Source organism: Pseudonocardia adelaidensis (assembly GCF_039543345.1).
GTDB lineage: Bacteria > Actinomycetota > Actinomycetes > Mycobacteriales > Pseudonocardiaceae > Pseudonocardia > Pseudonocardia adelaidensis.
The window spans coordinates 55,360-111,317 of the sequence record NZ_BAABJO010000016.1 but is presented as its reverse complement, the minus strand read 5'-3'; the positions used below and the strand labels follow the sequence as shown (position 1 = coordinate 111,317).

Here is a 55,958-nt window from a genome sequence, read left to right as displayed (position 1 = left end):
GCAGGTCGAGGGCGGCGGCGACGGCTTGCAGGGTGTCGAGCGTGGGGTTGCGGGTGCCGGCCTCCAACCCGGAGAGCGTGGCCTTCCCGACGGCCGCCCGGCGCGCCAGCTCGGACAGCGACATGCCCCGGCGTTCGCGCAGATGGCGCACGCGGTGGCCGACGTCGGCCGCGCCCTCGGTGAGGGCGGGACGCGCAACGCCCTCGCTCGCCGCTGTCACATCGGCTATCGTGCCATCGTTCCGTAAACGGAACGGTCGGGAGGGACCGTGCGACTGCAACCCGTGCTCGCCGGGATCGTGACGGCGCTCGTCGGCTTCTCCAGCGCGTTCGCCGTGGTGCTCACCGGGCTGCGCGCGGCGGGCGCCGACGAGCGGGAGGCGGCGTCCGGGCTGCTGGTGCTGTGCCTCGCCTCCGGCCTGGTGGCGCTCGTGCTCGGGCTGCGCCACCGGATCCCCATCAGCATCGCCTGGTCCACGCCGGGCGCGGCGCTGCTGATCTCGTCGGGCACACCGCCCGGCGGCTTCCCCGCGGCCGTCGGCGCGTTCCTGGTCTGCGGCGTGCTCGTCGTGGTGGCCGGGCTGGTGCCCGCGGTCGGGCGGCTGATCGCGCTGATCCCGGTGCCCATCGCGAGCGCGATGCTCGCCGGGGTGCTCGTGGAGCTGTGCGTCGCCCCGGTGCGGGCGCTCGCGGAGGTTCCGCTGCTCGCCGCGCCGGTGATCGCGGTCTGGGCGCTCGTCGGCCGGTTCGCGCGGACCTGGGCCGTGCCGGCCGCGCTCGTGGTAGCAACCGTCGCGATCGCGCTGACCGGCCCGGGGCTCGGCGACGTGGCACTCGCCCCCGCGCTCGTGTGGACCACGCCGACGTTCGACGTCGCGACCGTGGTAGGGCTCGGGTTCCCGCTCTTCCTCGTCACGATGGCCTCGCAGAACGTGCCCGGCGCCGCGGTGCTCGCCCAGTACGGCTACCGCGCGCCGATGCGCCCGATCCTGACCAGCACCGGCGTCGCGACGCTCGCCTGCGCCCCGTTCGCTGGACACGCGGTGAACCTCGCCGCGATCAGCGCGGCGCTCGCCGCCGGCCCGGACGCCCACCCGGACCCCCGGCGACGCTTCGTCGCGTCCGTGACGGCGGGCATCGGTCTCGCCGTCCTCGGCCTGGGCGCGGGCTACGCGACCGCCCTGCTCGTGCTCTCGCCTCCGGTGCTGATCGAGGCGGTCGCCGGGCTCGCGCTCCTGGGCGCGCTGGCCGGGGCGCTGTCGTCGGCCGTGTCCGAGCCGGACAGGCGCGAGGCCGCCGCCACCACGTTCGTGGTGACGGCGGCGGGCGTCGGGTTCCTCGGGATCGGCGCCGCGTTCTGGGGCCTGCTGGCCGGGGTCGGGATGAGCCTGCTGCACCGGCGTCGCACGCGGAGCGAGGTGGTCAGCTCGCCTCGCTGAGGGGACCGAGGTGCCGGGCGAACGGCTCGTCCAGCGGGGCGCTGGTGAGCCGGTTCGCGAAGGTCGACATCGTGTACGCACCGATCCCGAGCACCACGTCGAGCGCGTTGCGCAGCGTGTAGCCGTGGCCGAGGAGGGAGCGCACCACGTCGTCGGAGACGTCGCCGGTGGTGGCGAGCACCTCGAGGACGAACGCGCGCAGCGTCTCGAGCCGATCATCGTCGAGGGGGCCGCCCGCCTGCAGCGCCGCGATCAGCCCCTCACCGACGCCGAGCTCGCGCAGCGGGCCGGTGTGCATGGCGACGCAGAGGTGGCAGCCGTTGCGCGTCGCCATCGTCATGACCACGACCTCGCGGGAGACGGGATCGAGGGTCGTCGCCTCGAACGAACCGCTGGCCCGGAGGAAGCCGTCGAGCAGCTCCGGAGATTCGGCGAGGCGGGCGACGGCCGCCGGCAGGAAGCCGAACTCCTTCTCGGTGGCCTCCATCGTGCGACGAGCAGCGGGCGGCGCGGTCGCGGTGGTGTGGGCGGGGAACAGCGAGGACATCGGTACTCCTAGAATCGACAACGTGGTTGTCCAAACCGTAAACCAGGTTGTCGGTTCTGTCGATGGCTGAACCGGAGGACGAGCCGGGCTGGATGCTCCCGCTGCTGCTCTTCGGCGGCTTCCGCACGCTGATCGACCGCTTGCACGCCGAGCTCGCCCGCCAGGGCCACCCCGACGTGCGCCCGGCGTACGGCTTCGCCATGCAGGCGATCGGCCGCGACGGGGCCACCGCGAGCGAGCTGGGAAGGCGCCTGGGGGTGTCGAAGCAGGCGGCGGGCAAGACCGTCGACCGGCTCGTCGAGCTGGGCTACGCGGAGCGCAGCGCGGATGCCGCCGACGCCCGGCGCAAGCTGGTGCGGCTCACGCCACGCGGGTTCGACTCGCTGGCCCGCTCCGCGGCCGTGTTCGAGCGGCTGCGGGCGGAGTGGGCCGAGCAGCTGGGTGCCGACGGGGTACGCGCGCTGGAGGCGAACCTCCGCACGGTGGTGCCCCCCACGGCCATCCGCCTGGACGTGGCGGGCTGGTTCGGCCCCTGAGCGGCAGCCCCCATGTCAGCAAAGCCACTTTCACGACCTCTCACGCCATGAAAGTGGCTTTGCTGACGTCCCTTCAGCTCGTCAGGCCCCGGCGGACCAGGAGCGGGGCGAGCTCCGGGTCGCGGCCGCGGAAGGCGCGGTAGGCCTCCATCGGGTCCACCGCGCCGCCCCGGGAGAGCAGCTCGCGGCGGAACGTGTCGCCGTTCTCCCGGCGCAGTCCGCCGTTCTCGGCGAACCACTCGACGGTGTCGGCGTCGAGCACCTCGCTCCAGATGTAGGAGTAGTAGGCCGCGCTGTAGCCGCCGCCGAAGGCGTGGTTGAAGTACGCGGTGCGGTAGCGGGGCGGCGCGGTCGGCTCGGCGACGCCCGCGGCGGCGAGCGCGTCCGCCTCGAAGCGCTCGACGTCGCCGACGTCGCCGTCCGGCCCGAGCCGGTGCCACGCCTGGTCGAGCAGCGTGGCGGCGAGGTACTCGGTGGTGGCGAACCCCTCGCCGAACCGCCGGGACGCGGCCAGCCGCTCGACGAGCTCCGCCGGCAGCGGCTCGCCGGTCTCGTGGTGGCGCGCGTAGCTCGCGAGGATCTCCGGGTCCTCCAGCCACATCTCGTTGACCTGCGACGGGAACTCGACGAAGTCGCGCGGCACGGACGTGCCGGAGAAGGTCGGGTACCGCACGTCGGAGAACAGGCCGTGCAGGGCGTGGCCGAACTCGTGGAACAGCGTGCGCACGTTGTCGACGGTGAGCAGGGTGGGCTCGCCGTCGGCCGGCTTGGCGATGTTCAGCGTGTTGAGCACCACCGGCTTCGTGCCCAGCAGCCGCGACTGCTCGACGAAGGAGTTCATCCACGCGCCGCCGCGCTTGGAGTCACGGGCGTAGAAGTCGGCGACGAAGAGGCCGAGCTGCCCGCCGGAGTCGAACACGTCGAAGACGCGCACGTCCGGGTGGTAGCGGGGCAGGTCGTGGCGCTCGGCGAAGCGCAGCCCGTAGAGCCGGCCCGCGGCGTGGAAGACGCCGTCGTGCAGCACGCGCTCCAGCTCGAAGTACGGCCGCAGCGCGTCGGTGTCGAGGTCGAAGCGCTCCCGGCGGACGCGCTCGGCGTAGAAGGCGCGGTCCCACGCCTCGATCGGGAAGCCCGCCGCCTGCGACAGCTCGGCCGCCTCCTCCCGCGCGTTGGCCACCGCCACGGGGGCGAGCTTCCCGAGCATCGCGTCGACGGCATCGACCGTGCCGGCCGTGCCGACCTCGACCACCCAGGACGCGTGATGCGGATGCCCCAGCAACCGCGCCCGCTCCGCACGCAGCGCGACCATGCGCAGCACGATGTCGCGGGTGTCGTGGTCCCCGCCGAACCCGCGGCCGGTGGACGCGCGGTGCAGCCGCTCGCGCAACCCGCGGTCGGTGAGCGAGGCCAGCGCGGGCTGCCCGGTCGGCAGCACGAGCGTGAGCAGGTGAGCGCCCTCGTGCCCGCGCTCGGCCGCCGCCCGCGCCGCCGCCGAGACCGCGTCCGCGGGCAGGCCGTCGAGCTGCGCCGCGTCCTCGACGAGCACGGCCGCCGCGTTGGCCCCGGCGAGCAGCCGGGTGCCGAACTCGGTGGACAGCGCCGACAGCTCGGCGTTCAGCTCCTTCAGCCGGTCCTGCTCGCCGGGCGCGAGGCGGGCGCCCGCCCGGACGGCGTCGCGGTGGCGTCGCTCCAGCAACCGCAGCGACTCGGCGTCGAGGCCGAGGTCGTGCCGGGCCGCGAACAGCGCCTCGATGCGGGCGAACAGCACCGGGTCGAGCGCGATCGCGTCGGCGTGCGCGGCGAGTTGCGGCGCCACCTCGGCCTCGATCTCCCGGATCCCGGGCGTGCTGCACGAGCCCACCAGCGTGAAGAACACGTTCGAGACGCGCCGCAGGACGCCACCCGACCGCTCCAGCGCCACGATCGTGTTCTCGAACGTCGCGGGACCCGGGTCTGCGGTGATGGCGTCGACCTCGGCGCGCTGCTCGGCCATCCCGGCGGCGAAGGCGGGGAGGAAGTGCTCCTCGCGGATCGCGTCGAAGTCCGGGAACTCGAAAGGCAGCGGGCTGGGGGCCAGGAACGGGTTGCCGGTCACCCGCGCGAGCATATGTCCGTGATGCGGGTGCGGGTCGGGGTCGGAGCGGTGGTGCGCGACGGCGGGCGGATCCTCGTGCTGCGCCGGGCGGGCGCCCACGGCGCGGGGACGTGGGGGCTGCCGGGCGGGCACCAGGAGTTCGGCGAGTCGCCGGAGGACACGGCCGCGCGCGAGACGCTCGAGGAGACCGGGCTCGTCGTGCGGCCGACGGCCCGGCTGGGATTCACCGACGACCCGATGCCCGAGATCGGGCGGCACTACGTCACGCTCTTCATCGGCTGCACCCGCCTCGGGGGCGAACCGGAGCTCCGGGAGCCGCAGAAGGCCACCGCGTTCGCCTGGCTCACCACCGACGAGCTGCGCGCCCGCCGCGCCGAGCTGTTCAGCCCGCTCGGCCGGTGCCTCGACGCCGGTCTGCTGGCCGCGAAACCGGCTTGACCTCAACCCCTGTCGAGGTCGCAGGCTGATCGTCATGGACGTCGCCGCCTACCTCACGCGGATCGGGGCCACCCGTCCGGCCGCCCCCACGAGCGCCACGCTCGTCGCGCTGCACCGCGCGCACGCGCGGTCAGTGCCCTTCGAGGACTACGACATCCACACGGGCGTCGCGATCTCGCTGGAGCCGGACGCGTTGGAGCGCAAGATCGTCCACCGGCGCCGAGGCGGGTACTGCTACGAGTTGAACGGGCTGTTCGGGACGCTGCTGCGGGAGCTCGGCTTCGCGGTCACCCTGGTCGCGGCGTTCTCCCTGGACGACGACGGCGCCCGCGGCCCGGAGTACGACCACCTGCGGCTGCTGGTGGACGCCGTCGACGGCAGCTGGATCGCCGACGTCGGCAACGGCGCGCGGTGGCCGGAGCCGGTGCCGCACCGGCCCGGCGTGCACGGTCGCGTGCAGGTGCGTCGCGACGGCGACGTCTGGTGGACGAGCGAGCGCCGAGGCGACGGGCGGTGGGAGCGCGGCTGGGCCTGGACCCCGCAGCCGCGGGAGCTCGCCGACTTCTCCGAGCGCAACCGCTACCAGCAGTACGACCCCGGTTCCGACTTCACCGGGAGGCGGCTCGCCGCGCTCGCGACCCCGACCGGCCGGATCTCGCTGGTCAACGGGGCCTTCGCGGAGCTCGACCAGGGCGTGCGGACGGAGCGGGAGGTCTCGGCCGCGGAGGAGTGGGCGCTGCTCGCCGACCGGTTCGGGATCGTGCTGGGGCGTTCGTGGGCCGAACGGGTCCCCCAGCTCGCCGCCACCTGACCCGGCGAAGAGCTGCCGATTCAACGTACCCACAACGGGTCCGCAACCCGTCGCTGGAAGGTTGATCGAAAAGTGCTGGAGTGAACCGACTCACCAGGGCAGTGTTCAGCGATGTCGAACCCACCGGACGGCCTGGGACCGGGCGGTTTCCCACTACCACCGAACCGACCGCCGGACGGCGATCCGCCGTACCCGGACCAACCACCCGGCGACCCCCTCGTTCCCACCGACCTCAACGGCTGGTTCGGCCGGTGGATCCGGGTGTTCCGACGCAGCTTCTGGCGGCTCTCGCTGATCACGCTGATCGTCGGTGCCGTCCTGGCCGCCGTGGCCGGAGCGGCCGCCGGAGCGGCCTTCCTGCTGCCCGGTCCCTGGAGCACCGGCGGCGTGGCCGGCCCTCCGGACACCGCCACCGCCCTCGTCATGTCGGGCGCGTTCCTCATCGCGTTCCTCATCGGGTACACGGTCTTCACCTGGGGCCAGGGCGCCTCGCTCTACGTCGCCGTGATGGACGCCGCCGGCCGGCACGCGGGGGTCGGCGAGGCGCTCCGGTGGGGCGCGCGGAGAGCGTTGCCGCTGGCGGCCTGGTACCTGGTGGGCGCGGTCGCCGTCATGATCGGGATCCTGCTCCTGATCCTCCCCGGCCTCTACCTCGCGGTCGTGCTCAACGCCTCGCTCGTCTGCGCGGTGGTCATCGAGCGGGACGGCCCCGGCCGCTGCTTCGAGCTGATCAGACACCGGTTCTGGGCGACCCTCGGCCGGCTCGTCCTCGGCTGGCTGGTCATCCAGGCATACGAGGTGGTGCTTCCGTTCGTGCTCATCAGCCCGTTCGTGGGAGCGTTCGCGCTGAGCCCGCCCGACTCGTCCGGGGCCGTCGGCACGATCGTCATCTTCCTGCTGAGCGTGGTGGCGGTCGCGGCGATGGTCCTGCCGGTCGTCGTCGCGGGCCACGCGATGACCATCGTCACCTACGCCGAGTTGCGCGGCCACGAGAACCGGGGCATCACCACCGACCGGATCGCCGACGAGCTCGCCCGTCCGTAGGACGGGATCACGACGCGGTCCGCAGCAGATCGGCCGCCTTCTCCCCGAGTGCAACCGCCGTGGCGGCGGTACCCCGCCGCGGGGCGCGGGGCAGCACCGACGTGTCCGCCACCCGCAGCCCGGCGATCCCGTGGACCCGCAGCTGCGGGTCCACGACCGGTCCGATCGCGGCGCTCCCGCACATGTGCACGGCCGTGCCGAGGTGGGCACCGATCCAGCCGTCGAGCTCGCGGTCGCTGCCCAGGACGTCGCCGCCGGGCGCGACGCGCGTACCGACGCCGCCGCGCAGCAGGTCGGCGGCGGTGCGGATGGCGTGGCGCAGCAGGCGGCGGTCGTGCTCGGTGCGCAGGTAGTGGTAGTCGATCCGGGGCCGGACGCGGGGGTCGGGCGAGGTGAGGGTGACGGTCCCGCGGCTGTCGGGGCTCGTCACCATGCACATCAGGTGCAGCTCGCCTGCCGGCGTGAAGGGCCGGACGAACGCGAGCACCTCGACGTCGCCCGCGGGGTCGGCGCCCGAGTCCCAGTCGAGCGCGGCCTGGCTGCCCGGGGCACCCGGGTGCGCCGGCGGGTCGGAGGTGGTGAACGGCACGAACACCACGGGGTGGTCGCTGAAGCCCCGACCGACCGGCAGGTCGCGGACGACCGGTACGCCCACGCCGCGCAGCGCGTCGGCCGGGCCGATCCCGGACAGCATCAACAGGTGCGGGGTGGCGACCCCGCCGGCGGCGAGCACGACCTCCGCCGCCTCGACCACCGTGCCGTCGAGCAGGGCGACCCCGCGGGCGCTGTCGCCGTCGAGGAGCACCCGGGCCACGGGGGCGTCGGCCCGCAGGGTCAGGTTCGGGTGGCCACGGAGGTAGGCATCGGCGGCGCAGGTGCGCACCCCGTCGCCGGCGTTGCTCGGTACGAGGCCCGCTCCGGGCGCGGCAGCGGCGTTCTTGTCGGGTTCCAGCGGGTGGCCGAGCCGTTGCGCGGCGACCAGGAACCGCTCGGCCACCGGGTGCAGCAGCGGCCCGGCGGGGCGGCGGACGGGCACCGGGCCGCGGTCGCCGTGGCCCGGTGCGGTCGGGAGGTCGAGGTCGTGCTCGGAACGGACGAAGTGCGGCAGGAGGTCGGCCCACGACCACCCGGGCAGGTCCCAGGCCGCGGTGTCGCCGGGCGTGGCGCGCACCCAGTTGGCGCCGTTGATCGCGCTCGAACCGCCGACCACCCGCCCGCGCGGCACGGCGACGGTGTGCCCTGGCCGCAGCTCGGCGGCGTAGGACCAGTTGAGCGGGTGTCCGGGCCGGGCGCCGTCGAGCCAGTCCGGGGACGCCGCGAGCGGCCCGGCCTCGAGCAGCAACACCCGGCGCCCGGCGTCCTCGGCGAGCCGGCCCGCGAGGGCACAGCCCGCCGAACCGGCGCCGACCACGACCACGTCGTACACATCAGGGAGGATGCCTGGTGATGAGCGATCTCGCGCAGGATCTCGCCGCGTTCCTCACCGCGGCGCCCACGCCGTACCACACCGTTGCCGAGGGCGTCCGCCGCCTGGCCGCAGCGGGTTTCACCGAGCAGCCGGAGGCCGGGCCATGGGAGGACGGCCCCGGCGGCCGCTACCTGGTGCGCGACGGCACGCTGCTCGCGTGGTTCGTCCCGGAGGGCGCCCCTCCCGGCACGCCAATGCGGATCTTCGCCGCGCACACCGATTCCCCCACGCTCAAGGTCAAGCCGCGCCCCGACACCGGGTCGGCCGGGTGGCGGCAGGTGGCGGTGGAGGTCTACGGCGGGGCGCTGTGGAACTCGTGGCTCGACCGCGACCTCGGCCTCGCCGGGCGCCTCGCCCGCTACGACGGCTCGGTCGTGCTGGTCGACGTGCGCAGGCCGCTGCTGCGGGTGCCGCAGCTGGCGATCCACCTGGACCGCCAGGTGAACCAGGGCCTCAAGCTCGACCCGCAGGAGCACCTGCTGCCCGTCTGGGGACTGGGCGCTCCCGCCGAGGGGGACCTGATCGGGTTCCTGGCCGAGGAGGCCGGCGTCGACCCGGCCGAGGTGGCCGCGCACGACCTCGTGGTGCACGAGCTCACCCCGCCGGCCCGGCTCGGCGAACACGAGGAGCTGCTGGCGGGGCCCCGGCTGGACAACCTCGCGTCCGTCCACTCCGGCCTGTGCGCCCTGCTCGCCGCGGCCGACGACGCCGCCGGGGTGATCCCGGTGTTCGTCGGTTTCGACCACGAGGAGATCGGCAGCGCCTCCGCGACCGGGGCGGCCGGTCCCCTGCTCGAGACGGTGCTCACGCGGCTCGCAGGCGGCTTCGACGCCCGCGGCGCGGCGTTCGCGGGGTCCCGCTGCCTCTCGGTGGACGTCACGCACGCCGCACACCCCAACTACCTGGGCCATCACGACCCGAACCACCGTTCGGTGCCGAACGGAGGGCCGGCGTTGAAGGTCAATGCCAACCAGCGCTACGCCACCGACGCCCCCGGCGCCGCCGCCTGGCAGCGCGCGTGCCGGGACGCGGGCGTGCCCACCCAGCTGTTCGTCAGCAAGAACACGGTGCCCTGCGGGAGCACGGTCGGGCCGATCCTCTCCACGCGCCTGGGCATCCGCACCGTCGACGTCGGGATCCCCGTGCTCTCGATGCACTCCGCGCGCGAGCTGTGCGGGGTGCAGGACCCGGGCCACCTCGCCGCGGCGGCCGGCGCGTTCCTCACCGACCCGCTCTGATCGAGAACCCGGCCGTCCCGAGCAGCTGCGCGGAGGGGTCCCGGCGCCGTCCTCCCTGATCACCGTGGGCGTGGCCACCGGCCGGGTCGCTCCACGCACGGCTTTCGCACGTGTCGGGGTGGATCTACCGTGGTGCGAATGCCCCCGGAAGCCCCCACCGAGGAGGTCCCGTGAGCGAGGACCACTCCCTCGCCGACGGCCCGGACGTCTACTGGTTCGTCGGCGGCCCGCTCGACGGTCGCGTCGACACCCGCGAGCCGTCCGACCCGGCCCCCGGCACCGTGCGCTACGTGCACCTGCACGAAGGTCCGAAGATCGTGCACCACTACGACCTGCACGAAGTGGCGGGCCACGGCGGCGAGTACCGGCTGCGCGACCCGGGGCCCGACCAGGCGGATTGATCTTCCCGTCACGGGGTAGCCGACGGGACCCGACATCCCGGAGGGCCCCGTGCCACCCACCACGACCGCAGCGCAGTCGCTCTGGCTCGCCGCGCTGCCCGGAACGACCTATCCGCAGCCATCCGACGAGCGCGCCTTCGACGTCCTCGTGCTCGGCGGGGGGATCACCGGCCTGACCACGGCGCTGTTGCTCAAGGGCCGCGGCGCCCGGGTCGCGGTGGTCGAGGCCGGCCGCATCGGTGCGGGCGTCAGCGGCAACAACACGGCCAAGGTCACCGCGCTGCAGTCCACGGTGCTGACGTCCATCGGGAGCACCCGCGGCACCGAGGTCGCCGACGAGTACGCCGCACGCAGCCTTGCCGCCGTGGAGCTGGTGGCCGAGCTGGCCGCGGACGAGGGCATCGACTGCGACCTGCAGCGGCGCGACGCGTTCACCGTCGCCCCACGAGACGAGGAGCTCGCCGACGTCGAGCGCGAGTTCGACGCCGCGCGCCGCGCCGGACTTCCCGTCGAGATGACCCCGTCGGTCGACCTGCCCTACCCGGTGTCCGGCGCGGTCCGGCTGCGCGACCAGGTGGAGTTCCACCCCGTCAAGTACGTCGGCGGGCTCGCCGCGGCCGTCGAGGGCGACGGGTGCCGGGTCTTCGAGGGCACGCGCGCGCTGGGCGTCACCGACCGGAGCCCCGTCCGGGTGGAGACCACCCACGGTCCCCTGACCGGCGACCGTGTCGTCGTCGCGACGCACTACCCGGTGTGGGACCGCGGCCTGTACTTCGCCCGGGTCGAGGCGAGTCGCTCGTACTGCGTCGCGGCGCGGGTCCGCGGCGAACCCGCCCGCGGGATGTCGATCACGACCGGGTCCCCGACGTGGTCCTACCGCTCGGCTGGTGACCTCATGATCGTGCTCGGGAGCGACCACCCCGCGGGCGCGCGCGGCGTCGGCCGCTCCTGCTACACCGCGATCGAGGAGCACCTGCGCGAACACTGGGACGTGGAGGAGGTGACGCACCGCTGGTCGGCGCAGGACCCGATCCCCTACGACCACACCCCGATGATCGGCACCTACACGCCGGGGAGCTCGCGGATGTACGTGGCGACCGGGTTCGCGAAGTGGGGCCTCTCGGGCGGCACCATGGCTGCGGCGATCCTCGCCGAGCAGCTCTCGGGCGGGCCGGGCAGCGCCGCGTTCAGCCCGCACCGCGTCTCGCCGCGCGGCCTGGCGCAGCTCGCGCGCCTCAACGCGAAGGTGGGGGCCGACCTGGTCGGCGACCGGTTGATGCCCGGCCGGATCTCCTCGGCGGCCGAGCTCGCGCCGGGTACCGCCGGGGTGGTGCGCTCGGGCACCGAACGCACCGGGGTGTACCGCGACCCGGACGGTGGCCTGCATGCCGTCTCCATGCGGTGCACGCACCTGGGCTGCCTCGTCCGGTTCAACGCCGCCGAGAACAGCTGGGACTGCCCGTGCCACGGCTCGCGCTTCGACGTCGACGGTGAGGTGCTGGAGGGACCCGCGGTACGGCCGCTGCCCCGCCGGGATCCGCCGGGTGAGTGACAGGCGTCACGAATCTCACCGCCCGCGGGCGTCCTCCTCGCTTCGGCGGGTGGCGGCAACACCGGGGGCGCCGCTACCCGCCACCCTCCGGCGCAGCAGTACCGGCAGCGCCCCCGCGATCAGCAGGCCCGCCGCGGCGAGCAGCGGGGCCCCGCCCGCGGCCCAGGCGACGTACACCCCGAACGTCGCGAGCTCGGTGCCCAGCCCGGCCACGGAGGTCACGGTGGCCCGCGAGGCGCTCGCGATCCGCTCCTGCAACCGCGCGTCGAGGACCACGAGCGCCGCGCGGTAGCCGCCGTAGAAGGCCGCGATGGCCACCACGCCGGCCGGATGCGCGGCGATGCCCGCGCCACCGAGGAGCACCATCGCCGTCCCGAGGAGCAACCCCAGCGCCCACGCGGGCAGCCGACCGGCCGCTCCCCCGAGCGCCGCACCCGCCGTCCCGCCGAGGACGATCGGTACGGCCACGAGCGGGACCGCCGCGGGCGGGATCCCCCAGTCCGCCAGCAACAGCGGGAAGTACTCCTCGACCCCGTCGTAGGCCGTGAGGACCGCGGTGGCCAGCAGCACCGGCGGCAGGCCCGGGGTGTTGACCGCATCCGTGACACCGCTGCGGAGCGTGGCGAGGTAGCCGGTCCCGGCGCCGGCGTCGCCGCGCGGCGGTTCCGGGAGCGTCGCGGCGACCACGGCCGCGGCGAGGCACGTTCCCACGCTCACCCAACCGACCAGCGGGAACCCGCCCGCGACGAAGAGCAGTGTGGCCGCGAGCGCCGCCGGGAGCTGCGCCACCAGCTCCATGGCCGCGACGCGGCCCGCCACGCGCGCGTAGTGCTCACGCGCCCCGGCCGCATCGAGCCCGTCGTAGAGCAGCGCCTCCTTCGCCCCGGAGACCAGCGAACCGCCGAACCCCCACAGCACGAAGCCGAGCGCGAACCCCGGGAAGCCGGGCAGCAGCACCCAGGCGGCGTACCCGGCCGCCTGCAGCACCCCCGCCGCCACCAGGGACGAACGTCGGGAGAACCGGTCGGCGAGCGCCCCGGACGGCACCTCCGTGAGCACCGCGACGGCCGACCAGATCGCGAACAGCGCGGAGATCTGCGCGACGGACAGGCCGGTGGCCGTGAACAGCAGTGCGTACAGCGGGTACAGCGGGACGAAATCGGCGAGCAGCGCCCACCCCATCATGCGCCGCGCGAGCGGGCGCGCGGCAGGCGGCAACGTGCGTCAACCGGGCATGGCGGGAGATTAGCGGCATCGGCGACCCGGTCCCAGCCATTTTCCGCCTGGCAAGATCGAGAACGTGCTCACCGCTGCAGTGCACCTCCTCACCGGCATCCAGGCCGCGGGCAAGTCCACGGTGGCGCAGGCCCTCGCCGAACGGCTGCCGGGCCGGACCGTCCACGTCCACGGTGACCAGTTCCGCCGCTGGATCGTGGGCGGACGCGCCGAGATGACCCCGGACGCCGGCCCCGAAGCGGTCCGCCAGCTGCGGTTGCGGCACCTGCTCACGGGCCGGACCTGCGACACCTACGCCGACGCCGGCTTCGCGGTGGTGGCCCAGGACGTCGTGCTCGGCGCGGAGCTCCCGGCGCTGGTGGCCGCGATCCGCACGCGCCCGCTGCACGTCGTCGTCCTCGCCCCGCGCCCGGATGCCGTGGCGGTCCGCGAGGCGGGCCGGGGGAAGCAGGCCTACGGCCCGTGGACGGTGGAGGCGCTCGACCGGTCGCTGCGGGCCGAGACGCCGCGCGTCGGGCTGTGGCTCGACAGCTCGGAGCTGTCGGTCGCCGAGACCGTCGAGGAGATCCTGCGCCGGGCCGACGAGTCCCGGGTGGCGTGACGGCGCTGTCGCGAACGTCCAATGCCTGCGGGCCGCCCGCGTGCGACGCTGCCCGCGTGTACGGCTACATCGGCAGCATGCGGACCCGGCCCGGCAAGCGCGACGAGGTGATCGCCCTCCTTCTGAAGGGCCTCGACGCCCTCCCCGGCGCGGGCTGCCTGTCCTACGTGGTGAGCGAGTGCCCGGACGACGCCGACCGGATCTGGGTCAGCGAGGTCTGGGAGAGCGCCGAGCACCACAGCGCCTCCCTGCAGCTCCCCGAGACCCGGGCCACGATCGCCACGGCCATGCCGATGCTCACCGGCGAGTTCACCAGGCAGGAGACGCGCGTGGTGGGCGGGATCGGGCTCCCGTAGCGCGGTGCGCCGGATTCCCGGGCGTCCGCAGGGGTAACCCACCCCGATGGCGGAGTACGACACTGCGATGTTCGACACTGCGATCTTCGACATCGACGGCACGCTCGTCGACACGAACTACCACCACGCCCTGGCCTGGTTCCGGGCCTTCCGCCGCCACGACCTGACCCTTCCGGTGTGGCGGCTGCACAGAGCGATCGGGATGGGCGGTGACCAGCTGGTGCCCGCGGTCGCCGGGGACGACGTCGAGCGGCGGCTCGGGGAGCAGCTGCGGGCCGACTGGGCCGAGGAGTTCGAGCCGTTGCTCGGCGAGATCCAGCCCTTCGCCTGCGTGCGGGAGCTGCTGGGCGACGTCCGCCGACGCGGGTTCACGCTGGTGCTGGCCAGCTCGGGCAAGGCCGAGCACGTGGACCACTACCTCGGGCTGTTCGACGGTACCGAGCTCGCCGAGGCCTGGACCACGTCGGCCGACGTCGAGCGGACCAAGCCGGAACCGGACCTGCTGCAGGCCGCGCTCGAGAAGGTCGCGGGCTGCTCGGCGGTGCTGGTCGGCGACTCCGTGTGGGACTTCGAGGCGGCCGCCCGGCTCGGGGTACCGGCCTACGCGGTGCGCAGCGGCGGCTTCTCCGACGACGAGCTGCGCGCGGCGGGAGCCCGCGAGGTCTTCGAGTCGCCCGCGCAGCTGCTCGAACGCCTGGACCAGACCCTCCTCGCGAAGGGTGCGTCCACCCTCGGCCCCGCCGGCCGGACGGACGCGTAACGCCGCCGCGCTCGGGGGCGAGCCACGCGCATGCGCCACTCCACGGCGCCGTTCGCCGTGCGGTCCGGCGAGGGCCCGGTCCTCGAGACACCCACCGGTGACTCGGTGACGGTGAAGGCCGACACCAGGAGCACGAACGGCTCGCTCACGATCCTCGAACTGCTGGTCGCGCCGGGGTCGGGGCCCGCGACGCACGTCCACCTGCGCGAGGACGAGGTGTGGTACGTGCTCGCCGGCGAGTTCCGGTTCAAGGCCGGCGACACCATGCACCACGCGTCGACCGGGGGCATGGCCTTCGGCCCGCGCGGCACGCCCCACGCCTTCCAGAACGTCGGCGCCGAGCCGGGGCGGCTGCTGATCATCACATCGCCGTCGGGGGTGGAGCGGTTCTTCACCCAGTTCGCCGCGCTTCCCGGCCCGGTGGACGCCGCGGCGCTCGGCGCCGTCGGCACCGCGAACTGGATCGAGTTCGTCGGCCCGCCACTGGCGGTTTCCCACCCGCGCTAACGCAGGTGGATCAGCCCCGCGTCCGTCGGCCGGAAGCCGCACGCGTCGAAGTAGAACGCGCGCAGGTGCGGCTCGAAGTCGACGTGGAGCCACTCGCAGCCCGCATCCCGCGCCCGGGCCGCCGCCAGCCGGACGACCGCCGTCGCGACCCCGCGCCGCTGGTAGGAGCCCCGGGTCTTGGTGTCGACCAGGAAGGCGTGGTCCCCTCCGTCCCACGCCACGTTCACGAACCCGACGAGGAGCCCTTCGCCGTCACGGGCGCCGACCCAGCCGAGGCTGTGCCCGCTCACCCTGCTCCACCAGCCGGCGACGGCATTGCCGCCGTGCGAGCGGACGAGGTCGACCATCTCCTCGTCCGTGATCGGGTCGCGCCAGGTGCAGGAGATCGCTCCGCTCATCCCGCCAGCGTCGCAGCGGGACCCCGTGATCGAGGTCAGCGCTTGACCGTGAAGTGCAGGTGCAGCACGCGGTCGCCCTGGACCACCTGGTCGGGATCGTCGAGGAGCACGGTGCCGGTGTGGCTGCCGAAGAAGCGCACCCCTTCGCCCAGAACCACCGGGACGACGTCCATCGCGACCTCGTCGACCAGCCCCGCCGAGAACGCCTGCCCCCCGAGATCGCCCGCGGTCACGTCGACGAGGCCGTCGCCTGCGAGCTCCTTGGCGAGCGCGATGCCGGCCTCGACGGAGTCGGCGGTGTGGAACGGTGCGTCCGGATGGGCGGCGAGCCACTCCTGCGGCAACGGCCGGTGGGTGACGACGACCAGCTCGTCCCCCGCGGCAGGCTTGCCGTCCCAGCCGTTGGTGGTGTCGAACAGGTGACGGCCGATCACCGTCACCTTGATCGCGTCCCAGATGGGCTGGAGGTGGTCGGCGGACGTCCGCGAGACGTGGAACGTCCAATCGCTCGCCGTGGCGCACAGCTCGGTGTCGCCGTTGAAGTACCAGTCGAACAGCGGCCCGACCGAGTCATCGGGGTAGGCGATGTAGCCGTCCACCGAGACCACCGCCTGCATCACAACCCTGGCCATCCCCGCTCCTCAGCTCTCGCGCCCATCCACAGCGTGCCGACGGCGACACGACGGGCGTGCAAGATCGAGAGGCTAGGTCGGGGACCGGTCGCGGCTCTTGCACGAAACGGCCACCCCGGATCGGGAGGCCCGAGCGAGCCGCCACACAGCCGCCCGGGGCCGCTGGCGGAAGCGGAGGGATTCGAACCCCCGAGTGGTTGCCCACTGCTCGCTTTCAAGGCGAGTGCATTCGGCCGCTCTGCCACGCTTCCGCCGATCAGGGTAGCTGCAGCGCCACCCCCGTCGCGGGGTGGTTCTGGCGGGCCTGCGCTCACCCTTACCGGCGAGCGGGAGCGACCGGCGACGGCCGATGTGGTGGGATCTGCGCGGGAGGGCACCATGCGGTTCGACGAGAACGCCCAGCTCGACACGTCGCAGATCGACGACCTGCGCGGCAGCGGGGGCGGGGGCGGCGGTATCGGCGGGCGGGTGGCTGTCGGCGGCGGCGGCCTCGGCGTCGTCGGCCTGATCGTGTACTTCCTGCTCAGCCAGCTCGGCGGCGGTGGTGCCGGCATCGACCTGGGTGGACTCACCGGGCTCGAACAGGGCCGGTCCGCGGACACGTCCCAGGCCGCCTCCAGCTGCCGCACCGGCGGGCAGGCCAACACCGAGCTGGACTGCGAGGTCGTCGCGGTCGTCAACTCGCTGGACGGGTACTGGAGCGACACCTTCGCCCGCTCCGGGATGACCTACACGGCGCCGCGCACCAACTTCTTCAGCGGCGGCGTGCGCACCGGCTGCGGCAGCGCGTCGGCGGCGGTCGGGCCGTTCTACTGCCCGGCCGACCACGAGGTGTACATCGATCTCTCCTTCTTCACGGAACTCGAGTCCCGCTTCGGGGCGGAGGGCGGTCCGTTCGCGCGGGCGTACGTCATCGCCCACGAGTACGGGCACCACATCCAGGCGCTGCTCGGCACGAGCGAACGCGTGCGATCGGGTGACACGGGACCGACGTCCGGTTCGGTGCGGCTGGAACTGCAGGCCGACTGCTACGCCGGGGTGTGGGCGAACCACGCCGAATCCGTGCCCACCGCGTCCGGGAAACCCCTCATCGTCGACGTGACCCAGGACGACGTGGCGGCCGCGCTCGACACGGCCGAGCGGATCGGCGACGACTACATCCAGAGCAACCTCGGCGGCGGCCAGGTGGACGAGAGCCAGTTCACGCACGGCACCTCGGCCCAGCGCGAGCACTGGTACACGACGGGATACAAGACTGGCGACCCGGCGCGGTGCGACACCTTCGCCCGCGGTGTGAACCTCGGCTAGAGCGAACGGCGCATCGGCTCGCCCTATGGTTGATCGAGGGCGATCGGGGAGCGCTCGCTGGGGACGTCGTCGCGGCGGTCGGGGCGCACGAAGGTGATACCCGGCCCGTCATGCACGTGGTGTCGTCCGAGGTGCACCACGCGTACCGGATCGCCGACCAAGGGGGAATGGTGGCCGAATGATCTCCGGGAGCGACCATTCGCCCGTGGTCACCGCTGCAGAGCAACCATCTGCCCTTGATCGCTGCGCTGGCCCCGGTTGCGACCCCGGCCCGGCGGGACCGCCTCCTGGCGGCGCCGCGCGCCCCATCGGGAAGGCCCCGGCCCGCCCGCGGTGCTGCCCATAGGGGCCACAGGGGTTCGGAGATCACGGATCGCGCAGCGACGCCGGAGGCGCCCTCGAGCTGCGGGGCCCTGCCCCGCACACTGCGCGGCGCCGCCAGGAGGCCCGGAGAAGGACCCCAGGGTCTTGCCCATGGGAATCGACCGTCTGGCGTGCGAGGGTGCCCGTTCACTCCGCGGCGGCTCACGTCGCGTCGAGCAGCCCACGGCAGGCGTCGAGGCCCTCGACCTCCAGCTTCCACTCCGGCCGCACGAAGCCCTCGGGGGTGAGCACCAGCCGTACCTCCTCTGCGCGTTGCCCGCGACGAGCGACCCAGGTGGTGCCGTCGGGGCGGTAGCCGAGGCGCGCCGAGACGCGGTGCGAGGCAGCGTTGTCGGTGAACGCGCCCGAGCGGGCCCGCACGGCGCCGAGGTGGTCGAACGCGAACGCGAGCACGGCCGCCCGCATCTCCGTGCCGAACCCGCGGCCCTGGTGGCGCATCCCGATCCAGGAGCCCGTGGCGACCTCCCGGACCACCCGGAACCCGGTGGCGGAGAGCCCTTGCACGCCGATCACCCGCCCGTCGAGGCGGACCAGGAAGTTGATCGTCCACCGGTCCGGGGCGAGCGCCGCGCGCACGCCCCAGTGGTACTGCAGCACGCGGCGGCCCAGCTCGTCCGGATCGGCGTCGGTCCACGGCACCATGAACGGCATCCGGTCGGGCGGGTGCACACCTCGGTGGGCCTCGCCGACGAGCTCCAGCAGCCCGGCGTCGTCGTCCGGGCGCAGCTCCAGGCGTGGCGTGCGTAACACGAGGTGGCGCGGTGGCCATGGTTCCGGTGGCCATGGTTCCGGTGGCCATGGTTCCGGTGGCGATGGTTCCGGGTGGTCCATGGAGCCACCTTGCCGGAGCAGCGTGCTCGCGCTCGACCGAATAGCGTCAGCCCCATGCATGCGATCACGGTGCGGGAGCCGGGCGGCCCGGATGTGCTCGAGTGGACCGAGGTCGCGGATCCGGTGGCGGGTCCGGGCGAGGTCGTCGTCGACGTCGCGGCGAGCGCGGTCAACCGGGCCGACCTGCTGCAACGCCAGGGCTTCTACCCGCCGCCGCCCGGGGCGTCGGACATCATCGGGCTGGAGTGCTCCGGCCGGATCGCAGCCCTCGGCGACGGCGTCGAGGGCTGGCAGATCGGCGACGAGGTGTGCGCGCTGCTCGCCGGCGGCGGGTACGCCGAGAAGGTCGCCGTGCCGGCGGCCCAGCTGCTGCCGGTCCCGCCGGGCGTCGACCTCGTGACGGCGGGCGGCCTGCCCGAGGTCGTGTGCACGGTGTGGTCGAACGTCGTGCACACCGGGCACCTGGCCGCGGGCGAGACGTTCCTCGTCCACGGCGGGACCAGCGGGATCGGGACGCACGCGATCCAGATCGCCAAGGCGCTCGGAGCCCGCGTGGCGGCGACCGCCGGCGCCCCCGACCGCATGGAGCGTTGCCGCGAGCTCGGCGCCGACATCGTGATCGACTACCACGACGACGTCCCGGCCCGGCTGAAGGAGGCCACCGACGGGCACGGCGCCGACGTCATCCTCGACAACATGGGCGCGAAGAGCCTGGCCGCCAACATCGACGCCCTCGCCCAGGACGGCAGGCTGCTGATCCTCGGCTTCCAGGGCGGCACGAAGGCCGAGATCAACCTCGCCAAGCTGCTGGCCAAACGCGGCAGCGTCACCGCGATGGGGCTGCGCGGCCGCCCGGTGGACGGGCCGAACGGGAAGGGCGTGGTGGTCGCGGGTGTCCGCGAGCAGATGTGGCCGCTGTTCGCCGACGGGCGGGTGACGCCGGTCGTGCACACCAGCGTGGCTCTGCCGGATGCCGGTGCGGCGCACGCCCAACTGGAGGCGGGCGGCGTCGTCGGGAAGATCCTGCTGCCCCTGACCTGACGCGGCTCGATACCGTGGTGGGGTGAGCCAGCCACAGCAGAGCAACGGGGACAACGGCGACCAGCAGGTGATGGTCATCGGCCCTGACGGGCGCCCGGTGGGCGTGGCGCGGGTCCCGCAGTCCGACGAGGACGGCGACGAGCAGGGAGTGGGCTCGATGGTCGAGCAACCGGCCAAGGTCATGCGTATCGGCACGATGATCAAGCAGCTGCTCGAGGAGGTGCGTGCCGCGCCGCTCGACGACGCCTCCCGCAACCGCCTCCGCGAGATCCACGAGAACTCGATAAAGGAGCTGGAGGACGGCCTCGCGCCCGAGCTGCGCGAGGAGCTGCACCGGCTCACCCTCCCCTTCACCGACGACTCGACGCCGTCGGACGCAGAGCTGCGGATCGCGCAGGCGCAGTTGGTCGGCTGGTTGGAGGGGCTGTTCCACGGCATCCAGACGGCGCTCTTCGCCCAGCAGATGGCCGCCCGCCAGCAGCTGGAGCAGATGCGCCGCGGCCTCCCGCCCGGCGCGGTCCCCCAGCCCGGCCAGGAGGGCGGGTTGGGCCGGGGAACGGGCCAGTACCTGTAGCCGAACGCCCGCGTGACCCGGTTCCGGACCGTGACAACCGCACCGCCCGGGACGGTTACCCGACCCGCCGGTACCCTCGCCTGGTGGCTCAGACGATGACCACCGGCGACGACCGGGCCGAGGGCGCCATCTCCGCCCGGCCCGTCGTGGCCGACGTCCCCGGCTCACGCAGCTGGCAGCGCGCGTTCGGCGACCTCGGGCAGGGCTGGAAACAGCGGCCCCTGTGGGGCTACTTGGGCTGGCAGGACATCAAGCAGCGCTACCGGCGCTCGGTGCTCGGCCCGCTGTGGGTGAGCATCAGCATGGCGGTCATCGCCACCGCGATGGGCATCCTGTACGGCGCGCTGTTCCAGATGGACCTCCCCACGTTCCTGCCGTACGTGGCCACGGGGCTCTTGATCTGGAACTTCGTGAACGGGTGCATCCTCGAGGGCAGCGAGGTGTTCATCGCCAACGAGGGCCTGATCAAGTTCCTGCCCGCACCGCTGTCGCTGCACGTCTACCGGCTGATCTGGCGGCAGACGCTGTTCTTCGCGCACAACCTGGTCGTGTGGGCGGTGCTGATGGTGATCTTCCCGCACCCGCTCGGCTGGTCGCTCCTGCTGGCGTTCCCCGCGTTCGCGTTCCTCGTGATCAACGGGGCGTGGATCGCCGTGCTCACGGGCATCGTCGCCACGCGGTTCCGCGACATCCCGCCGATCATCGCGAGCCTCACGCAGCTGCTGTTCTTCATGACGCCGATCGTCTGGCAGTACGACACCCTGTTGCGGAACCCGGCGGTGGCCGAGCGGGCGCGCATCGCCGAGCTCAACCCGGTGATGCACTTCGTGGAGATCCTGCGCCAGCCGCTGCTGGGCCAACCGATCGTCTGGCGGCACTGGTACGTCGTCGGCGTGATCACCGTGGTGGGGTGCGCCGCCGCGCTCGTCTTCCTCCGCAACTACCGCTCCCGCGTCGCGTACTGGGTCTGAGGGGCGCATGGTCAGCATCGACATCGAAGGCGCCGGGGTCGACTTCCCGATCTTCGACGCCAAGACCCGCTCGCTGAAGAAGGCCGTGCTCGGCCGCGCGGGCGGGCGGATCGGCACCGAGTCGAAGGTCCCGATCATCGAGGCGCTCCGCGACGTCACGGTGTCGCTGCGCCGCGGCGACCGGGTCGCGCTCGTGGGGCACAACGGCGCAGGCAAGTCCACGCTGCTCCGGCTGATGTCGGGCATCTACGAGCCCACCCGCGGGCGCGCGAGCGTCGTCGGCAAGGTGGCGCCGGTGTTCGACCTGGCGGTGGGCATGGACCCGGAGATCTCCGGCTTCGAGAACATCCTGATCCGCGGACTGTTCCTGGGCATGACGCGCAAGCAGATGGAGGCGCGGGTCGACGACATCGCCGAGTTCACCGAGCTCGGCGACTACCTGTCGATGCCCCTGCGCACCTACTCCACCGGCATGCGGGTGCGGCTCGCGCTCGGCGTGGTCACGAGCATCGACCCGGAGATCCTGCTGCTCGACGAGGGCATCGGAGCGGTGGACTCCGAGTTCCTCGCCAAGGCCAGGGACCGGCTCAACGAGCTCGTCGAGCGTTCCGGCATCCTGGTCTTCGCCTCCCACTCCGACGAGTTCCTCGCCGACCTGTGCGACACCGCGATCTGGATGGACCAGGGCACCATCCGCGAGCAGGGTCCGCTGCGCGAGGTGCTCCACCACTACAAGGGACGTGACGTGCTGGCCGAGATCGACGCCCGGTGAACTCCGCCCCCCTCCCGGCAGGTTCCGTCGTCGCGGTGGTGGTCACGCGCCATCGCAGCGAACTGCTCGCGGAGTCGCTCGCCGCGCTCTCCAAACAGACCCACCCGATCGCCCACCTGATCGTGGTCGACAACGGCCCGGACCAGCCGGCGCAGGCGGTCGTCGACAGCTGTGACCTGCCGTCGACCTGGATCCCGTCCTGGACGAACCTCGGTGGCGCAGGCGGGTTCGCCCTCGGGATGCTGCACGCGCTGGCCATGGGCGCCGACTGGATCTGGCTGGGTGACGACGACGGGCTGCCCGCCGACGAGTCCACCCTCTCGACGCTCGTCGACCTCGCCGAGCGCCGCCGCCTCGCCGCCGTCTCCCCGACGGTGGCCGACAAGGCCCACCCCGACCGGCTCGCCTTCCCGGTCCGGCGCGGCCTCACGTGGCACCGTTCCCGCGCCGAGCTCGCGGCCGACGTCAAGCACGGTGCCGACGACGAGCTGCTGCCCGGGATCGCGGCCCTCATGAACGGGGCGCTGTTCCGCGCGTCCACGCTGGACGTCGTCGGCGTGCCGGACCTGCGGCTGTTCGTGCGCGGGGACGAGGTGGAGGTGCACCGGCGGCTCGTGCGTTCGGGGCTGCCGTTCGGCACCTCGCTGCGGGCCGCGTACCTGCACCCGGCCGGTGGAGACGACGACAAGCCGATGCTGGGCGGCCGGCTGCACGCCCGCGACCCCGACGACCCGGTCAAGCGCTACTACACCTACCGCAACCGCGGTTTCCTGGTGTCCCAGCCGGGGATGCGGCGGGTCGGGGTGCTGGAGGTGCCCCGGTTCACCTGGTACTTCCTGGTGACGAAGCGCAGCCCGCGCGAGTTCCTGCAGTGGGCGCGGCTGGTCCGCCAGGGCCGGGCGGAGCGGTTCCGCCGTCCCTGATCAGGCGCTTCGATCAAGGGGCCGACAACCAGGCGTCGAGGCGACGGTCGTAGTCGGGTGCCACCCGCAGGCCGCGTCCCGCCGCCCGGGTGAGCCAGCCCAGCTCGATGAGCCGGTGGGTGAGCGCCGCGGGCAGCGCACCGGCCAGGTGCGGCCGCCGCCCCGTCCAGTCCACGCAGCTGCGGGCGAAGACGCGCCGCGTGCGGTCCAGCGGGTGCGGATCGACCCCGACCACCGTCACCAGCCTGCGGCCGGTCGGCGTGAGCTCGTGGTCCCGGTCGTCGATCAACCTCAGGGCGCCCGCCTCGAGCAGGCGGTCGCGCAGCTCGACCCCGCGCCGGCCTGCGAGGTGGTCGTAGCAGGTCCGCGCCTCGGTGAGGGTCTTCCCGGCGCGAACGGAGCGCAGCGAGCGCACGGGAGTGGCCGGGGCCAGCTGCGCCATGGCCTCGAGCACGGCGGCCACGCGCGGCCCGGCCAGCCGGTGGTAGCGGTGCCTGCCCTGCTCGTGCACGACGACCAAGCCGCCGTCGACGAGCCGGCGCAGGTGCCCGGTGGCGGTGGCCGGATGAACGCCCGCGCGGCGGGCGAGCTCGCCCGCGGGCAGCGCGTGCCCCTCGGCCAGCGCGGCGAGGATGGCGATCCGCGCCGGGTCGCCGATCAGCGTCGCGAGCGGTGCCAGGTCCCGGTCGAACATCCCACGAGGCTGCCACATCGACAGTTGGGTCCGGACCAAAGCGTTCGGTGCCTACTGTCGCACCCATGACCACTGCGGAACAGATCGAGCACATCTTCACCGCCTGGGACGACGCCCTCGGCGCCAAGGACCTCGACGCGGCGATGGCGCTCTACCAGCCCGACGCCACGTTGGAGAGCCCGCTCGTCTGCCACCTGCTGGGCACGACGGAAGGGGTGGTGCGCGGCCGGGAGAACCTGCGGCGCTTCGTCGAGAAGGTGTTCGCCAACCAACCGGCCGAGCGGCGTCGCCACCGGGCCGGCTTCCTGTCCGACGGCTCCCGGCTCACCTGGGAGTACCCCCGCGAGTCCCCCGACGGCGACCAGATGGACATCGTCGAGGTGATGGAGATCCGCGACGGGCTCATCGCCCACCACCGGGTCTACTGGGGCTGGGTCGGTGTGGGGATGCTCCTCGGCGGGGAGCACCCGAGGTGACGCTCAGCGGCGGAAGACCACCGTGCGGAGCATCACGAAGTTGATCGCGGTGGCCGTGCCCTGCGCGATCACCCATGCCACGCTCGTGCGGAACGGGAGCTGCGGCAGCACGGCGAGCATCAGCGCGTTCATGCCGATGTTGATGGCGAACGTGGTGCCGTAGAGCAGCACGAAACCGGCGAAGCGGGCGCGCCCACCCGCGGTGTCGGTGAATGTGAACCGGCGGTTGAGCAGGTACGCCGTGGTGGTGCCCAGGATGAAGCTGATGGCCTTCGCCAGGTGCACCCAGGTGCCGAGCGCGAGCAGGGCGTGGTAGCTGCCGAAGTCGACCAGCGCGGACAGCACGCCGACCGCGACGAACCGGCTCAGCTGCGCGGCGAGGCCGGGCCGGGCCGATGCGGGCTGGGTCGCGGTCACCGGTCAAGGGTATCGAGTGGCCGCGATCCGAGCCGCAAGTACCGCCAGCAGGCCGAATGCGGCGATCACCGCGCCGGCCACCGGCGGGGCGGTCACGCCGAGCGGGGTGTCGATCGCGAGCCCGCCGAGGTACGCGCCGGGCGCGGCGCCCGTGTTCGTCGCCGAACCGCCGGCCGCGGCCGCGAGCAGCGGCGCGCCGGCGGCCTGGTCGATCAGCCGCGTCGTGAACGGCACCACCATCGCGAACGCGCCCGCCCCGTCGACCACCAGCAGGGCCGTGGCCACGGCGTGGCGGTGCCGGGCGGGCTCCCCTCGCCGAGCGTGCGGACGCGGGCCGCCGCGCGGCCGCGAAGAGGCCACCGGGCCCGGCCAGCTGGTGCACCGGGGGAGCCTGGTCACCGCCGAGCGGCGACGTGCCGGCCACCGCCGTGGGCGCGGGGCGGCCCAGCTCGCGGGACGTCGCGAGCGCGGCCGCGGCCGGCGAGGCCCGGACCAGCGCCGACCGCAGCGACGTCGAGCGGATCGCGGCGGCGGCGCGTTCGACGCCGAGTTCGCACGCGGCGCGGCCCTCGACGTCGATGCCGCCGTTCAGCGGCCGGGGGGAAGATGGGCCGGATGACGACCACCGACTCCGCCGTACGCTCCCTCGCCGACGACCACGTCCGCCGGCTCGCCGACCTCGACACCCGCGTGGCGACGTCACTCGGCACGCACCCCGGCGACGACCGGGTGCCCGACCTGTCCCCCGGCGGCCAGGAGGCGCTCGACGAGCTGGCCCGCGCCACGCTCACCGCGCTGGCGGCCGCCGACGTGGCCGATGACGACGACCGCCGCTGTGCGCGGCTGCTGCGCGAGCGGCTCGAGGCCCAGCTGGCGGCGAGCGGCGCCGGGGAGCACCTCCGCGCGGTCCGCAACATCTTCGGACCGCACGCGCAGGTCCGGCAGCTGTTCGAGCTGATGCCCACCACCACCCCGGACGACTGGGCGGTGGTCGCGCGCCGGATGGCCAAGGTGCCGGAGGCGTTCCGCGGCTACGCCGCCGGCCTCGCCGAGGGGTCGCGGCGCGGGCTGCACGCTGCGCCGCGACAGGTGGAGACGGTCGTTGGCCAGCTCGACGCGTGGCTCGCCGGCGAAGGCGGCTCCTGGTTCCACTCGTTCGCGGCGAAGGCTCCGGACGGCGTCTCCGAGGCGGTGCGCTCCGACCTGGCGGGCGCGGCGGACGCCGCGGCCACCGCCACCGGATCGCTGCGCGAGTACCTCGCCGGCACCTACCTCCCGGCCACGGCGGGCACGCCGGACGCCGTCGGGCCCGACCGGTACCGCCTCGGCGCCCGCCTCTCCACCGGCGCGGACCTCGACCTGGCCGAGGCATACGCCTGGGCATGGGAGGAGCACCAGCGCATCGACGCCGAGATGCGGCGGGAGGCCGATGCCGTGCTGCCCGGGGCCGATCTCCGCACCGCGATCCGTCACCTCGACGAGAACGGGCCGGCGGTCGAGGGCGTCGACGAGGTGCGCGCCTGGCTGCAGCGGATGATGGACACGGCGATGACCGAGCTGGACGGAGAGCACTTCGACATCGCGTCCCCGGTGCGCGCGGTCGAGGCGATGATCGCCCCGCCGGGCAGCGCCGCGGCGCCGTACTACACGCGGCCGTCGATGGACTTCTCCCGCCCAGGCCGCACCTGGCTGCCGACGATGGGTGCCACCCGGTTCCCGCTGTGGCAGCTGATCAGCACCTGGTACCACGAGGGCGTCCCCGGGCACCACCTGCAGCTCGCGCAGTGGACCCACCTCGCCGACCGGCTCTCGACGTACCAGACCTCGGTGGGCGCGGTGTCCGGGAACATCGAGGGCTGGGCGCTCTACGCCGAGCGCCTCATGGACGAGCTGGGGTACCTGACGCTCCCCGGGGCCCGGCTCGGCTACCTCGACGCGCAGCAGATGCGGGCGGTGCGGGTGGTGATCGACATCGGCATGCACCTGGAGCTGCAGGTGCCCGCCGACTCCCCGCTGTACGCGGGCGAGACCTGGACGCCGGAGATCGCACGCGAGTTCTTCGGCGCGTACTCCGGGCGGCCGGACGCGTTCCTGGACAGCGAGATCGTCCGCTACCTCGGCTGGCCCGGCCAGGCGATCAGCTACAAGCTCGGGGAGCGCGCGTGGCTCGCCGGCCGGGAGGCGGCGCGGGCGGCCCGCGGCGCCGGCTTCGACCTGAAGGCGTGGCACGCCGCCGCGCTGTCGCTGGGCAGCCTCGGCCTCGACGACCTCACCGACGAGCTCGCGAAGCTGTAGCGTCGCGGGGTCGGCGCCGGGGCCACCCCGGTGATCAAGGGCAAATGGTCGCTCTCAGAGATCATTTGACCACCATTTCCCCTTGATCAGCGATTCGGTGCGCGTCCGGCGGCACCGGCCGCAGAGGCTCGCGAGGGCAGAGCCGCCCCACCGCCTGACACGACCTCGGACCCCCGACGGACTAACGACCGGGACCACCAGACACCCGTACTTCGAGCCCGTCCAGGATGAGCTCGAGCCCGAACCGCCACCCGTTGTCCGCCGACCGGCCGGACCGGGTGGCGCCGAGCACGGCCGCGTAGTCACCGTTGCGCTGTGCGAGCCGCTCGTGCAGCGAACCGGCGCCGTTGCCGGGGGTCCACGGCTGCGTGCCGGACATCGTTGCGGTCAGCGTGTTGCGCACGTGGGCGCACAGCAGCAGGACTGCGTCCATCTGCTGGGGGCCTGCGAGCCCGGCCTCGGCGAGCACCGCGACCGGGCACTCGATCCAGGCGACCTCGCGCGGGCCCATCGCCCGGTCCCCGACCGTGGCCTGGGGCAGCCAGGGGTGGCGCAGCCAGTTCTCGCGCAGCAGCCCCGCCCACTCCTCGATCCGGGAGCGCCAGCCGGCACCGGTCAGCACCGGCGGCTCGCCGACCGCGGCCTCGATCGTGACGGCGAGCAGCTGCGCCTTGCCCGCCACGTACCGGTACAGCGCCATCTTCGTGACACCGAGCGCCTCGGCCACCCGCTGCATGGACACCGACTCCAGCCCGTCGGCGTCCGCGATCCGCACGGTCGCGTCGGCGATCGCCGCGATGGAGAGCGACGGCCGCGGCCCCCGGCTCGGCCGGCTCGGCGTGCCCCACAGCAGCTCGATGACCTGCCCCACGTCGTCGTCCATCCGCTCTCCGATCGGGTCTTGCCGTAAACAGTATCCGGCCGATACGGTTTCCGCTGGACACAGTACCGCATCCAGAACCCGACCGAGGAGAAGATCGTGGGATCCATCAAGTCCAGCCTGTTCATCTCGCTCGACGGCGTCATCGAGTCGCCCGAGACCTGGCACTTCGACTACTTCAACGACGAGATGGGGGCCGCCGTCGGCGCGCTGATGGACAACGACGGGATGCTGCTGGGCCGCAGGACCTACGACGGCTTCGCCGAGTACTGGCCGACAGCCGATCCCGAGGACCCGATCACCGGCCAGATGAACGGCGCGCGCAAGTACGTCGTGTCGAACACGCTCACCGAGGCGACCTGGGAGAACTCCACGATCGTCAGCGGCGATGTCAAGTCGGAGCTGACGAAGCTCAAGCAGGACGTGAACCTCGGCACGACCGGCAGCGCGGTACTGGTCCGCTGGCTGCTCGAGCAGGAACTGGTCGACGAGCTGCACCTGCTGGTGCACCCGCTCGTGGTCGGGAAGGGCCAGAGGCTGTTCGCGGACGGGGCGAAGGTGCCGCTGAAGCTGCTCTCGGCCACCCCGTTCACGACCGGCGTGGTGCACATGGTCTACGGCCCCGCCACGAGTTGATCGGGACGACGGGTCAGAAGTAGCGGCCCGCGATGCGGTAGCGCCGCCGCACCGTCACCGATCCCATCCCGGCCCGGCCGTGGACCACGAAGTGCAGCACGCCGGGCCGGGGTACCGACGGAACGCTGCTCTTCACCGTGCCCATGCTCGCCACGACGTCGTCGACGTTGGCGGTGGACTCGTCGGGTACGAGCAGCTTGGCCGACCCCGCGCCCAGGTCGACCTCGATGTCCACCACCGGGTGCGGGATCACCGTGTCGCAGAAGTCGAGCACGACCGAGCCCATCGCGCTCTGCAGGCGAAGCCGCGCCGGCACGTCCCACGTGCCGCTGCGCTTGATCGTCGACATCCCGGCCCGCAGCACCACCGGCGGCGCGTCGGCCGGCACGGCGATCGCGGGGCGGGCGGCGATCGCGTCGGGGTCCGGCAGGTCGGTGAACGGGGGGCGCAGGTCGGCCTCGTAGCGCGCCGCGTAGACCACCGCGAGCCGTTCCTCCAGCTCGCTCAGCGTGATCCGGCCCTCGGCGAGGGCCTGGTGCAGCCGCTGGGCGGCGCGCTCGCGGTCCGCATCGGAGATGCGGAATCCCCGGGACTCGGACGACGGCTCGCTCACGTCCCGAGCCTAACGGCGCCGGCCCGACGCGGCGCGGCCGCGATCCAGGGCCTGGCGCTACCCTGGCCCGCGATGCCGCAATCCACGAGCCTGCGCGGTTGGGGACGTACCGCGCCCACCACCGCGACGGTGCTGCTCCCCCGGTCCCCCGACGACGTGTCGGCCGCGATCGAGCGCGCGGGGCCCCGCGGCGTCATCGCCCGCGGCCTCGGCCGTTCCTACGGCGACCCGGCGCAGAACGCGGGCGGCACCGTGCTGGACATGACCGCGCTCGCCACGATCCACTCCATCGACGCCGAGAGCGGCCTCGTGGACCTGGACGCCGGCGTCAGCCTCGACACGCTCATGCGCGCCGCGCTGCCGTACGGGCTGTGGGTGCCGGTGCTGCCGGGCACCCGGCAGGTCACGATCGGCGGTGCCATCGGCGCGGACGTGCACGGCAAGAACCACCACACCAAGGGCAGCTTCGGCAACCACGTCCGCTCGATCGACCTGGTCACGGCCGACGGCTCGGTCCGCAGGCTCACGCCGGACGGGCCGGACTCCGAGCTGTTCTGGGCCACCGTCGGCGGGATGGGCCTCACCGGAGTGGTCGTGCGCGCCACCGTGCAGCTGCACCGCACCGAGTCGGCCTACTTCGTGGTGGACACCGACCGCACGGCCGACCTGGACGAGCTGATGGGCCTGCTCACGGACGGCTCGGACGACACGTACGGCTACTCGGCGGCCTGGTTCGACACCACCACGACCGGCGCGCAGCTGGGCCGGGCGGTGCTCACCCGCGGCTCGCTCGCCACGGTGGACCAGCTGCCGCCGAAGCTGCGCAGGGACCCGCTGAAGTTCGACGCGCCGCAGCTGCTGTCGTTCCCCGACGTGTTCCCCAACGGCCTCGCCAACCGGTACACGCTGAGGGCGTTCAGCGAGCTGTGGTACCGCAAGGCGCCGAAGCGCCAGCGTGGCTCGATCCAGAACATCACGGCCTTCTACCAGGTGCTCGACCTGTTCGGCGACTGGAACCGCGTGTACGGCTCGCGCGGCTTCCTGCAGTACCAGTTCCTCGTGCCGTTCGGCGAGGAGGCGACGTTCCGCCGGATCGTCGAGAAGATCGCCGCATCGCCGCACGCGTCCGGGCTCAACGTGCTCAAGCGGTTCGGGGATGCCAACCCGGCGCCGCTGTCGTTCCCGCAGCCGGGATGGACGATCACGGTCGACTTCCCGATCGCGCGCGGCCTGCACCGCCTGTGCGAGGAGCTCGACGCACTGGTGCTCAGCGCGGGCGGGCGGTTCTACCTGGCGAAGGAGTCGCGGGTGAGCGCGGCGACCTTCCGGCGCGGCTACCCGCGCTTCGACGAGTGGCGCAAGGTGCGCGACGCCGTCGACCCCGAGGGGGTCTTCGCCTCCGACATGTCCCGCAGACTGGAGCTGACGAAGTGATCGACACCTGGAGCGCAGCCACATGATCGACGCCGTGGGCAACCCGCAGAGCATCCTGCTGCTCGGCGGCACCTCCGACATCGGCCTCGCGGTCGTGGAGGCGTTCGCGGGCGACCGGCCGCTGCGCGTGGTGCTCGCCGCCCGCCCGACGGAGCGGCTCGACGCCGCCCGCTCCCGGCTGGAGGCCCGCGGCTGCGCCGTGGAGATCGTCCCCTTCGACGCCGAGGCCTTCGACACCCATGCCGACGTGGTGCGCAAGGCGTTCACCGGCGGAGACATCGACGTGGCGGTCGTTGCGTTCGGGGTGCTCGGCGACAACGAACAGGCCTGGACCGACATGTCCCAGGCCGTGCGCCTCGCCCAGGTGAACTACACCGCCGCGGTGTCGGTGGGCGTCGCACTCGCCGAGCGGATGCGCGAGCAGGGGCACGGGTCGATCGTGGCGTTCTCGTCGGTGGCGGGCGAGCGCGCCCGCCGTTCGAACTTCGTCTACGGCTCGACGAAGGCCGGGCTCGACGCGTTCTACTACGGCCTCACCGAGGCGCTGCGTCCGCACGGGGTCACCGTCACCATCGTGCGGCCGGGCTTCGTGCACACCCGGATGACCGAGGGGAAGCGGCCTGCCCCGCTCGCCACCACGCCCGAGGCCGTCGCGGCGCTGACGGTCGACGCGGTGCGCAGGCGGCGCGAGCTGATCTGGGCGCCCGGGGCGTGGCGGTTCGTGATGAGCGCTCTGCGGCACCTTCCGCGCGCGGTGTTCCGCAGGCTTCCCATCTGAGGGTGTCGAGGACCCCGCTGCAGCTCCGACCTGTCCGTGCAAGCCCAACCGGATAGGAGCGAACCGACGTGAAGTACATGCTCATCATGCAGCTGAACCCGGCAGCCTTCGACGCGCTCACCGAGGAGCAGCGCACCGAGATCATGGAGGGCCACCAGGCCTTCATGGACACCGTCAGTGCCTCCGGCGAGATGGTCGGGACCCACGCCCTGGGCGAACCGGCCCGGAGCGCCGTGGTGCGGGTGCGCGACGGCGTGCCGGTGGTGACCGACGGCCCCTACCTCGAGTCCAAGGAGTTCATGGGGGGCTACTACATCGTGGACTGCGCCACCCGCGACCGAGCACTGGAACTGGCCGCCCTGATCCCCGACGCCGGGATCGAGGGCCTGGGCATCGAGGTCCGGCCGATCGTCTTCTCGGCGGGCCCGGCCGACTGAGGACGTCAGCAAAGCCACTTTCATGACGCCTGGCGTCGTGAAAGTGGCTTTGCTGACATTTCCCCGCGCTCCCCGCCTGGTCAGAAGCCGGCGTGCAGGTACCCGGCCCGGATGTACTCGGCGCGCTCGTAGTCGGCCCAGAGGTCCATCTCCCTGCGGTGCGCCGCCCGCCGGTGCTGGGCGTCGACCAGCGCGGCGGCGAGCGTCGCGGGGCGCAGCGCCGACGCGGCGTGCCGGGGCTTCGACGAGGACTCGTCGGACCAGCCCGCCACGCGCGCGTGGGCCTGCCGCTTGGCGGCGAACCGGGCGGCGGCGGTGGCCAGCGCGCCGTCCGAGGAGGCGGCGACGTCCGGCAGGGCGACCGGGCGGGCCCGCAGGATCCGGAGTGCGATCGCGACGCGCAGCGGCAGCCGCTCGACGGCCGGGGCGAGCGCCCGCAGCCGGGTTCGGCTCGGCTCCTCGACGAGGTGGTAGGTCAGCGCCGCGACCCCCGCGGAGGACAGCAGCACGGCCACGCCGACGACGTGGGCCTGCACGGTCTGCGGCGCCAGCCAGTGCGAACGCTCCAGCGCGAACCAGTACACCTCGAAGAGCGGGATGTGCACGAGGTAGAGGCCGTAGGACAGCCGCCCGCCGTAGCCGAGTGCACGGGTGGACAGCAGCATCGCCGGGCCGCGGTCGGCCACCGCGAGGGCGGCGACGAGCACGGGGAACAGGAGGATCACGGCGCCGCCGCGGCCGGGCCCCGCGAGCTCCCCGAGCAGCAGGCCCACGACGATCACGACCGGCAGCACGACCGCGGCGGCCGACGCGACCTGCCGGGCCGCCGACGTCCAGCGCAACCTGCGGACGACCAGGTACGCCAGCGCGCCCGCCCCGAAGCCGCACAGGATGCGCACGAGCCAGCTCCACGGGAAGTACGGGCTGCCCGTGGCGAGGTACGCCCACGTCATCGGGAGCATCAACAGCAACGAGCCGCACGCGAGCACCACGACGGGCAGCGTGCGCATCCGGTGCAGCACGAGCGCGGCCGCCGGGAAGAGCAGGTAGGCGAGCCACTCGGCGCTCGTCGACCAGGTGGAGCCCACCCACGAGGCACCGTCGAAGTAGGCGTCGTCCCAGAGCTGCACCAGTACGAGCTGCTGCAGGTACTGCCCGACGTCGAGCACGGGCTGCACGGGCTGGAACGCGATCGCCCCGTCGGTGGCCATCGTCGCGCGCACGATCAGCCACGCCCCGAACACGTGCAGCACCAGCAGGTACACGGGCCACAACCGGACCGCGCGCGCCCACAGGAACCGGGCGGTGGCCCTGACCCGCAGGGCGGGACCGAGCCTGTCGAGGTAGGTGTGGGCGATCACGAACCCGCTCAGCACGAAGAACAGGTCCACGCCGAGGGCGCCCGAGGTGATCAGCGGCCCCAGTGCGCCGACCACCTCGGCCACCCCCGGGAGCGGGGTGAAGTGGAAGTGGAACAACACCACCCACACCGCTGCGACCGCACGCAGGCCCGTCAGGCCCCGGAATTCACCGGAGGACGCCGCTGGAGTACCGGATGGGGTGGCCGTGGGGCGCGTGCTCGTCACGCTCGGGAAAACGAAGCCTGGCTGACCAGCGGTGCGAGTGACACCCGGAACGTACCGGCTTGGCCGCTGGCCTCACGGAGCGTTCCTGCCCTCATCACCCGTTCGAGTGGAGAATCGCGGGTGCCCGGCGCGCCTCTCGCCCGGCTGCGGGCACGGCCTGCTACCAGGCGTCGAGGTGCAGCACGGTGTCCAGGGGCTCGCGCGGCGCCGGCCGGAACGTCTCGCCGGTGTAGTACGCGGTGGGCAGCAGCACGCCCTGCCGCACGTCCCCCGGGATCCCGAGCAGCTCCGCGATCTCCCGCTCGTAGGCGAGGTGCAGGGTCGTCCATGCGGAGCCCAGCCCGCGGGCGCGGGCGGCCAGCTGGTAGCTCCAGGCCGCCGGGAGCAGCGATCCCCACAAGCCCGCCTGGTTGCCGGCCGGCAGGTCGGCCCCGGCCGTGATGCACGCGAGCACGAGCACGGGCACGTCGCCCATCCGCTCCGCGAGGTGGTCGGCCGAGGTCGCCACCCGCGCCCCGACGGCCTGCCGCTCGGCCGAGAGCTTCGCGTTCCGCGCGGCCCGCTGCTCGCTGTAACTGTCGTACGACCGCTTGTAGTAGTCGCCGATGGCGCGGCGCCGGTCCGCGTCCGTGACGACGACCCAGTGCCACGTCTGCGCGTTGCTCCCGGTCGGTGCCTGCAGCGCCACCTCCAGGCACTCGCGGACCAGCTCGATCGGCACCGGACGGTCGAGGTCGAGGCGCTTGCGCACGGAGCGGGTGGTGGTCAGCAGCTCGTCAGGGCCGAGTGGGAGCGTCATGCCCCGATCATCCCTCGCGCGGCCCTCACCCGGACGTGTTGCCGCGGACACTTAGGCTGCCGGGGTGCTATCGCCTGCTCGGTCGGCTTCCCCGTCCGGGCCGGACAGCCCGCGGGACCCGCACCGCGACGGCGGCGCCGACACACCCGCCCGAGCTGCGCGCGACCCCCGCCGGGCCGCCGGCCTGTTCGGCCTGCTCACCGTGCTCGCGGCCCTCGCGTTCCCCCTCGCCCCGGTCGAGCAGCCCGAGGCCACGTACTCCTGGACGGCGGCCGACGGCGCGGCCGCCATCCCGCTGCTGCCCTACCAACCCGTCGAGCTCACCGCGCAGACGAGCTGCACGACCGCACGGGAGGCGCCACCCGGCCAGGTGCTGCTGTCCACGGTGCCCGTGCGCGCCGACGCGGCCGCCCAGCCCCTGCAGGGGCTGCGGATCGCCGCCTCCGACGGCGCGGTGCGGGTCGAGAGCGCCGGCATCGACCTCGGCGCCGTGGGGCTGCCGGGCGGGGACTGCACCCTGTCGGTCGTCTCCGACCCGGGCAGCACATCGGTGCTCGTCGACGGCGTGCCGGCGCTCGTGCGGGAGGGCGACGTGCGCCCCGACGTCGCGGGCGCCTTCTCCGACGTGCGCTCGGGCGTCGAGCTGCGCCTCACCACGGACAGCCGGTTCGAGACCACGATCTCCCCGCTGAAGGCCGCGATCGGTGTGGCCGGTGGGCTCGCGCTGCTCGGCATGGTGGTGGCGCTGGGCAGGATCGACCGGTCGCGGCGGGTCCGGCTCCTCCCGCCGGACTGGTGGCGGCCCCGGCCCGTGGACGGCGTGGTGGCCGCCGTGCTCGCCGTGTGGTGGGCGATCGGGCCGATCACGGTGGACGACGGCTACATCGCGGGCATCGTGCGCAGCACCGGCAGCAACGGGTTCGTGGGCAACGCCTACCGATGGCTGAACGCGCCGGAAGCGCCGTTCAGCTGGTTCTACGACCTCTACCACCTCTGGTCCCTCGTCTCGTCGTCGACGCCGTGGATGCGGCTGCCGTCCACCGTGCTCGGCCTGCTGTGCTGGTGGCTGCTCTCACGGCTGGTGCTGCCCCGGCTCGGCCGCTTCGTGGGAAGACCCCGGGTGCCGTGGATCGCCGCGCTGGCGTTCGCCACCTGGTGGGTCCCGTTCGGCCTCGGGCTGCGGCCCGAGCCGTGGGTCGCCGTGGGTGCGCTCGCGGTCTTCCTGGCGGTCGAGCGGACGGTGGCGACGACGCGCGTTCTGCCGCTCGCCGTCGGGCTCGTGCTCGCGGGGGCCACGACCGCGCTGACGCCGGGCGGCCTGCTCGCGTTCACCCCGTTCCTCGCCGCCGCCCGCCCGCTGCTGGCCCTGCTGCGCGCCCGGCGGGACCTGCACCCGCTGCCGCTGCTGGCCGTGCTGGTGGCCGCCCCGGCGTCGGCGGTGTTCCTGATGGTCCCCGACCAGAGCCTCGCCGCGATGCTGGAGTCGGTCCGGGTGCGCACCGCAGTCGGCGGTGGCCAGCCGTGGTTCGAGGAACCCGATCGGTACCGGCGCCTGCTCGAGTGGACGTTCCAGGGCGCGATCGGCCGGCGGGCGGCGGTGCTGGGCACGCTGCTCGCCGCGGCCGGCGTGCTGTGGTCGCTGCGGCGAACGAACACCGGGATCGCAGCGGGGCCGGCCCGGCGGCTCGTCGTGGGGCTGCTGCTCAGCTTGGCGACGTTGACCTTCGCACCGACGAAGTGGACCCAGCACTTCGGCGACCTCGCCGGCTACGGCGCCGCCGTTCTCGTGCTCGGGGCGGCGGCGTGGTCGGCGGCGCCGCTCCGGTCCCGCCCGCGCGCGTTCGTCGCGGGGCTGGGGGTCACGACCGTCGTCGCCGCGATCGTGGTGGCCGGCTACAACCTCTGGCCCTACCAGGGCGCGTGGTTCACCCCCACGTTCAGCACGCTCGCTCCTCGGGTCGCGGACATCCCGGTGGCGACGATCGTGCTGGTGGCAGGCGGTGGGGTCGTCACCGTCCTGCTCGCGCGGTGGGCGTGGCAACGGTCGGGCGGCGTGCCGGAGAGCCCACTGCCCCGCCTGCTGCCGGCTCCCGCACCCGTCTTCGCCGTCGTGCTGGTGGCGGTGCTTGCGCTGCAGGTGCTCACCGTCGTGCGGGTGGCGGTGACGCACCGCGACAGCTACACCCTCGCCTCGGACACCGTCTCCACCCTCGGCGGCCGGCCGTGCGGCTTGCAGGAGCGGCTGTCGGTGGAGCCGGATCCCGCGGCCGGGGTGCTGCCCGTCGCCGGGGGCTCGGCGGCCGGCACGCTGCCGGTCGACGTCGGCGGTCGCCTCGTCCCCGGCGTTGCGGTGGCCGGCCGGTCCGCCACGCCGTGGTTCACGCTCGACCCGCGGCAGCGGACCCAGGCCCTCCCCGTGGTCGTCACGACGTCCGGGACGCTGCAGCCCGGTGACGGGCTGTTCCTCGAGTTCGGCGACGCGGCCGGCGTGCGGGAACGCAGGCGCATCACGCCCAGGCTGCCCCTGGACGACGTCCGGGAGCTCGCTCCCCCCGGCGCGGAGACGGTGCGGCTGGCCGTCGACGCGCCGGACGCCGGCCGGGCGCTGGCGACGCTGCCGCGGGCGCCGCGGTTGACCCCGATGACGGAGCTGCTGCCGCCGGGCAGCAGCGCGCTCCTCGACTGGCCGGTGGCGTTCCTGTTCCCCTGCCTCACCCCGGAACCCCTGTGGCTGGGCACCGCACCGCTCCCGCAGTGGCGTGTGGGCCCGCCCTTGGACGACACCGAAACGCACATCTCGTACCAGCCCGAATACGGTGGCCCCTTCGTCGCACCCCGGCTGCTGGTCACCGAACGGCGGATGCCCACCTACCTCGCCGGAGATCCGCTCCGGGACGCGGGGCAGCTCTACCGTTGGGTACCGACCGCCCCGCTCGCGCGCCCGGAGCCGGTCGTCGATCGGCGCACGGTGAGCGGATGGCAACGGATCGGTCACCCGCGCGTGCCGGGAATCGACCCCGTCGGGTAACCCCCCGGACCACGGCCCGCACCACCCGGCCACCACAATGGCCCGGGAAAGGGCACCAGACGACCGGAGGACGGCCGCGCGCATGCTTCGCACATCGGACAGCACGGATCGGGCGGTCACGCCCGCGACCGAGGAGCACCCGGAGCCGCCGGCCGACCGGGCCCCGGCCCGCCTGCTCGCGCAGCGCGGGCTGTTCTTCGGGCCGTCCGCCCTCGTACCGGAGGACCTCTACTCGGTGGTCGAGCGGGGCACCGCTCGCCGCGAGCGGGACCGGGTGGTGCTCGCCCCCGGCTCACGCGTGAGCACCAACACCTACTTCGGGCGGTTCCACGCCACCTACTGGCAGCGCTGGACCGACATCGGCGAGGTCGAGGTGTCGGCCGTGGCCACCGGCACCGGCCGGCTGCGGCTGATGGCGTCGGACACCAACAAGGTGTGGCGGATCGTCGCGGCCGTGGACGTGCAGCAGGGCGAGGCCACCCCGGTGCGCCTCGTCGGCCCCGTCGACCGGTTCGTCGACGGCGGCGGCATGTGGATCGAGATCGCCACCGAGACCGGCGAGCTCACCGTCTCCGACGTGCGCTGGACGGTGACCGGCGCCCGACCGGTACCGCCCACGGACATCGCCATCACCACCCACAACCGGGTCGACGACTGCCTCAACACCCTCCAGGCCCTCGCCCGCGACCCCGAGGCGCTCGAGCGCATCCGCACGGTGCACGTCGCCGACCAGGGCAGCGACCCGCTCGAGTCCCGCGAGCGGTTCGGCGAGATCGCCGCGGCGCTCGGCGAGCGCCTGAGGTACGTCCGCCAGCCGAACCTCGGCGGTGCGGGTGGTTTCGCCCGGGGCATGCTCCACTCCACGGAGGGCGCGCCCGACCGGCACGCGGACGTCCTGCTCATGGACGACGACGTGCTCCTCGAGCCGGAGCTCCTCATCCGGCTCACGTCGTTCTCGGCCGCCACGCGGCACCCGATGATCGTCGGCGCCCAGATGCTCAACCTGCTGCACCCCGGCCACCTGCACATCTCGGCCGAGTACGCCGACCCCGAACAGCTCCTGATGGGGCTGAAGGTGCCCGGGGCCCTGCGCGAGGCCTACCTGCTCGGCGTGGACGAGCGGCAGCTGCCGATCAACCAGGAGCGCCGGGTCGACACCGAGTACAACGGCTGGTGGTCCTGCCTGATCCCGGCCGCGGTGATCCGTGAGGTCGGCTACCCGCTCCCGCTCTTCCTGCAGTGGGACGACATCGAGTACGGCTACCGGGCGCGCGCCCAGGGCTTCCCCACCGTCTCCCTCCCCGGCGCGGGCGTGTGGCACGCCGACTTCGGGTGGAAGGACGGCGACGAGTGGCAGCGGTACTTCACCGTCCGCAACGGCCTGATCATGGCCGCGCTGCACTCCGGCTTCTCGATCCGCCGGATCACGAAGCGGCTCGCCGAGCTGATCGCGCACCAGCTGGTGGCCATGCAGTACGGCATGACGGCCACGCTGCTGCAGGCCGTCGAGGACTTCCTGGAGGGCCCGGACGTCCTGAGGGACGGCTCGGCGAGCGCCCTCGCGAGGGTCCGCGAGATCCGCAAGGCCTACCCGGAGACCGTGATGCACCCGATGTCCGAGGCGGGTGGTGAGTTCCACGACCGGCCGGTGATCCGCGCGGCCAACGAGCCCGGCTCGGAGACGCTCACCTTCCTGAAGCGGGTCGCCTACCAGATCGGGGGCCGCTCGGCGTACCGCACCGGCTCCGTGCCCGCAGGCGACGCGCACTGGTGGCACGTCTCCCTGTTCGAGCGCGCGATCGTCACCGACATGTCCGAGCAGGGCTTCCGCGTGCGCAACCGGGACAAGCAGGTGGCGTTCCAGCTCGCCCGCCGGAGTGCCCTCCTCCTGCGCCGTTTCGTGCGCGAGGCCCCCGCCGTGGCCGCCCGCTACCGCACGGAGCTCCCGCGGCACTCCAGCCGCGAGAACTGGGAACGGCTCTACGGGGTCGAGAACTGACGACGGGGCTTCGCCCACCCGTGGGCGGATGCGAGTGCTCGATCACTCGCATCCGCCCACGGGTCAGTTCTCCCGGTCGAACACCTCGCGGGCCCACGCCTCCCGGCTGGTGAGCTCCGGCAGCGCGGCCCGGTAGCGGCGCTGCAGGTCGGGCCACGCCTTCGCGATGTGCCGGTACTCCGACACCGCGTGCTTGAGCATGGTCCGGAACAGGGCCGGGTCGCGACGGCGGAACGTGACCCCACGCCCGTCCGGGGTGGCGACGGTGGCGGAGTCGAGCCGCGACAGCACGAACCACTGCGCGTGCCGCGCCGGGACGTTGCGCTGCGGCACGGCCTGGTGGACGGGGTCGGGTGCACGCAGGTTGTGCAGCACGCCCCGCGCCAGCCCCTTCACCGCCCCGATCTTGCCGGCCGGCGGCTCCGGGAACACCTGGGCCGACAGCGCGTCGAGCTCGGAGAGCGGCACCTGGGTGGCCGAGTCCAGCGGCCGGCCGTCGTCGAACTGGGCGCGCTTCTCCCGGATCTCGCCGAGCACCGTGGGCAGCTTCGGGAACAGGTGATCGGGGCCCGCGAGGAAGTCGCGCAGGGCCATCTGCTGCAGCGCGACCGCCGAGTACTCCAGGAGCAGCAGGTGCCGCACCGTCCGCTTGAGCGTGTCCCGCAGCAGCGCCGTGGGGTTGTCGGGACCGTGCAGCGCGGCCGCGACGAGCCGGTTGCGGTAGTGGAAGTAGGCCTGCCAGTCGCTCGTGTCGTCCTTCTCCAGGAACGACATGTGCCAGATCCCGATGCCCGGCACGGTGGCCGTGCGGTAGCCCTTCGCGCGGGCGCGCAGCCCGTACTCGGCGTCGTCCCACTTGATGAACAGCGGAAGCGGCATGCCGACGTCCTCGGCGACGACGCGCGGGATCAGGCAGGTCCACCAGGCGTTGTAGTCCACGTCGATGCGCCGGTGCAGCCACGGCGTCTGGCGCAGCGGCCCGGCGGCCAGGTCGTGGTGCGGCTCGGTGCCGGGCGCGTTGCGCCACAGGAACGTGCCCCGGTCGACGACCTCGCCCATCGTCGAGAGCTGCGAGCGGGCCTGCAGCGACAGCATCTGCCCGCCGACGAGCATCGGTGAGCGGGAGTAGCGGGAGAAGGCGACGGCCCGCAGCACCGAGTCCGGCTCGAGCAGGATGTCGTCGTCCATGTAGAGGATCTGCTCGCAGTCGGTGTGCTCGAGCGCCTCGTACATGATCCGCGCGTAGCCACCCGACCCGCCGAGGTTGGGCTGGTCGATGATCTTCAGCTTGTCCCCGAGCGCCGCGGCGGCCTGCTCGAAGCCCGGCTCGTCACGCACCTTCTTGGTGCCCTGGTCCGGCACGATCACCGCGGTGATCGCCTCGCGCACGAGCGGGTCCTCGCCGAGCGCGGTGAGCGTCGCCACGCAGTCGGCGGGGCGGTTGAACGTGGGCGTACCCACCGCCACCGCGGCCCGGCCCGACGGCTCGTCGGCGGCGTACCAGCCGCCCGCGTGCAGGACGAGTTCGCCCTCGTCCGTGGTGAGGTCGAACCAGTACCACCCACCGTCCTCGAACGGTCGCAGGTCGAGCGGCACGTCGAGCTCCTGGCGGCCGGTCACCACGACGCCGCGCTCGAAGATGGTGGAGCCGTCGGACTTGGTGCGGTAGACGTCCACCCGGCCGGCCCCCTGCAGGGACAGCTTCAGGTGCACCTCGGTGAGCCGGCTCCAGCGCCGCCAGTACCCGGCCGCGAACGCGTTGAAGTACGCGGCGAAGGAGACCTCGCTCTGCTCCGGCACCACCGCCGACGTCCGGGACGTGGCGCGCAGCCTGCGGGCGGTGACCGCCGAGCCCGCGAGGCTGACCTTCTTCGGCTCGGGCCCACCTGCCACATCGGGCACCGCGGAGAGCCGGATCCCCGTGCGCTCGTCGACGTAGAGCGAGCGGACGCTCATCGGGTCGCCCGTGCGCGGCAGGATCACCCGCTGCAGCAGGTGGCCGTCCGGAGCGGGCGGCGTGCCACCGCGGCGGCGCGTCGGCTTCGGGCGGGACGGCGTCTCGGAAATCGTCATCGAGGATGGGTCCTGTGTCGTCGAGGGCCGGGCACATCATCCGTGCGTTACTCAGCGCCCGAGGGTAGCGACGCTGCGTCCCGCCGCTCGCCGGCGGGGCGCGCCGCGCGGTGCGGGGCAGGTCATGGCGTCCCACCTGGCCGTGCACGGGCTCGCGACGCGCACCGCGGCGGCCGCCGGGTGCGGTAGCTTGCTTCTCGGCAAGCAACTTCGCGGCGGCGGGAGGACCCGAGTGACGTCCGAGGCCGGGACCCTTCGTCGGCTCGCCATCCCCGTGTTCCTGCCCGCCGCGGTGTTCGGCGTCGGCCAGGGCGCCGCGGTGCCGGTGGTGGCGTTGCAGGCCAGGGAGCTCGGGGCGTCGGCGGGCGGCGCCGGTCTCATCGTGGCGCTCCTCGGGCTCGGCATGGTGCTCGGCGACCTCCCGGCGGGGCGGATCGTCACCCGCATCGGCGAGCGGGCCGCCGTGCTGCTCGGGAGCGGGGTCGGGGCCGTGGGGACGGCGCTCTGCCTGCTGTCCTGGACGCCGGTGGTGCTCGCGATCGGCGTCGGGATGTACGGCGTCGCGACCGCGGTGTGGGCGCTGGCCCGCCAGGCCTACATCATCGAGACCGTGCCGGTCGCGCTCCGGGCGCGGGCGCTGTCGGCGATGGCCGGGCTGAGCCGGGTGGGCACCCTCGTCGGCCCCTTCCTCGGGGCCGGTGTCGTGTACCTGCTCGGACCCCGGGGCGGGTTCCTCGTGGAGCTGGTGGCCGTGATCATCGCGGGCGCGCTGATGGCCGGTATGCCCGCTGTCGAGTCCGACCGGGGTGGCGGCCGACCGGCGCAGAGCCTCCTCGCCGTGCTGGTCGCGCACCGGCGGGTGCTGAGCACGCTCGGTACGAGCGCCCTCGTCATGGGCGCCTCGCGGGCGTCCCGGACGGCGGTACTGCCGCTGTGGGCCGACCACATCGGCCTCGACGCCACCACCACAAGCCTGCTCTTCGGCGTCGGCGCGGCCGTCGACGTCGCGCTGTCGTACCCGGCGGGACGGTGGATGGACCTGCGGGGCCGCCGGCCCGTCGCCGTCGGCTCGCTGGTGACGTTCGCCGCCGCGCACGTGGCCCTGCCGCTCACGGGGAGCGTGGTCGCGCTCGGCGCGGTGGCCGTGCTGATGGGAGTCGCGAACGGGCTGAGCAACGGCCTGATCATGACCCTGGGCGCCGACTCCGCGCCGGAGGAGGGGCGTGCGGAGTTCCTGGGCGCGTTCCGCCTCTGCCACGACACCGGTGCCCTCGCCGGCCCGCTGGTGCTCGCCGCCGTCACCGCCGTGGCCACGCTGGGGCTGGGCTCCATCGCGCTCGGCGCGCTCGCGGCGCTGGGCGCCGGAGGCATGGCGCGCTGGGTGCCGCGCCGCCCGCGAGCGGACTCGCGCAGGTCACCCGGTAACGCCCGAGATCAACCGAGCGAGCACTCCTCCGGTAAACGAGGAGGGTAATGGCGTGGAAGTGCTTCTACTGATCGGTATCGGATGCGTGTTCGGATTCTTCGTCGGGCGCCGGAGCGCCGAGGATCGCCGCGCCCGACACGACATGAAACGCACATGGGAAGGGCGGCAGGGCTATCGGGGTCGCTGATTCTCAGTCCTCCGACTCGGTGCCCGACAGCGCCTTGCCCTCGCTGAAGTAGGGCCGCAGCCGGTTCTCGAACATCGTCAGGGCCGAGCCGATGGCCATGTGCATGTCGAGGTACTTGTACGTGCCCAGCCGGCCGCCGAACAGGACGTTCGCGTTGGCGGTCTCCTTGCGGGCGAGGTCGCGGTAGCGCTGCAGCTTCGTCCGGTTGTCTGGTGTGTTGATCGGGTAGTAGGGCTCGTCGCCCGACTCGGCGAAGCGCGAGTACTCGCGCACGATCACCGTCTTGTCCGTCTGGTAGTCCCGCTCCGGGTGGAAGTGGCGGAACTCGAGGATGCGCGTGTACGGCACCTCGGCATCGTTGTAGTTCACCACCGGGGTGCCCTGGAAGTCGCCCGTCTCGACCACTTCCTGCTCGAAGTCGAGCGTGCGCCAGCCCAGCTCGCCTTCGGAGAAGTCGAAATAGCGGTCGAGGGGGCCGGTGTAGACGGTGGGGGTGCCCGGCGGGATTTCGTCGCGCACCTCGAAGTAGTCCACGTCGAGCCGCACATCGATGTTCGGGTGGTCGGCCATCTTCTCCAGCCACGCCGTGTACCCGTCGACCGGGAGCCCCTCGTACGTGTCGTTGAAGTACCGGTTGTCGAACGTGTACCGGACCGGCAGCCGCGTGATGATCGACGGGTCGAGCTTCGTGGGCTCGGTCTGCCACTGCTTGATCGTGTAGCCCTTGATGAACGCCTCGTAGAGGGGGCGGCCGACCAGCGAGATCGCCTTCTCCTCGAGGTTCTTGGCGTCCCCGGTGTCGAACTCGGCCGACTGCTCGGCGATCAGGGCCCGTGCCTCGTCCGGCGTGTGGCTGCGACCGAAGAACTGGTTGATCAGGGCCAGGTTCATCGGGAACGCGTAGACCTGGTCACCCGCACGGGCGAAGACCCGGTGCTGGTAGCCGGTGAACCTCGTGAAGCGGTTGACGTACTCCCACACGCGCTCGTTCGAGGTGTGGAACAGGTGGGCGCCGTACCGGTGGATCTCGATGCCCGTCTCCGGTTCGACCTCGGAGTAGGCGTTGCCGCCGATGTGCGAGCGCCGTTCGAGCACGAGCACCCGCTTGCCCAGCTCGGCGGCGGCCCGTTCGGCCACGGTGAGGCCGAAGAAGCCGGAGCCGACGACGACGAGGTCGTATCCCGCGTAGGTCACGCCCACCGAGGGTAGTGGGCGACCCGCCACGCCCCGACCCTGGCATCACCTCCGACGCCATCCACCGGCGTGTAGGTTCGCGCCGGTCGCCGTGTTCCGGCGACGCAGGGATCCGGGGGTTCAGCAGGTGGGTGCGGGCGCGCAGGTGGTGGCGCTGTACGTGCTCACACTGTGGGTTCCGGGCCTGGTGCTCGGCGGGCTCGCCGGGCTGCGCGGCTGGACGCTCGCCGCAGGCGCCCCGCTGCTCACCTACGCCACGGCCGGGCTGTTCGGGCCGCTCTTCGCCGCGCTGGGCATCGGGTGGTCGCCGACGAGCGCCGGGCTGCTCTTCGTCGTGCTCTGCGCACTCGCGGTGCTCGCGCGCTTCGCCATCCTGCAGCGGTACGGCGCCGCGGACCGCACCGGGCCGGCGGTGTGGGACCTCTGGACGCACGTCGGCGTGGCCGTGGCACTGGGCGCGATCGTCGTCCTCGGCGGCACCGTGATCTGGGCGGGCGTGGGGCACCTGTCCGCCATCCCGCAGGACTGGGACGCCGCGTTCCACGCCAACGGCATCCGGTGGATCGCCGACACGGGCGACAGCAGCCTCGTGGGGATGGCGAAGGTCAACTGGTACGAGGACGACGTCGAAGTCTTCTACCCCAACGCCTACCACCTGCTGGCGGCGGTGGTGCTGCGGATCACGGGGGCGGACGTCCCCACCGTGCTCAACGCGCACACCGTGCTGCTGCCCGGGATGGGCGCGCTGACCATCGTCGCGCTGGTGCACCGGTTCGGCGGCCGCGCCGTGCTCGCCGTGGCCGCGGCGGGCTGCAGCGTCGCCTTCACCTCGTTCTACGACATGCTGTGGCGCGGGCCGCTGCTCCCGTTCGTCACCGGCGCGGTGCTCATGCCGCTGGCGGCCGTGCTGCTGGTGGACGTCCTCGACTCCCGTGGTCTGCAGCAGATCGGCCGCGCGCTCCTGTTCGGGCTGGGTCTGCTCGGCATGATCGCGCTCAACCCCGCCACCCTGTTCACCGCGGCCGTGTTCGTCATGCCCGCGATGGTGCAGCGCTGGGCGGCCAGGCCCCGCCTGCTGCTCCGCGAGCCGCTCCTCGTGCTCGCCGCGGGCGCGATCGCCGCGTTGCTCGCGCTGCCCCAGCTGCTCGGCTCGCTGGGCAGCGTGTCCGGCGAGCCGGTGTACGACTGGCCCGCGGAGCTGACGCAGTCGGAGGCCCTCGGCGAACTGCTCGGGCTCGCCCACGACGGCCTCCGCCCGCAGTGGTGGCTGGTGCTCGTCGCCGCGATCGGCATCGCGGCGGTCCGGCGGCTGGGCGCCCTGCGCTGGATCTTCGCCTCGGGGTTCATCTTCGGCACGATGTTCGTGCTCGCCGCGTCGTCGGACGAGCCGTGGGTCAACACGATCACCCGGCCCTGGTGGAACGACCAGTGGCGGCTCATCGGGTTGTGCGTCGTGCCCATCGCCGTGCTGGCCGGCCACGGCCTCGCCGAGCTCCAGCGCGACGCCGCGGCCGGTCTCAGCGCGCTCGCCGAGAAGGTCGACGCCGGCCCACCCGGCCTGGCCCGCACCGCGGCGTCGGTCGTGGCGGCCGGCATGGTCCTGACGCTGTTCGTCGTGGCGAGCGACGACCTGTACCTGGGTCGCAACGTGGCGCGGATGCGCCTGTCCGCCCCGGACGGGCCCGTCGTGTCGTCGCTGGAGGTCGACGCGATGCGCGTGCTCGCGACGCTGGTACCGCCCGACCAGCGCGTCATGAACGACCGCGGCGACGGCTCGGTGTGGATGTACGCGATCGCCGGCGTGCACCCGGTGGCGGGCTTCTACAACTTCTCCGGCATCGGGCCCGACGCGCAGCTGCTGAACACGCGATTCAACCGCTATCCGGTGGACCGCTCGGTGCGCGCGGCCGTCGCCCGGCTCGACGTCTCGTACGTGATGCTCGGCCGGGGCTTCGTCCGCACCGACTGGCGCCGTGCCCCCGGCCTGCTCGGGCTGGAGGACGCCCCCTGGCTCCAGACGGTGTACCGGAACAGGGACGCCGTCATCTACCGGATCAAGGCACGGCCGTCGTAGGGAATAACCTTGCGGCCGTGTCTGCGCGGACGGAAGCGGGGACGGACGGGCCTTCCCTTCCGGCCGCCGCCCCGGCCGCCGACGCGCCGGGCCCCCGCGCGCGGCTCGTGGTCGCCGCGGGCGAGGTCGCCGCCTGCGTGGGCGCCGCACTCGGCTCGGTGCAGCTGAGCCGGTCGGTGGCCGTCGACCCGCTGGACCGGGTCGGCCAGGTGAGCGGGCTCGCCGCGCTCGACCTGCGGTTCGTCCTGCTCGGCCTCGCCGTGCTCGTGGCCTGCGTCGCGACGGCGCGCCACCCGCGGGTGTTCGCGGTGGTCGGGCGGATCGCGTGCGCCGCCGTCGCCGGGCTCGCCACCGGGCTCGTCGCGGGCGGGATCGTGCTGGCACTGCACGGTACGACGTGGGCGCTCTTCGCCAACTGGGGTGACTCCGGCCAGCTCATCCGGTGGGCGGACGACATCCTCGCCGGCCGCCCGGTGCCCGCCGACTACCCGCCCGTGGCGCTGCACCTGATCGCGCGCTGGGCGGAGCTCACCGGCGACTCGACGGCAGGCGCGCTGCGCACGTCGCAGGTGCTGGGCACCGCGCTGTTCGGGCCGCTGGCCTACCTGTCGTGGCGACTGGTGCTGACGCCGGTGTGGGCGCTCGCGGTGGCGCTGGTCGCGGCGATGCCGCTGCTGGAGCCGTACAAGCCGTACACCACGGTGGTGCTGGTCGCGCTGGTGCCGCTGCTGGTCGCGTTCCTGCGGGTGCTCCGCCGGGCCGGCTCGCTGACGTGGACCCGCCTCGCGCTCGCGGGCGCCGCGACCGGCGTGGCCCTCGGGGTGCTGTTCAGCGTGTACTCCGGCTGGTTCCTCTGGTCGGCGCCGGGCGCGCTGGTCGCCGTCCTCGTCCGGTTCCCGTGGCGCGCCCCGGTGCGCGGCCTCGCGGCGCTGGGGACGGCGGTGGCCGGCCTGCTCGCCGTGGCGTGGCCGCACCTGTTCGGCCTGATCGCCGCCGCGGGCACGGTGCAGGACCGCTACTTCTACTTCGACACCGCCGTCGAACCGGCCTACATCGCGATGTGGCGCAACGACCTGCCCGGGAACGTCGGCCCGTGGCCGCCACCGGGCGAGCTCGCCGGCGTCGGCGTGTTCACGGCGCTGCTGGTGGTCGGCCTCGGCGTGGCCGTCGCGCTGGCCGGGCGGCGGACCGCGGTGCTCACCGCGGGCACCCTGCTGGCAGGTGCGTGGGTGCTGCGGCTCGCGATCGCCTCGCAGATGTACGAGACGCAGACCGTGCAGCTCTACCCCCGCACCAGCGCCGAGATCCTCTTCTGCCTGCTGCTGCTCGTCGTGCTCGCGGGGCGGTACGGCGGCAGGCGGCTGCACGACGCGTGGCGCGCCCGCACCGCCACCGGCAACGGGCACGTCCCGCGGAACGCGATGGCGACCGTCGGCGCCCTGTGCGCCGCGCTGCTGCTCGCCCTCTCGATGGGGTCGGCCACGGCCGACCGGTACCTGCCGCGCAACGACGGCTCGGTCGGCCTGCTCGCCTACGTGGCGCAGCACGTGCGGGAGCCGGACGGGACGTGCCCGGAGTACAGCGGGCCGGGCGGGTGCGCCCCCGATCCGGGGGCGCTGCTCCGGGGCGACTGGCCGCCCCGGAGCTGAACCCGATCGCGGGCCACGAGTCCCCGCGATCATGGGCTGGGCGCGACATCCGCCCCTACGGGGCGAGCACGTCCCCGCAGGATGCCCGCGGCGATCGGCGGGCATCCTCGTCGGCCACGACCGCCTCGGCCGAGCGAATGCGAAGCGCGGCGAGCTCCCCCGGCCCGAGCGCATCGCGACGCACCCAGTCGGTGACACCCGCCGGGCTCGTCGCGATCTTGTCGTAATCCGCGACGAGCCGCGGATCGGCGGAGAGCCCCGTCAACCGCGCCCAGTCCGGATTGAGCGTGAGGAATGTGGGGCGCACCTCGCGGAGGATGTGGGTACGCAGGCCGGCCAGGTCGCCCGCCGCCCAGAAACGCGCAATTCGTTCGTCCGCGAGCCCGACCACGTCGACCAGTCGCAGATCGCTGACGAGCGCGGCGCCGCCGAGGTCGGGCGCGGCCAGAACGGGATCGGGGACGTCGACGAGCTCCGCATAGGAGTTGATTGCCCACCCGGTGTTCTGGGCCACCAGGCAGAGCGGAGCGGTCGGGGCCGCGCGAAAGGCCCGGGCACCGTCGACCAATGCCAGCCCGGAGACGGCCGCTGCCGCCACCGCGAGCACGGCGACGACGAGCCGGCCGCGCGCCGCGAGCCGGGGCGCGGCCAGCCCGGCGGCGACCACCCCCGCGAGCGCCCCCAGCGGCCACACCGGCGTGGCGAACCGGAGTTGGCCCATCCAGTCCGGGGCCAGCACCCCGAAGGCCACCACGGCGAGTGCGAGCGGCACGAGCAGGACCACGAGCGCGCGGCGCCGGGTGTCGCGGCCGGCCAGTGCGGCCCCGAGGGCGGCGACGGCCAGCAGCGCCGCGGGCCAGCCGACGTAGGTCACGAGCTCGCCGGGTCGGGTGGCGGCGGCGAGGCCGGGCAGTCCCTGTGCCTTGGCGATCGCGGTGTTCGGCAGGTACTCCCCGAACACCGCGAGCCGCCAGGCCAGGTAGGCGCCGGTCGGCACGGCGAAGACCAGCAGGCTCAGCGCGGCGGCCCGCACGGCGCGCCCCAGGTCGGCGCGGTGCAGCAGCAGGAGCACCGCGAGCGGGAAGGCCCCGGCGTAGACCAGCCCGTCCGGGCGGGTGAGCGCCGCGAGTGCGGCGAGCAGCCCGCACCACACGGCGGTTACCGGCTCGAGCAGGCGGCAGGCGACGACCGCACGGACCAGGACGGCCGCGATCCCGGCCGCGGCGAGCGCCAGCAGCGCGTTCTCCAGCCCGGACACGGTCCAGATCACGAACGACGGCACGGCCGCGGTCACCAGGCCTGCGGCGGCGGTCACCAGCACGGGGCGGCGGGTCATGGCCGACGCCACGGCGTAGCAGCAGGCGAACACGCCTGCGACCAGCACCAGCGCCAAGAGCTTCGGGAACGCCACGTAGTCGGGCACCCCGAACCACGCACCGCGGTCGAACAGCCCGACCCAGCGAGCGACCACCAGGATGCCGAGCCACGCCGGGTTCGAGAAGCCCTCGACGGGGTCGGCCCCCGGCTGCAGGACCGGACCCGCCCCGGACGCGATCGACCGGGCGTACGCGAACGTGATCCCGGCATCGTCGACGATCCAGCGGCCGTAGAGCAGGGCGTGGGCACCGAACGCGGCCGTCGGCACCCCGACGGCCACGGCCACCCGCAGCCACCACGACGCCTGCGCGGGCTCGGCGGACACGGTGGCCACGCGCCGGGCCACCGGTTCCCGGTGGGCCACCGTCACGCGCCGAAGGCGTGGCGGGCCAGCGTGCGGACGCCGCCGAGACCGCCGTGCCGGGCTGCGGCCGGCAGCCGGGTGAGCGCGTTGATCCGCGACGACAGGTGCCGGCGAGCGGCGCGGGCGGCGCGCGGCCACCCGCGCGCGGCCATCCGGTCGGCGGTCTCCAGGAAGAAGGTGCGCTCCTCGGCGAAGCGCCTGCCGTCGGCGGCGTGCGCCGAGGACACCGAGGCGTCGTGGCGCCGGTAGCGGAAGCACGTGGTGGGCTCGATGAGCAGCGACTCGCCGTCGAGCACGAGGTCGAGCACGAGGGCGAGGTCCTGCACGACGTCGACGCCCTCGCGGAACCCGGTGCGCCGCAGCGGCTCGGAGCGCCAGCAGATCGACGGGAAGTACAGCCAGTTGCCCCGCAGCAGGCTCACCGCGAGCTCCTGCCCGGAGAGGATGGTGGCCTCGGTGACCCGCGGTGCGTAGACCCAGCGCTTGCCCAGGTCGACGAGCGAGCGCGCGGGCGCGCCGTCGGCGCCCACGACCTCGACGCCGGGCTGGATGATCGCGGCGTCCGGGTGTGCCGCGTGCGCGCGTCGCACGGTGCCGATGTAGCCGGGGAGCATGAGGTCGTCGTTGCCGACGAGCACGGCGAGCTCGTGCTCGACCAGGTCGACGCACCGCTGGAAGTTGCGGTTGATGCCCAGGTTGCGGGGGTTGAGCTGGTAGCGCACGCGCGCGTCGCCCAGGCCCGCGCACCACTCGGCGAGCGCGCCGTCGGCCGACTCGCCGGTGTCGTCGATGATCGTGAGCCGCCAGTTCGGGTCGTCCTGGGCGAGCACGCTGCGCACGGTGTCCTGCACCAGGTCCAGCCGCCCGTAGTGGGGCAGCATCACGTCGACGGTGAGCCCGGCGGTGGTCACCGAGTGCCGTCCTCGGCCCCCACCGACGTGCGGTCGCCGTCGCCGGTGGCCACGCTGACGATCTGCGCCGAGTGCAGCCCGCGCTCCTTGTTGATGAGCTCCGCCTCGCGGATGGCCACCGTGCGTGCCAGCTCGGTGTAGCGCCGGTCGACCACCCGGAACCGCTGGTACATGCTGAACATCCCGGCCATGAACGCCACGACCAGCGCGTAGAGCACGAGGTCGGTGCCACGCCCGACGCCGAGGAAGTGCGCGATCACCGAGAGGTCGTCCGGCCGCATCACGGCGTAGACGTTCGCCAGTGCGAACAGCACGAGCGCGATCCGCTTGCTCGCCTGCACGTAGATCGCGTGGGAGCTGCGGACGAAGACGTACATGATCGTCAGGACCGCGAGCACGAGGACGAACTGGATGAGCACGGCTGGTCAGCCTCCCCGGTGGCGGACGGACAGGTCGAAGAGGATGTTGACCCCGTTCAGCAGCGACTGGCCCTTGCTGCGGGAGTACTCGGTGTAGCGGATCGACACCGGGATCTCCCGCACCCGCCACTTCGAGCGCCCGAGGTACGAGACGATCTCCGAGGCGTGCGCCATGCCGTTCATGGTGATCTGCAGGTGGTCCGCCACCGGGCGGGTGAGCACCCGCAGGCCGTTGTGCGCGTCGGTGAGGCGCAGCTTGCGGCCCGCCGGGCTGAGCAGCACCGCGAGACGCAGCACGAGCCGCTTGATCAGCGGCACCGACTCGGCGTGGTCGGCGAACCGGGTGCCGAGCACCACGTCGACCGCGCCGGACCGGGCCAGGTCGACCATCGCGGCGGCGTCCTCGATCCGGTGCTGGCCGTCGGCGTCGTAGGTGACGAAGTACTGCGCGCCGGGCTGCACGCGGGCGTAGGTCAGGCCGGTCTGCAGGGCGGCGCCCTGGCCGAGGTTCACCGGGTGCCGCACGAGGTGGGCGCCGGTGCGCAGCACGGCCTCGGCCGACCCGTCACCGCTGCCGTCATCGACGCAGACGACGTTGGGGAAGACCGTCAGGACCTGCCGCACGACGGACTCGAGCACCGGCGCCTCGTTGAAGACCGGGATCACGACCCAGACGTCCTCGTTGCGCCTGCCGTCGACGGTGGTCACACCGGTCTCCTCCGGGTCGATCTCTCCTGGCATGGCCGCGCCAACCTACCGGCGCCCCGTGGCGGGGGGTGCACCCACGCCCGCGGATGGCGCGTGCAGCGCGCGGAGCACTCCGACCAGCAGTACGACGAGCACCACGAGCGGGCCGACGAGCTGGGCCACGAGGGCCGCGGCAATCGGCTCGGGCCCCACCACCAGTACCACGAGGAACACGATCGAACCCGCGATCCACCCGATCGTGACCGTACGTTGACGCGCGAGCGCGATCAGCGTGGGCTGCACGACGAGCGCCAGCATCATCACCAGCGTGGCCGTGCCGAGCAGGGCGAGGGTTCCCACCGACGGCCGGTAGGCGGTGTTGAACAGCCGCTCGGCGGCCCACGGGCCGAGCCACACGCACCCGGCCACCCCGAGCGCGCCGAGTCCGGTCACCAGCCCGAGCACCTGCCACAGCCGACGGGTCAGCTCGTCGCGACGGCCCATCGTGGCGGCCCTCGTGACCTGCGGCAGGAGCACCGCCTGCACCGGCGCGAACAGGAACAGCGGCACGCGGGCGAGCACGAACGTCGAGCCGAAGACGGCCGCAGCCACCAGGTCCTCGGGGGACCGGTAGGTGACGACGACCGGGGCGAGGTTCGCCAGCAGCTGGCTGAGCGCGATGGCCCCGGCGAGGTACAGCAGCGAGCGGCCCATGCCGTCGGGGGTGGGGCCGACGCCCGCAGGCGGCAGGTTGAGCGCCGGCCAGACGCTCAGCGCGGCGACCGCCGAGCCGATGGCGAACGCCAGGCCGTAGGCGGAGGGCTCCTCCAGGGCGGCCGCCAGCAGGGCGAGGCAGGGCAGCAACCGGACCGCGCCCTCGACGTAGAGCGTGCGCGCGTAGGCGGTGAAGCGCTGCTGCCCACCGAGCAGGCCCCGCGCCCAGTACACGGCCCCGGAGCCCGCGATCGCGACGAGCAGCGCGGCGAGCAGGCCCGGACGCCATTCGAGCACCCGGCCCAGCACGAGCGGCCACGCCACGAGCACGACCGCGACGAGCGCGGCGAACGACCACAGCGCCAGCACCCCGGCACGGCGGGCGACCGGGCGCAGCGGCTCCCCCCGGGCCGCTGCGGCGCTGACGGACCGGCTGGTCTCCTGCTCGAGTGCGGCGAACACGCCGGGACCGATGATGTTCACGAGCATGTACAGCGAGATGAGGGCGGTGAGCGCGCCCGCGTCGGCCGGGCCGTGGAACACGTGGCCGATCACCGCGACGAACGCGTAGCCCGCCGCACCGAGCACCCCGAGCCCCGCGGCGAGATGTGCCGCGGTGCCGAGCCGGCGGGCGGGGATCACGGGCCTACGGTAGTGCGCGCCGCTCCGTCAGATCCGGGCGAGGGTGACGAACTCGTTGTACGGGAACACGCGCCCCACCGGGCGCGGGAACGGGAACGAGTACTGCCGGGCCACCGTCAGACCCAGCGTGGCGCACAGGGCCGCGACCTCGGCGAACCCGCAGAACCGGACGTGGGTGGCGTCAGTGGCGTAGCCCCGCTCCTGCGGGGTGATCAGCACGACCTTGCCATCCTTGCGCACGAACGGCAGGTAGGTGGAGAGCAGCCCGACGGCGTCCTCCTCGGACATGTGCTCGACGACGTGCGCGGCGAGCAGGCTGTCGAACGCCCCCTCACGCGCGTGCGGGCCGGCGAGGAACTCCTCGGACGTGTACGCCTGCAGCCCGCGCTCCCGCGCCACGGCCACCGAGGCCGCGTTGTGGTCCACCCCGACCCCGGCCCCGCCGAGGTGTGCCAGGTTGCGCCCGAGCCCGCAGCCCACGTCGAGGGTGCGGCCGAGGTCGAGACGGCGGATGTTCCAGCGGTACGGCGCCTGCACGTCCAGCCATTGCTTCCACCGCGCCTGCTCCAGGTTCTTCAGGCGTTCGGCGTAATCGGGGACGTCGGTGCGCGGCCGACCCTCTGGAGCAGTCACGACCTCAGTGTGACGGCCGGACCACCATCCGTCCGCGGCCACCCCCACATGGAGCAGTAGGGAATCTTGCACGAACGGCACGCCCGTACAGCTCTGTCGGACGAGAGTGCCGTTCGTGTGTTCCGGTGGGCCCGGCGGCTACCATCCCGCCGTGCGCGCGGTAGTGACCGGCGGGGCCGGGTTCATCGGGTCCAACCTCGTGGACTCCCTGGTCGCCGACGGCGCCGACGTCCTCGTGCTGGACGACCTCAGCCACGGCTCCGCCGCCAACCTGGCCGGCTCCCCCGTCGCCGAGCTGGTGGAGCTCGACGTCCGGGACGGGGCGGCCGTGCACCGGGCCGTCACCGGCTTCGCGCCCGAACTGGTGTTCCACCTCGCGGCGCAGATCGACGTGCGGAAGTCCATGGCCGACCCGGCCACCGACACCGCGATCAACGTCCTCGGTTCGGTCAACGTCTTCTCCGCGGCGCTGGCGGCGGGTGCGCGGCGGGTGGTGAACACGTCCACCGGCGGGGCGATCTACGGCGAGACCGACGTCGTCCCGACCCCGGAGACGACGCCCACCGACCCGCTCTCGGCGTACGGGCTGGGCAAGCGCACCGTCGAGCGGTACGGCAGCTGGTTCCGCCGCAGCCACGGGCTCGACGTCGTGACCCTGCGCTACGGAAACGTGTACGGACCCCGCCAGGACCCGCGCGGCGACGCGGGCGTCATCGCGATCTTCTGCGACCGGGTGCTCGCGGGGAAGCGACCCACCGTCTTCGGGGACGGCAGGCAGACGCGCGACTACGTGTACGTCGGCGACATCGTCGCCGCCAACCGGGCGGCCGCCGCCGCGACGGACCTCCCGCACGAGGTCTACAACGTCGGCACCGGCACCGAGGTGGACGTGCTCACCCTCGCCGAGGCGGTGGCCGCGGCGGCCGGCGTGGCCGACTTCGCGCCCGAGTTCCGGCCTGCGCGGCCGGGTGAGGTCCAGCGCAGCTGCCTCGACGTCACCCGCGCCCGTGCCGAGCTCGCGCTCCCCCCGCCGACCGGTCTGACCGACGGGCTGCGCACCACCCTCGACTGGGTCCGCACGCTCTCCGGGGAGCCCTCGGCATGACCGAACTGCGAGTCGAGGAGACGTCGATCCCCGGCCTGCTGCACATCGACCTCGTCCTGCACCACGACGGCCGCGGCTGGTTCAAGGAGACGTTCCAGCGCGCGAAGCTCGAGGCGCTGGGGTTCCCGCCGTTCGAGATCGTGCAGAGCAACGTCTCCTACAACGCCGAGGTGGGCGTCACGCGCGGCATCCACGCCGAACCGTGGGACAAGTTCATCTCGCTGGCGCACGGCAGGGCGTTCGCCGCGATCGTGGACCTGCGGGCGGGGGAGTCGTTCGGACGGGTGGAGACGTTCGAGCTGCACCCGGGCAACGCGATCTTCGTGCCGCGCGGCTGCGGCAACTCGTACCAGACGCTCACGCCGGACGTCGTGTACTCGTACCTGGTGAACGAACACTGGACGCCGGACGCGCGGTACACGCTGATCCAGGCGTTCGACCCGGCGCTGGGCATCGAGTGGCCCATCGGAGCGGACGAGGCGATCCGCTCGGACAAGGACCGCGGCCACCCACCGCTGGCCGCCGTCGCCCCGGTGGGGGCCTGACGTGCGGGTACTGGTGCTCGGGGCAGGCGGCCAGGTGGGGCGGGCGCTCGTGGCCGCGCTGCCGAGGGTCACCGCGCTGCGGCGGTCCGACCTCGACATCGCCGACGCCGCGAACGCCACGATCGACTGGGCGGCCTACGACACGGTGGTCAACGCGGCAGCGTTCACCGACGTGGACGGCGCCGAGACCGTCGAGGGACGCATCGCGGCGTGGCGGGCCAACGCCGCCGGTCCCGCCGCGCTCGCCGCCGTCTGCCGGCGCACCGGCTCCACGCTGGTGCACCTGTCCACCGAGTACGTGTTCGACGGCCGGTCCGCCCTGCCGTACCGCGAGGACGCACCGGTGGCCCCGCTGTCGGTCTACGGCGCGTCGAAGGCCGCGGGCGATCTCGCCGTGCAGACCGTCGAGCGGCACTACCTGGTGCGACCGAGCTGGGTGGTGGGTGACGGCCACAACTTCGTGCGCACGATGCTCCGGCTGGCCGAGAAGGGCGTCGAGCCGTCCGTGGTGGCCGACCAGATCGGGCGCCCGACCTTCGCCACCGACCTCGCGTGCGCGATCGTGCACCTCGTGGCGAGCGGCGCCCCGTACGGCAGCTACCACGTGACGGGCGGGGGCGAGCCGGCGTCGTGGGCGGAGGTCGCCCGGGCCACGTACGCCCTGGCCGGGCACGGCGACCTGCGGGTCACCGACACCACAACCGCCGAGTACTTCGCCGACAAGCCGCACGCGGCCCGCCGCCCGCGCAACAGCGTGCTCGACCTGTCCCGGGCCGCCGCCGCAGGCGTGGCGCTGCCGGACTGGCGCGAGCGGCTCGCGGAGTACGTCAGCTCGTCCGCTTCTTGAGCGGCTCCCACCAGCCGCGGTGCTCGGTGTACCAGCGCACGGTGGCGGCGAGACCGTCGTCGAACGACACCCGCGGGGCGTAGCCGAGCTCGTCGGCGATCTTGGTCCAGTCCACGCAGTAGCGGCGGTCGTGGCCCAACCGGTCGGCCACGGGCTCGATCATCGACTCGTCGGCGC

The 55,958-nt window shown here is 73.4% G+C and carries 56 protein-coding genes and 1 tRNA gene (2 of these 57 only partly in view); 32 read left to right on the top strand and 25 right to left on the bottom strand.

All coding sequences use genetic code 11. The features are described 5' to 3' along the window. Window positions 1–220: the start of an XRE family transcriptional regulator gene (locus tag ABEA81_RS22005; RefSeq protein WP_345607149.1), read on the bottom strand. The gene continues 344 nt to the left of window position 1, outside the view; only the first 220 of its 564 coding nucleotides appear in the window; it begins with the start codon at window positions 218–220; its stop codon lies beyond the left edge, outside the window. 48 nt (window positions 221–268) lie between these two features. On the opposite strand from ABEA81_RS22005, the gene ABEA81_RS22000 reads away from it, so the two are divergent. Further along, the gene (locus ABEA81_RS22000; RefSeq protein WP_345607148.1) at window positions 269–1,438 is read left to right on the top strand and encodes a benzoate/H(+) symporter BenE family transporter; all 1,170 of its coding nucleotides are present in this window, start codon (window positions 269–271) and stop codon (window positions 1,436–1,438) included. On the opposite strand, the gene ABEA81_RS21995 is transcribed toward ABEA81_RS22000, so the two are convergent. Next, complete coding sequence (locus tag ABEA81_RS21995) at window positions 1,422–1,976, bottom strand: carboxymuconolactone decarboxylase family protein (protein ID WP_345607217.1); 555 nt, start codon at window positions 1,974–1,976, stop codon at window positions 1,422–1,424. The genes ABEA81_RS22000 and ABEA81_RS21995 overlap by 17 nt on opposite strands. A gap of 71 nt (window positions 1,977–2,047) precedes the next feature. Between ABEA81_RS21995 and ABEA81_RS21990 the strand changes: the two genes are divergently transcribed. Beyond that, complete coding sequence (locus ABEA81_RS21990; protein WP_345607147.1) at window positions 2,048–2,521, top strand: MarR family winged helix-turn-helix transcriptional regulator; 474 nt, start codon at window positions 2,048–2,050, stop codon at window positions 2,519–2,521. Window positions 2,522–2,594: 73 nt separating this feature from the next. Here ABEA81_RS21990 and ABEA81_RS21985 read toward each other — a convergent pair whose 3' ends face one another. After that, a complete protein-coding gene (locus tag ABEA81_RS21985) occupies window positions 2,595–4,628 on the bottom strand; it encodes a M3 family metallopeptidase (RefSeq protein WP_345607146.1) in 2,034 nt (677 codons plus the stop codon). 9 nt (window positions 4,629–4,637) lie between these two features. On the opposite strand from ABEA81_RS21985, the gene ABEA81_RS21980 reads away from it, so the two are divergent. The 3 genes from ABEA81_RS21980 (at window position 4,638) to ABEA81_RS21970 (ending at window position 6,909) form a co-directional block, all read left to right on the top strand. Then, the gene (locus ABEA81_RS21980; RefSeq protein ID WP_345607216.1) at window positions 4,638–5,054 is read left to right on the top strand and encodes a nucleotide triphosphate diphosphatase NUDT15; all 417 of its coding nucleotides are present in this window, start codon (window positions 4,638–4,640) and stop codon (window positions 5,052–5,054) included. Between the two features lie 34 nt (window positions 5,055–5,088). Continuing rightward, window positions 5,089–5,865, top strand: a complete 777-nt coding sequence (locus ABEA81_RS21975; RefSeq protein ID WP_345607145.1) for an arylamine N-acetyltransferase family protein — start codon at window positions 5,089–5,091, stop codon at window positions 5,863–5,865. Window positions 5,866–5,976: 111 nt separating this feature from the next. After that, entirely contained in the window at window positions 5,977–6,909 is a 933-nt protein-coding gene (locus ABEA81_RS21970; protein WP_345607144.1) for a hypothetical protein, read from the top strand. A 7-nt stretch (window positions 6,910–6,916) separates the two neighbouring features. On the opposite strand, the gene ABEA81_RS21965 is transcribed toward ABEA81_RS21970, so the two are convergent. Further along, window positions 6,917–8,335 (bottom strand): GMC family oxidoreductase, encoded by a 1,419-nt coding sequence (locus ABEA81_RS21965; RefSeq protein ID WP_345607143.1) that lies wholly within the window; start codon window positions 8,333–8,335, stop codon window positions 6,917–6,919. A 20-nt stretch (window positions 8,336–8,355) separates the two neighbouring features. On the opposite strand from ABEA81_RS21965, the gene ABEA81_RS21960 reads away from it, so the two are divergent. The 3 genes from ABEA81_RS21960 to ABEA81_RS21950 all read left to right on the top strand — a co-directional run bounded on the left by ABEA81_RS21960 (window position 8,356) and on the right by ABEA81_RS21950 (window position 11,568). Then, the gene (locus ABEA81_RS21960; protein ID WP_345607142.1) at window positions 8,356–9,615 is read left to right on the top strand and encodes a M18 family aminopeptidase; all 1,260 of its coding nucleotides are present in this window, start codon (window positions 8,356–8,358) and stop codon (window positions 9,613–9,615) included. Window positions 9,616–9,785: 170 nt separating this feature from the next. After that, entirely contained in the window at window positions 9,786–10,016 is a 231-nt protein-coding gene (locus ABEA81_RS21955) for a hypothetical protein (protein ID WP_345607141.1), read from the top strand. 49 nt (window positions 10,017–10,065) lie between these two features. Next, the gene (locus tag ABEA81_RS21950) at window positions 10,066–11,568 is read left to right on the top strand and encodes an FAD-dependent oxidoreductase (RefSeq protein WP_345607140.1); all 1,503 of its coding nucleotides are present in this window, start codon (window positions 10,066–10,068) and stop codon (window positions 11,566–11,568) included. Between the two features lie 15 nt (window positions 11,569–11,583). Here the strand turns inward: ABEA81_RS21950 and ABEA81_RS21945 are convergent, their stop codons facing one another. Then, entirely contained in the window at window positions 11,584–12,786 is a 1,203-nt protein-coding gene (locus ABEA81_RS21945) for an MFS transporter (protein WP_345607139.1), read from the bottom strand. A gap of 82 nt (window positions 12,787–12,868) precedes the next feature. On the opposite strand from ABEA81_RS21945, the gene ABEA81_RS21940 reads away from it, so the two are divergent. From ABEA81_RS21940 to ABEA81_RS21925, 4 genes are all read left to right on the top strand, one after another. Beyond that, window positions 12,869–13,405 carry an AAA family ATPase gene (locus ABEA81_RS21940; protein ID WP_345607138.1) on the top strand — a complete coding sequence of 179 codons (537 nt, stop codon included), beginning with the start codon at window positions 12,869–12,871 and terminating at the stop codon, window positions 13,403–13,405. 56 nt (window positions 13,406–13,461) lie between these two features. Next, window positions 13,462–13,761: a putative quinol monooxygenase gene (locus ABEA81_RS21935; protein WP_345607137.1), complete on the top strand. Its 300-nt coding sequence runs from the start codon at window positions 13,462–13,464 to the stop codon at window positions 13,759–13,761. Between the two features lie 67 nt (window positions 13,762–13,828). Next, window positions 13,829–14,521 carry an HAD family hydrolase gene (locus tag ABEA81_RS21930; protein WP_345607136.1) on the top strand — a complete coding sequence of 231 codons (693 nt, stop codon included), beginning with the start codon at window positions 13,829–13,831 and terminating at the stop codon, window positions 14,519–14,521. Window positions 14,522–14,551: 30 nt separating this feature from the next. Beyond that, window positions 14,552–15,028, top strand: a complete 477-nt coding sequence (locus ABEA81_RS21925) for a cupin domain-containing protein (protein WP_345607135.1) — start codon at window positions 14,552–14,554, stop codon at window positions 15,026–15,028. On the opposite strand, the gene ABEA81_RS21920 is transcribed toward ABEA81_RS21925, so the two are convergent. The 3 genes from ABEA81_RS21920 to ABEA81_RS21910 all read right to left on the bottom strand — a co-directional run bounded on the left by ABEA81_RS21920 (window position 15,025) and on the right by ABEA81_RS21910 (window position 16,309). Further along, window positions 15,025–15,426 (bottom strand): GNAT family N-acetyltransferase, encoded by a 402-nt coding sequence (locus ABEA81_RS21920; protein ID WP_345607134.1) that lies wholly within the window; start codon window positions 15,424–15,426, stop codon window positions 15,025–15,027. The two genes, ABEA81_RS21925 and ABEA81_RS21920, sit on opposite strands and share 4 nt — an antisense overlap. A gap of 35 nt (window positions 15,427–15,461) precedes the next feature. After that, entirely contained in the window at window positions 15,462–16,058 is a 597-nt protein-coding gene (locus ABEA81_RS21915; RefSeq protein ID WP_345607133.1) for a dihydrofolate reductase family protein, read from the bottom strand. A 163-nt stretch (window positions 16,059–16,221) separates the two neighbouring features. Continuing rightward, window positions 16,222–16,309, bottom strand: a tRNA-Ser gene (locus tag ABEA81_RS21910). A gap of 127 nt (window positions 16,310–16,436) precedes the next feature. Here ABEA81_RS21910 and ypfJ point away from each other — a divergent pair. After that, window positions 16,437–17,366 carry a KPN_02809 family neutral zinc metallopeptidase gene (gene ypfJ, locus ABEA81_RS21905; RefSeq protein WP_345607132.1) on the top strand — a complete coding sequence of 310 codons (930 nt, stop codon included), beginning with the start codon at window positions 16,437–16,439 and terminating at the stop codon, window positions 17,364–17,366. Between the two features lie 525 nt (window positions 17,367–17,891). Here ypfJ and ABEA81_RS21900 read toward each other — a convergent pair. After that, window positions 17,892–18,500 carry a GNAT family N-acetyltransferase gene (locus tag ABEA81_RS21900; protein WP_345607131.1) on the bottom strand — a complete coding sequence of 203 codons (609 nt, stop codon included), beginning with the start codon at window positions 18,498–18,500 and terminating at the stop codon, window positions 17,892–17,894. 135 nt (window positions 18,501–18,635) lie between these two features. Here ABEA81_RS21900 and ABEA81_RS21895 point away from each other — a divergent pair, with 135 nt between their 5' ends. The 5 genes from ABEA81_RS21895 to glfT1 all read left to right on the top strand — a co-directional run bounded on the left by ABEA81_RS21895 (window position 18,636) and on the right by glfT1 (window position 22,862). Further along, window positions 18,636–19,622: an NAD(P)H-quinone oxidoreductase gene (locus tag ABEA81_RS21895; protein WP_345607130.1), complete on the top strand. Its 987-nt coding sequence runs from the start codon at window positions 18,636–18,638 to the stop codon at window positions 19,620–19,622. A gap of 70 nt (window positions 19,623–19,692) precedes the next feature. Next, window positions 19,693–20,196 (top strand): bacterial proteasome activator family protein, encoded by a 504-nt coding sequence (locus ABEA81_RS21890; RefSeq protein WP_345607215.1) that lies wholly within the window; start codon window positions 19,693–19,695, stop codon window positions 20,194–20,196. A gap of 95 nt (window positions 20,197–20,291) precedes the next feature. Then, a complete protein-coding gene (wzm, locus tag ABEA81_RS21885) occupies window positions 20,292–21,167 on the top strand; it encodes a galactan export ABC transporter permease subunit Wzm/RfbD (protein WP_425570634.1) in 876 nt (291 codons plus the stop codon). A gap of 7 nt (window positions 21,168–21,174) precedes the next feature. Further along, window positions 21,175–21,939 carry a galactan export ABC transporter ATP-binding subunit Wzt/RfbE gene (wzt, locus tag ABEA81_RS21880; RefSeq protein WP_345607128.1) on the top strand — a complete coding sequence of 255 codons (765 nt, stop codon included), beginning with the start codon at window positions 21,175–21,177 and terminating at the stop codon, window positions 21,937–21,939. Continuing rightward, a complete protein-coding gene (gene glfT1, locus ABEA81_RS21875) occupies window positions 21,936–22,862 on the top strand; it encodes a galactofuranosyltransferase GlfT1 (protein ID WP_345607127.1) in 927 nt (308 codons plus the stop codon). The genes wzt and glfT1 overlap by 4 nt, the downstream gene beginning before the upstream one ends. A gap of 13 nt (window positions 22,863–22,875) precedes the next feature. Here glfT1 and ABEA81_RS21870 read toward each other — a convergent pair whose 3' ends face one another. Then, a complete protein-coding gene (locus ABEA81_RS21870; protein ID WP_345607126.1) occupies window positions 22,876–23,556 on the bottom strand; it encodes an ArsR/SmtB family transcription factor in 681 nt (226 codons plus the stop codon). Window positions 23,557–23,621: 65 nt separating this feature from the next. Between ABEA81_RS21870 and ABEA81_RS21865 the strand changes: the two genes are divergently transcribed. Next, the gene (locus tag ABEA81_RS21865; RefSeq protein ID WP_345607125.1) at window positions 23,622–24,032 is read left to right on the top strand and encodes a nuclear transport factor 2 family protein; all 411 of its coding nucleotides are present in this window, start codon (window positions 23,622–23,624) and stop codon (window positions 24,030–24,032) included. 3 nt (window positions 24,033–24,035) lie between these two features. Here ABEA81_RS21865 and ABEA81_RS21860 read toward each other — a convergent pair whose 3' ends face one another. Further along, a complete protein-coding gene (locus tag ABEA81_RS21860) occupies window positions 24,036–24,449 on the bottom strand; it encodes a GtrA family protein (RefSeq protein WP_345607124.1) in 414 nt (137 codons plus the stop codon). 3 nt (window positions 24,450–24,452) lie between these two features. After that, window positions 24,453–24,734 carry a hypothetical protein gene (locus tag ABEA81_RS21855; RefSeq protein WP_345607123.1) on the bottom strand — a complete coding sequence of 94 codons (282 nt, stop codon included), beginning with the start codon at window positions 24,732–24,734 and terminating at the stop codon, window positions 24,453–24,455. A 330-nt stretch (window positions 24,735–25,064) separates the two neighbouring features. Between ABEA81_RS21855 and ABEA81_RS21850 the strand changes: the two genes are divergently transcribed. Then, window positions 25,065–26,744 carry a DUF885 domain-containing protein gene (locus ABEA81_RS21850; RefSeq protein ID WP_345607122.1) on the top strand — a complete coding sequence of 560 codons (1,680 nt, stop codon included), beginning with the start codon at window positions 25,065–25,067 and terminating at the stop codon, window positions 26,742–26,744. A gap of 181 nt (window positions 26,745–26,925) precedes the next feature. On the opposite strand, the gene ABEA81_RS21845 is transcribed toward ABEA81_RS21850, so the two are convergent. Then, window positions 26,926–27,627 carry a TetR/AcrR family transcriptional regulator gene (locus ABEA81_RS21845; RefSeq protein ID WP_345607121.1) on the bottom strand — a complete coding sequence of 234 codons (702 nt, stop codon included), beginning with the start codon at window positions 27,625–27,627 and terminating at the stop codon, window positions 26,926–26,928. A 96-nt stretch (window positions 27,628–27,723) separates the two neighbouring features. Between ABEA81_RS21845 and ABEA81_RS21840 the strand changes: the two genes are divergently transcribed. After that, window positions 27,724–28,260: a dihydrofolate reductase family protein gene (locus tag ABEA81_RS21840; RefSeq protein ID WP_345607120.1), complete on the top strand. Its 537-nt coding sequence runs from the start codon at window positions 27,724–27,726 to the stop codon at window positions 28,258–28,260. A 13-nt stretch (window positions 28,261–28,273) separates the two neighbouring features. Here the strand turns inward: ABEA81_RS21840 and ABEA81_RS21835 are convergent, their stop codons facing one another. Beyond that, complete coding sequence (locus ABEA81_RS21835) at window positions 28,274–28,873, bottom strand: DUF1707 SHOCT-like domain-containing protein (protein WP_345607119.1); 600 nt, start codon at window positions 28,871–28,873, stop codon at window positions 28,274–28,276. 72 nt (window positions 28,874–28,945) lie between these two features. On the opposite strand from ABEA81_RS21835, the gene ABEA81_RS21830 reads away from it, so the two are divergent. The 3 genes from ABEA81_RS21830 to ABEA81_RS21820 all read left to right on the top strand — a co-directional run bounded on the left by ABEA81_RS21830 (window position 28,946) and on the right by ABEA81_RS21820 (window position 31,522). Next, window positions 28,946–30,307 carry an FAD-binding oxidoreductase gene (locus tag ABEA81_RS21830; RefSeq protein WP_345607118.1) on the top strand — a complete coding sequence of 454 codons (1,362 nt, stop codon included), beginning with the start codon at window positions 28,946–28,948 and terminating at the stop codon, window positions 30,305–30,307. A gap of 22 nt (window positions 30,308–30,329) precedes the next feature. Next, entirely contained in the window at window positions 30,330–31,085 is a 756-nt protein-coding gene (locus ABEA81_RS21825) for a decaprenylphospho-beta-D-erythro-pentofuranosid-2-ulose 2-reductase (RefSeq protein WP_345607117.1), read from the top strand. Between the two features lie 68 nt (window positions 31,086–31,153). Further along, the gene (locus tag ABEA81_RS21820) at window positions 31,154–31,522 is read left to right on the top strand and encodes a YciI family protein (RefSeq protein WP_345607116.1); all 369 of its coding nucleotides are present in this window, start codon (window positions 31,154–31,156) and stop codon (window positions 31,520–31,522) included. Window positions 31,523–31,602: 80 nt separating this feature from the next. On the opposite strand, the gene ABEA81_RS21815 is transcribed toward ABEA81_RS21820, so the two are convergent. Next, complete coding sequence (locus ABEA81_RS21815; protein ID WP_345607115.1) at window positions 31,603–33,108, bottom strand: acyltransferase family protein; 1,506 nt, start codon at window positions 33,106–33,108, stop codon at window positions 31,603–31,605. Between the two features lie 160 nt (window positions 33,109–33,268). Then, a complete protein-coding gene (locus tag ABEA81_RS21810) occupies window positions 33,269–33,907 on the bottom strand; it encodes a nitroreductase family protein (protein WP_345607114.1) in 639 nt (212 codons plus the stop codon). Between the two features lie 64 nt (window positions 33,908–33,971). On the opposite strand from ABEA81_RS21810, the gene ABEA81_RS21805 reads away from it, so the two are divergent. Together ABEA81_RS21805 and ABEA81_RS21800 are read left to right on the top strand one after the other, a co-directional pair. Beyond that, a complete protein-coding gene (locus ABEA81_RS21805) occupies window positions 33,972–36,935 on the top strand; it encodes an arabinosyltransferase domain-containing protein (protein WP_345607113.1) in 2,964 nt (987 codons plus the stop codon). Between the two features lie 82 nt (window positions 36,936–37,017). Next, the gene (locus ABEA81_RS21800; RefSeq protein WP_345607112.1) at window positions 37,018–38,934 is read left to right on the top strand and encodes a glycosyltransferase; all 1,917 of its coding nucleotides are present in this window, start codon (window positions 37,018–37,020) and stop codon (window positions 38,932–38,934) included. A 63-nt stretch (window positions 38,935–38,997) separates the two neighbouring features. Here ABEA81_RS21800 and ABEA81_RS21795 read toward each other — a convergent pair whose 3' ends face one another. Further along, window positions 38,998–41,007: a glycosyltransferase gene (locus ABEA81_RS21795; protein ID WP_345607111.1), complete on the bottom strand. Its 2,010-nt coding sequence runs from the start codon at window positions 41,005–41,007 to the stop codon at window positions 38,998–39,000. Window positions 41,008–41,239: 232 nt separating this feature from the next. Between ABEA81_RS21795 and ABEA81_RS21790 the strand changes: the two genes are divergently transcribed. Then, window positions 41,240–42,481 carry an MFS transporter gene (locus tag ABEA81_RS21790; RefSeq protein ID WP_345607110.1) on the top strand — a complete coding sequence of 414 codons (1,242 nt, stop codon included), beginning with the start codon at window positions 41,240–41,242 and terminating at the stop codon, window positions 42,479–42,481. A gap of 142 nt (window positions 42,482–42,623) precedes the next feature. Here the strand turns inward: ABEA81_RS21790 and glf are convergent, their stop codons facing one another. Further along, entirely contained in the window at window positions 42,624–43,820 is a 1,197-nt protein-coding gene (gene glf, locus ABEA81_RS21785; protein WP_425570630.1) for a UDP-galactopyranose mutase, read from the bottom strand. Window positions 43,821–43,941: 121 nt separating this feature from the next. Between glf and ABEA81_RS21780 the strand changes: the two genes are divergently transcribed. Both ABEA81_RS21780 and ABEA81_RS21775 read left to right on the top strand, forming a co-directional pair. Then, window positions 43,942–45,888, top strand: a complete 1,947-nt coding sequence (locus tag ABEA81_RS21780) for a DUF6541 family protein (protein ID WP_345607108.1) — start codon at window positions 43,942–43,944, stop codon at window positions 45,886–45,888. A gap of 17 nt (window positions 45,889–45,905) precedes the next feature. Then, on the top strand, window positions 45,906–47,537 hold the full coding sequence (locus ABEA81_RS21775; RefSeq protein WP_345607107.1) for a hypothetical protein: 1,632 nt from the start codon (window positions 45,906–45,908) through the stop codon (window positions 47,535–47,537). A 55-nt stretch (window positions 47,538–47,592) separates the two neighbouring features. Here the strand turns inward: ABEA81_RS21775 and ABEA81_RS21770 are convergent, their stop codons facing one another. From ABEA81_RS21770 to ABEA81_RS21745, 6 genes are read right to left on the bottom strand one after another with little or no spacing between them, the layout of a single operon-like run. Beyond that, window positions 47,593–49,284: a hypothetical protein gene (locus tag ABEA81_RS21770; RefSeq protein ID WP_345607106.1), complete on the bottom strand. Its 1,692-nt coding sequence runs from the start codon at window positions 49,282–49,284 to the stop codon at window positions 47,593–47,595. Beyond that, complete coding sequence (locus tag ABEA81_RS21765; protein WP_345607105.1) at window positions 49,281–50,189, bottom strand: glycosyltransferase family 2 protein; 909 nt, start codon at window positions 50,187–50,189, stop codon at window positions 49,281–49,283. The genes ABEA81_RS21770 and ABEA81_RS21765 overlap by 4 nt, the downstream gene beginning before the upstream one ends. Then, entirely contained in the window at window positions 50,186–50,608 is a 423-nt protein-coding gene (locus ABEA81_RS21760; protein WP_345607104.1) for a DUF2304 domain-containing protein, read from the bottom strand. The genes ABEA81_RS21765 and ABEA81_RS21760 overlap by 4 nt, the downstream gene beginning before the upstream one ends. 6 nt (window positions 50,609–50,614) lie before the next feature. Next, window positions 50,615–51,316 (bottom strand): glycosyltransferase family 2 protein, encoded by a 702-nt coding sequence (locus ABEA81_RS21755; RefSeq protein WP_345607103.1) that lies wholly within the window; start codon window positions 51,314–51,316, stop codon window positions 50,615–50,617. Window positions 51,317–51,361: 45 nt separating this feature from the next. Beyond that, on the bottom strand, window positions 51,362–52,651 hold the full coding sequence (locus ABEA81_RS21750) for a lipopolysaccharide biosynthesis protein (RefSeq protein WP_345607102.1): 1,290 nt from the start codon (window positions 52,649–52,651) through the stop codon (window positions 51,362–51,364). A gap of 27 nt (window positions 52,652–52,678) precedes the next feature. Further along, on the bottom strand, window positions 52,679–53,284 hold the full coding sequence (locus ABEA81_RS21745; protein ID WP_345607101.1) for a class I SAM-dependent methyltransferase: 606 nt from the start codon (window positions 53,282–53,284) through the stop codon (window positions 52,679–52,681). A 151-nt stretch (window positions 53,285–53,435) separates the two neighbouring features. On the opposite strand from ABEA81_RS21745, the gene ABEA81_RS21740 reads away from it, so the two are divergent. From ABEA81_RS21740 to rfbD, 3 genes are read left to right on the top strand one after another with little or no spacing between them, the layout of a single operon-like run. Beyond that, complete coding sequence (locus tag ABEA81_RS21740) at window positions 53,436–54,389, top strand: NAD-dependent epimerase/dehydratase family protein (protein ID WP_345607100.1); 954 nt, start codon at window positions 53,436–53,438, stop codon at window positions 54,387–54,389. After that, window positions 54,386–54,934, top strand: a complete 549-nt coding sequence (locus ABEA81_RS21735; RefSeq protein ID WP_345607099.1) for a dTDP-4-dehydrorhamnose 3,5-epimerase family protein — start codon at window positions 54,386–54,388, stop codon at window positions 54,932–54,934. The genes ABEA81_RS21740 and ABEA81_RS21735 overlap by 4 nt, the downstream gene beginning before the upstream one ends. A gap of 1 nt (window position 54,935) precedes the next feature. After that, the gene (gene rfbD, locus ABEA81_RS21730; protein ID WP_345607098.1) at window positions 54,936–55,781 is read left to right on the top strand and encodes a dTDP-4-dehydrorhamnose reductase; all 846 of its coding nucleotides are present in this window, start codon (window positions 54,936–54,938) and stop codon (window positions 55,779–55,781) included. Here rfbD and rfbB read toward each other — a convergent pair. Then, a protein-coding gene (rfbB, locus tag ABEA81_RS21725; RefSeq protein WP_345607097.1) for a dTDP-glucose 4,6-dehydratase crosses the window boundary here: on the bottom strand, window positions 55,762–55,958 show its final stretch. Its footprint extends 784 nt past the window's final position; the window shows 197 of its 981 coding nt (coding positions 785–981); the start codon falls outside the window, past its right edge; it ends in the stop codon at window positions 55,762–55,764. The genes rfbD and rfbB overlap by 20 nt on opposite strands.

Bases quoted from the DNA above. Each gene is read 5' to 3' on its own strand.
- ABEA81_RS21990 (WP_345607147.1), top strand. From the start codon at position 2,048: ATGGCTGAACCGGAGGACGAGCCGGGCTGGATGCTCCCGCTGCTGCTC.
- ABEA81_RS21985 (WP_345607146.1), bottom strand. From the start codon at position 4,628: ATGCTCGCGCGGGTGACCGGCAACCCGTTCCTGGCCCCCAGCCCGCTG.
- ABEA81_RS21980 (WP_345607216.1), top strand. From the start codon at position 4,638: ATGCGGGTGCGGGTCGGGGTCGGAGCGGTGGTGCGCGACGGCGGGCGG.
- ABEA81_RS21975 (WP_345607145.1), top strand. From the start codon at position 5,089: ATGGACGTCGCCGCCTACCTCACGCGGATCGGGGCCACCCGTCCGGCC.
- ABEA81_RS21970 (WP_345607144.1), top strand. From the start codon at position 5,977: ATGTCGAACCCACCGGACGGCCTGGGACCGGGCGGTTTCCCACTACCA.
- ABEA81_RS21960 (WP_345607142.1), top strand. From the start codon at position 8,356: ATGAGCGATCTCGCGCAGGATCTCGCCGCGTTCCTCACCGCGGCGCCC.
- ABEA81_RS21930 (WP_345607136.1), top strand. From the start codon at position 13,829: ATGTTCGACACTGCGATCTTCGACATCGACGGCACGCTCGTCGACACG.
- ABEA81_RS21925 (WP_345607135.1), top strand. From the start codon at position 14,552: ATGCGCCACTCCACGGCGCCGTTCGCCGTGCGGTCCGGCGAGGGCCCG.
- ABEA81_RS21920 (WP_345607134.1), bottom strand. From the start codon at position 15,426: ATGAGCGGAGCGATCTCCTGCACCTGGCGCGACCCGATCACGGACGAG.
- ABEA81_RS21915 (WP_345607133.1), bottom strand. From the start codon at position 16,058: ATGGCCAGGGTTGTGATGCAGGCGGTGGTCTCGGTGGACGGCTACATC.
- ypfJ (WP_345607132.1), top strand. From the start codon at position 16,437: ATGCGGTTCGACGAGAACGCCCAGCTCGACACGTCGCAGATCGACGAC.
- ABEA81_RS21895 (WP_345607130.1), top strand. From the start codon at position 18,636: ATGCATGCGATCACGGTGCGGGAGCCGGGCGGCCCGGATGTGCTCGAG.
- ABEA81_RS21890 (WP_345607215.1), top strand. From the start codon at position 19,693: ATGGTCATCGGCCCTGACGGGCGCCCGGTGGGCGTGGCGCGGGTCCCG.
- wzm (WP_425570634.1), top strand. From the start codon at position 20,292: ATGACCACCGGCGACGACCGGGCCGAGGGCGCCATCTCCGCCCGGCCC.
- wzt (WP_345607128.1), top strand. From the start codon at position 21,175: ATGGTCAGCATCGACATCGAAGGCGCCGGGGTCGACTTCCCGATCTTC.
- ABEA81_RS21870 (WP_345607126.1), bottom strand. From the start codon at position 23,556: ATGTTCGACCGGGACCTGGCACCGCTCGCGACGCTGATCGGCGACCCG.
- ABEA81_RS21865 (WP_345607125.1), top strand. From the start codon at position 23,622: ATGACCACTGCGGAACAGATCGAGCACATCTTCACCGCCTGGGACGAC.
- ABEA81_RS21850 (WP_345607122.1), top strand. From the start codon at position 25,065: ATGACGACCACCGACTCCGCCGTACGCTCCCTCGCCGACGACCACGTC.
- ABEA81_RS21845 (WP_345607121.1), bottom strand. From the start codon at position 27,627: ATGGACGACGACGTGGGGCAGGTCATCGAGCTGCTGTGGGGCACGCCG.
- ABEA81_RS21830 (WP_345607118.1), top strand. From the start codon at position 28,946: ATGCCGCAATCCACGAGCCTGCGCGGTTGGGGACGTACCGCGCCCACC.
- ABEA81_RS21825 (WP_345607117.1), top strand. From the start codon at position 30,330: ATGATCGACGCCGTGGGCAACCCGCAGAGCATCCTGCTGCTCGGCGGC.
- ABEA81_RS21810 (WP_345607114.1), bottom strand. From the start codon at position 33,907: ATGACGCTCCCACTCGGCCCTGACGAGCTGCTGACCACCACCCGCTCC.
- ABEA81_RS21800 (WP_345607112.1), top strand. From the start codon at position 37,018: ATGCTTCGCACATCGGACAGCACGGATCGGGCGGTCACGCCCGCGACC.
- ABEA81_RS21795 (WP_345607111.1), bottom strand. From the start codon at position 41,007: ATGACGATTTCCGAGACGCCGTCCCGCCCGAAGCCGACGCGCCGCCGC.
- ABEA81_RS21735 (WP_345607099.1), top strand. From the start codon at position 54,386: ATGACCGAACTGCGAGTCGAGGAGACGTCGATCCCCGGCCTGCTGCAC.